Source organism: Cupriavidus oxalaticus, from assembly GCF_016894385.1.
GTDB lineage: Bacteria > Pseudomonadota > Gammaproteobacteria > Burkholderiales > Burkholderiaceae > Cupriavidus > Cupriavidus oxalaticus.
On record NZ_CP069812.1, the window covers coordinates 2,595,198 to 2,651,192 of the forward strand.

54 protein-coding genes, 1 tRNA gene and 1 pseudogene (2 of these 56 running past the window's edge) are annotated in these 55,995 nt (G+C 66.5%); 14 read left to right on the plus strand and 42 right to left on the minus strand.

The annotated features are described in order from the left end of the window. The 5 genes from JTE92_RS24435 to JTE92_RS24455 all read left to right on the plus strand — a co-directional run. Window positions 1-2,555: the 3' portion of an Rne/Rng family ribonuclease gene (locus JTE92_RS24435; RefSeq protein WP_063238305.1), read on the plus strand. The gene continues 586 nt to the left of window position 1, outside the view; only the last 2,555 of its 3,141 coding nucleotides appear in the window; the start codon falls outside the window, past its left edge; its stop codon occupies window positions 2,553-2,555. 226 nt (window positions 2,556-2,781) lie between these two features. Further along, complete coding sequence (gene moaA / locus JTE92_RS24440) at window positions 2,782-3,906, plus strand: GTP 3',8-cyclase MoaA (protein ID WP_063238306.1); 1,125 nt, start codon at window positions 2,782-2,784, stop codon at window positions 3,904-3,906. Window positions 3,907-3,924: 18 nt separating this feature from the next. Then, a complete protein-coding gene (gene mobA, locus JTE92_RS24445) occupies window positions 3,925-4,524 on the plus strand; it encodes a molybdenum cofactor guanylyltransferase MobA (protein WP_063238307.1) in 600 nt (199 codons plus the stop codon). Window positions 4,525-4,581: 57 nt separating this feature from the next. Next, complete coding sequence (moeA, locus tag JTE92_RS24450) at window positions 4,582-5,886, plus strand: molybdopterin molybdotransferase MoeA (RefSeq protein ID WP_063238308.1); 1,305 nt, start codon at window positions 4,582-4,584, stop codon at window positions 5,884-5,886. Window positions 5,887-6,068: 182 nt separating this feature from the next. Then, on the plus strand, window positions 6,069-6,350 hold the full coding sequence (locus JTE92_RS24455; protein ID WP_063238309.1) for a hypothetical protein: 282 nt from the start codon (window positions 6,069-6,071) through the stop codon (window positions 6,348-6,350). Window positions 6,351-6,405: 55 nt separating this feature from the next. On the opposite strand, the gene JTE92_RS24460 is transcribed toward JTE92_RS24455, so the two are convergent. From JTE92_RS24460 to JTE92_RS24485, 6 genes are all read right to left on the minus strand, one after another. Continuing rightward, window positions 6,406-7,884 carry a DNA recombination protein RmuC gene (locus JTE92_RS24460; RefSeq protein WP_063238310.1) on the minus strand — a complete coding sequence of 493 codons (1,479 nt, stop codon included), beginning with the start codon at window positions 7,882-7,884 and terminating at the stop codon, window positions 6,406-6,408. Between the two features lie 37 nt (window positions 7,885-7,921). Further along, window positions 7,922-8,917 (minus strand): 2-hydroxyacid dehydrogenase, encoded by a 996-nt coding sequence (locus JTE92_RS24465; RefSeq protein ID WP_063238311.1) that lies wholly within the window; start codon window positions 8,915-8,917, stop codon window positions 7,922-7,924. Window positions 8,918-8,921: 4 nt separating this feature from the next. After that, window positions 8,922-10,358 carry a sodium:proton antiporter gene (locus tag JTE92_RS24470; RefSeq protein WP_063238312.1) on the minus strand — a complete coding sequence of 479 codons (1,437 nt, stop codon included), beginning with the start codon at window positions 10,356-10,358 and terminating at the stop codon, window positions 8,922-8,924. A gap of 166 nt (window positions 10,359-10,524) precedes the next feature. Next, window positions 10,525-11,211 (minus strand): LutC/YkgG family protein, encoded by a 687-nt coding sequence (locus JTE92_RS24475; protein ID WP_063238313.1) that lies wholly within the window; start codon window positions 11,209-11,211, stop codon window positions 10,525-10,527. A 118-nt stretch (window positions 11,212-11,329) separates the two neighbouring features. Beyond that, window positions 11,330-12,505: a nicotinate phosphoribosyltransferase gene (pncB, locus tag JTE92_RS24480; RefSeq protein ID WP_063238314.1), complete on the minus strand. Its 1,176-nt coding sequence runs from the start codon at window positions 12,503-12,505 to the stop codon at window positions 11,330-11,332. Window positions 12,506-12,584: 79 nt separating this feature from the next. Further along, on the minus strand, window positions 12,585-13,088 hold the full coding sequence (locus tag JTE92_RS24485; protein WP_371136915.1) for a hypothetical protein: 504 nt from the start codon (window positions 13,086-13,088) through the stop codon (window positions 12,585-12,587). Window positions 13,089-13,431: 343 nt separating this feature from the next. Here JTE92_RS24485 and fdxA point away from each other — a divergent pair, with 343 nt between their 5' ends. The 3 genes from fdxA to JTE92_RS24500 all read left to right on the plus strand — a co-directional run bounded on the left by fdxA (window position 13,432) and on the right by JTE92_RS24500 (window position 15,250). Further along, a complete protein-coding gene (fdxA, locus tag JTE92_RS24490) occupies window positions 13,432-13,755 on the plus strand; it encodes a ferredoxin FdxA (RefSeq protein ID WP_063238316.1) in 324 nt (107 codons plus the stop codon). Between the two features lie 97 nt (window positions 13,756-13,852). After that, on the plus strand, window positions 13,853-14,962 hold the full coding sequence (locus JTE92_RS24495) for an NAD(P)/FAD-dependent oxidoreductase (protein WP_063238354.1): 1,110 nt from the start codon (window positions 13,853-13,855) through the stop codon (window positions 14,960-14,962). Between the two features lie 212 nt (window positions 14,963-15,174). Then, a tRNA-Asn gene (locus tag JTE92_RS24500) sits at window positions 15,175-15,250 on the plus strand. A 96-nt stretch (window positions 15,251-15,346) separates the two neighbouring features. On the opposite strand, the gene JTE92_RS24505 is transcribed toward JTE92_RS24500, so the two are convergent. From JTE92_RS24505 to JTE92_RS24525, 5 genes are all read right to left on the minus strand, one after another. After that, window positions 15,347-16,114, minus strand: a complete 768-nt coding sequence (locus tag JTE92_RS24505) for an IclR family transcriptional regulator (RefSeq protein WP_063238317.1) — start codon at window positions 16,112-16,114, stop codon at window positions 15,347-15,349. Window positions 16,115-16,183: 69 nt separating this feature from the next. Continuing rightward, window positions 16,184-17,338: a CaiB/BaiF CoA transferase family protein gene (locus JTE92_RS24510; RefSeq protein WP_063238318.1), complete on the minus strand. Its 1,155-nt coding sequence runs from the start codon at window positions 17,336-17,338 to the stop codon at window positions 16,184-16,186. A 15-nt stretch (window positions 17,339-17,353) separates the two neighbouring features. Then, window positions 17,354-18,520 carry an acyl-CoA dehydrogenase family protein gene (locus JTE92_RS24515; RefSeq protein WP_063238319.1) on the minus strand — a complete coding sequence of 389 codons (1,167 nt, stop codon included), beginning with the start codon at window positions 18,518-18,520 and terminating at the stop codon, window positions 17,354-17,356. 20 nt (window positions 18,521-18,540) lie between these two features. Next, window positions 18,541-19,518 (minus strand): Bug family tripartite tricarboxylate transporter substrate binding protein, encoded by a 978-nt coding sequence (locus JTE92_RS24520; RefSeq protein ID WP_063238320.1) that lies wholly within the window; start codon window positions 19,516-19,518, stop codon window positions 18,541-18,543. A 48-nt stretch (window positions 19,519-19,566) separates the two neighbouring features. Next, window positions 19,567-19,956 (minus strand): cupin domain-containing protein, encoded by a 390-nt coding sequence (locus JTE92_RS24525; protein WP_116386805.1) that lies wholly within the window; start codon window positions 19,954-19,956, stop codon window positions 19,567-19,569. 485 nt (window positions 19,957-20,441) lie between these two features. Here JTE92_RS24525 and rpsU point away from each other — a divergent pair, with 485 nt between their 5' ends. The 3 genes from rpsU to JTE92_RS24540 all read left to right on the plus strand — a co-directional run bounded on the left by rpsU (window position 20,442) and on the right by JTE92_RS24540 (window position 22,615). Then, window positions 20,442-20,654: a 30S ribosomal protein S21 gene (rpsU, locus tag JTE92_RS24530; protein ID WP_010814647.1), complete on the plus strand. Its 213-nt coding sequence runs from the start codon at window positions 20,442-20,444 to the stop codon at window positions 20,652-20,654. 181 nt (window positions 20,655-20,835) lie between these two features. Beyond that, a complete protein-coding gene (nodI, locus tag JTE92_RS24535) occupies window positions 20,836-21,747 on the plus strand; it encodes a nodulation factor ABC transporter ATP-binding protein NodI (RefSeq protein ID WP_063238322.1) in 912 nt (303 codons plus the stop codon). Window positions 21,748-21,760: 13 nt separating this feature from the next. Further along, window positions 21,761-22,615 (plus strand): ABC transporter permease, encoded by an 855-nt coding sequence (locus JTE92_RS24540; RefSeq protein ID WP_063238323.1) that lies wholly within the window; start codon window positions 21,761-21,763, stop codon window positions 22,613-22,615. A 16-nt stretch (window positions 22,616-22,631) separates the two neighbouring features. On the opposite strand, the pseudogene sugE reads toward JTE92_RS24540, so the two are convergent. Further along, window positions 22,632-22,953, minus strand: a pseudogene (gene sugE / locus JTE92_RS24545) (quaternary ammonium compound efflux SMR transporter SugE). Here sugE and JTE92_RS24550 point away from each other — a divergent pair. Further along, window positions 22,947-23,249 (plus strand): hypothetical protein, encoded by a 303-nt coding sequence (locus JTE92_RS24550; protein ID WP_232353315.1) that lies wholly within the window; start codon window positions 22,947-22,949, stop codon window positions 23,247-23,249. The pseudogene sugE and the gene JTE92_RS24550 overlap by 7 nt on opposite strands. A 20-nt stretch (window positions 23,250-23,269) precedes the next feature. Here JTE92_RS24550 and JTE92_RS24555 read toward each other — a convergent pair whose 3' ends face one another. The 29 genes from JTE92_RS24555 to sdhC form a co-directional block, all read right to left on the minus strand. After that, window positions 23,270-24,481, minus strand: coding sequence for an O-succinylhomoserine sulfhydrylase (locus tag JTE92_RS24555; protein ID WP_063238355.1), 1,212 nt, complete (start codon window positions 24,479-24,481; stop codon window positions 23,270-23,272). Window positions 24,482-24,817: 336 nt separating this feature from the next. Continuing rightward, a complete protein-coding gene (purF, locus tag JTE92_RS24560; RefSeq protein ID WP_063238325.1) occupies window positions 24,818-26,347 on the minus strand; it encodes an amidophosphoribosyltransferase in 1,530 nt (509 codons plus the stop codon). A gap of 104 nt (window positions 26,348-26,451) precedes the next feature. Further along, entirely contained in the window at window positions 26,452-26,949 is a 498-nt protein-coding gene (locus JTE92_RS24565) for a CvpA family protein (RefSeq protein ID WP_029046270.1), read from the minus strand. A gap of 42 nt (window positions 26,950-26,991) precedes the next feature. Beyond that, window positions 26,992-27,702: an SPOR domain-containing protein gene (locus JTE92_RS24570; RefSeq protein ID WP_063238326.1), complete on the minus strand. Its 711-nt coding sequence runs from the start codon at window positions 27,700-27,702 to the stop codon at window positions 26,992-26,994. A gap of 67 nt (window positions 27,703-27,769) precedes the next feature. After that, window positions 27,770-29,080, minus strand: a complete 1,311-nt coding sequence (folC, locus tag JTE92_RS24575) for a bifunctional tetrahydrofolate synthase/dihydrofolate synthase (protein WP_063238327.1) — start codon at window positions 29,078-29,080, stop codon at window positions 27,770-27,772. A 164-nt stretch (window positions 29,081-29,244) separates the two neighbouring features. After that, window positions 29,245-30,117: an acetyl-CoA carboxylase, carboxyltransferase subunit beta gene (gene accD, locus JTE92_RS24580; protein ID WP_063238328.1), complete on the minus strand. Its 873-nt coding sequence runs from the start codon at window positions 30,115-30,117 to the stop codon at window positions 29,245-29,247. Between the two features lie 175 nt (window positions 30,118-30,292). Then, the gene (gene trpA, locus JTE92_RS24585) at window positions 30,293-31,093 is read right to left on the minus strand and encodes a tryptophan synthase subunit alpha (protein WP_063238329.1); all 801 of its coding nucleotides are present in this window, start codon (window positions 31,091-31,093) and stop codon (window positions 30,293-30,295) included. Window position 31,094: 1 nt separating this feature from the next. Then, the gene (locus tag JTE92_RS24590) at window positions 31,095-32,006 is read right to left on the minus strand and encodes a DNA-methyltransferase (protein ID WP_063238330.1); all 912 of its coding nucleotides are present in this window, start codon (window positions 32,004-32,006) and stop codon (window positions 31,095-31,097) included. Then, entirely contained in the window at window positions 32,006-33,199 is a 1,194-nt protein-coding gene (gene trpB / locus JTE92_RS24595; protein WP_063238331.1) for a tryptophan synthase subunit beta, read from the minus strand. Before trpB ends, JTE92_RS24590 begins: the two co-directional genes overlap by 1 nt. A 124-nt stretch (window positions 33,200-33,323) precedes the next feature. Then, window positions 33,324-34,046: a phosphoribosylanthranilate isomerase gene (locus JTE92_RS24600; RefSeq protein ID WP_063238332.1), complete on the minus strand. Its 723-nt coding sequence runs from the start codon at window positions 34,044-34,046 to the stop codon at window positions 33,324-33,326. After that, entirely contained in the window at window positions 34,033-34,851 is an 819-nt protein-coding gene (gene truA / locus JTE92_RS24605) for a tRNA pseudouridine(38-40) synthase TruA (RefSeq protein WP_063238333.1), read from the minus strand. The genes JTE92_RS24600 and truA overlap by 14 nt, the downstream gene beginning before the upstream one ends. A 128-nt stretch (window positions 34,852-34,979) precedes the next feature. Continuing rightward, window positions 34,980-37,841 carry a FimV/HubP family polar landmark protein gene (locus JTE92_RS24610; RefSeq protein ID WP_063238334.1) on the minus strand — a complete coding sequence of 954 codons (2,862 nt, stop codon included), beginning with the start codon at window positions 37,839-37,841 and terminating at the stop codon, window positions 34,980-34,982. 286 nt (window positions 37,842-38,127) lie between these two features. Further along, window positions 38,128-39,264 carry an aspartate-semialdehyde dehydrogenase gene (gene asd, locus JTE92_RS24615; RefSeq protein WP_063238335.1) on the minus strand — a complete coding sequence of 379 codons (1,137 nt, stop codon included), beginning with the start codon at window positions 39,262-39,264 and terminating at the stop codon, window positions 38,128-38,130. A 90-nt stretch (window positions 39,265-39,354) separates the two neighbouring features. Beyond that, a complete protein-coding gene (locus JTE92_RS30675) occupies window positions 39,355-39,486 on the minus strand; it encodes a hypothetical protein (RefSeq protein ID WP_012353360.1) in 132 nt (43 codons plus the stop codon). Between the two features lie 99 nt (window positions 39,487-39,585). Continuing rightward, window positions 39,586-40,653: a 3-isopropylmalate dehydrogenase gene (gene leuB, locus JTE92_RS24620; protein WP_063238336.1), complete on the minus strand. Its 1,068-nt coding sequence runs from the start codon at window positions 40,651-40,653 to the stop codon at window positions 39,586-39,588. 22 nt (window positions 40,654-40,675) lie between these two features. Further along, on the minus strand, window positions 40,676-41,326 hold the full coding sequence (leuD, locus tag JTE92_RS24625; protein ID WP_063238337.1) for a 3-isopropylmalate dehydratase small subunit: 651 nt from the start codon (window positions 41,324-41,326) through the stop codon (window positions 40,676-40,678). Between the two features lie 10 nt (window positions 41,327-41,336). Continuing rightward, on the minus strand, window positions 41,337-41,468 hold the full coding sequence (locus JTE92_RS24630) for an entericidin A/B family lipoprotein (protein WP_063238338.1): 132 nt from the start codon (window positions 41,466-41,468) through the stop codon (window positions 41,337-41,339). Window positions 41,469-41,482: 14 nt separating this feature from the next. Next, a complete protein-coding gene (leuC, locus tag JTE92_RS24635; protein WP_063238339.1) occupies window positions 41,483-42,892 on the minus strand; it encodes a 3-isopropylmalate dehydratase large subunit in 1,410 nt (469 codons plus the stop codon). Window positions 42,893-43,431: 539 nt separating this feature from the next. Continuing rightward, window positions 43,432-44,133, minus strand: a complete 702-nt coding sequence (locus JTE92_RS24640; RefSeq protein ID WP_063238340.1) for an ABC transporter ATP-binding protein — start codon at window positions 44,131-44,133, stop codon at window positions 43,432-43,434. Next, window positions 44,133-44,912 (minus strand): high-affinity branched-chain amino acid ABC transporter ATP-binding protein LivG, encoded by a 780-nt coding sequence (gene livG / locus JTE92_RS24645; protein ID WP_116386858.1) that lies wholly within the window; start codon window positions 44,910-44,912, stop codon window positions 44,133-44,135. Before livG ends, JTE92_RS24640 begins: the two co-directional genes overlap by 1 nt. Before the next feature lie 8 nt (window positions 44,913-44,920). Continuing rightward, entirely contained in the window at window positions 44,921-46,180 is a 1,260-nt protein-coding gene (locus JTE92_RS24650) for a high-affinity branched-chain amino acid ABC transporter permease LivM (protein WP_116386859.1), read from the minus strand. A gap of 33 nt (window positions 46,181-46,213) precedes the next feature. Continuing rightward, window positions 46,214-47,140, minus strand: coding sequence for a high-affinity branched-chain amino acid ABC transporter permease LivH (gene livH, locus JTE92_RS24655; protein ID WP_063238343.1), 927 nt, complete (start codon window positions 47,138-47,140; stop codon window positions 46,214-46,216). 256 nt (window positions 47,141-47,396) lie between these two features. Next, complete coding sequence (locus JTE92_RS24660; protein WP_063238344.1) at window positions 47,397-48,524, minus strand: branched-chain amino acid ABC transporter substrate-binding protein; 1,128 nt, start codon at window positions 48,522-48,524, stop codon at window positions 47,397-47,399. A 559-nt stretch (window positions 48,525-49,083) separates the two neighbouring features. Then, entirely contained in the window at window positions 49,084-50,385 is a 1,302-nt protein-coding gene (gene gltA, locus JTE92_RS24665; protein WP_063238345.1) for a citrate synthase, read from the minus strand. 43 nt (window positions 50,386-50,428) lie between these two features. After that, the gene (locus tag JTE92_RS24670) at window positions 50,429-50,716 is read right to left on the minus strand and encodes an FAD assembly factor SdhE (protein ID WP_063238346.1); all 288 of its coding nucleotides are present in this window, start codon (window positions 50,714-50,716) and stop codon (window positions 50,429-50,431) included. Between the two features lie 78 nt (window positions 50,717-50,794). Further along, a complete protein-coding gene (locus JTE92_RS24675) occupies window positions 50,795-51,496 on the minus strand; it encodes a succinate dehydrogenase iron-sulfur subunit (RefSeq protein WP_010814619.1) in 702 nt (233 codons plus the stop codon). Window positions 51,497-51,530: 34 nt separating this feature from the next. Further along, window positions 51,531-53,309: a succinate dehydrogenase flavoprotein subunit gene (gene sdhA / locus JTE92_RS24680; RefSeq protein ID WP_063238347.1), complete on the minus strand. Its 1,779-nt coding sequence runs from the start codon at window positions 53,307-53,309 to the stop codon at window positions 51,531-51,533. Between the two features lie 3 nt (window positions 53,310-53,312). Next, complete coding sequence (gene sdhD, locus JTE92_RS24685; protein WP_029049202.1) at window positions 53,313-53,678, minus strand: succinate dehydrogenase, hydrophobic membrane anchor protein; 366 nt, start codon at window positions 53,676-53,678, stop codon at window positions 53,313-53,315. Window positions 53,679-53,689: 11 nt separating this feature from the next. Then, window positions 53,690-54,100, minus strand: a complete 411-nt coding sequence (sdhC, locus tag JTE92_RS24690; protein ID WP_012353373.1) for a succinate dehydrogenase, cytochrome b556 subunit — start codon at window positions 54,098-54,100, stop codon at window positions 53,690-53,692. Between sdhC and JTE92_RS24695 the strand changes: the two genes are divergently transcribed. Further along, window positions 54,099-54,380: a hypothetical protein gene (locus JTE92_RS24695; protein ID WP_147318574.1), complete on the plus strand. Its 282-nt coding sequence runs from the start codon at window positions 54,099-54,101 to the stop codon at window positions 54,378-54,380. The two genes, sdhC and JTE92_RS24695, sit on opposite strands and share 2 nt — an antisense overlap. 1 nt (window position 54,381) lies before the next feature. Here the strand turns inward: JTE92_RS24695 and JTE92_RS24700 are convergent, their stop codons facing one another. Continuing rightward, entirely contained in the window at window positions 54,382-55,266 is an 885-nt protein-coding gene (locus JTE92_RS24700; protein WP_063238348.1) for a GntR family transcriptional regulator, read from the minus strand. A 432-nt stretch (window positions 55,267-55,698) separates the two neighbouring features. Here JTE92_RS24700 and JTE92_RS24705 point away from each other — a divergent pair, with 432 nt between their 5' ends. Beyond that, a protein-coding gene (locus JTE92_RS24705) for a malate dehydrogenase (RefSeq protein ID WP_063238349.1) crosses the window boundary here: on the plus strand, window positions 55,699-55,995 show its beginning. Its footprint extends 687 nt past the window's final position; only the first 297 of its 984 coding nucleotides appear in the window; its start codon is at window positions 55,699-55,701; its stop codon lies beyond the right edge, outside the window.

Below are 55,995 nucleotides of genomic sequence, written 5' to 3' on the forward strand. Positions count from 1 at the left end.
CCGCCGGCGACAACAAGGCCCCGCTGCTGATCTACCTGGAATCCAGCCTGGTGATCCGCGCGATCCGCGACTACTTCCAGCCGGATATCGGCGAGATCTTGATCGATACCGACGAGATCTACGAACAGGCCCGCGCCTTCATGAGCGTGGTGATGCCTGACAACATGAACCGCGTGAAGAAGTACCGGGACGACGTGCCGCTCTTCTCGCGTTTCCAGATCGAGCACCAGATCGAATCGGCCTACTCGCGCATGGTGATGCTGCCTTCGGGCGGCGCCATCGTGATCGACCACACCGAGGCACTGGTCTCCGTGGACGTGAACTCGGCCCGCGCCACCAAGGGCGCCGACATCGAGGAAACCGCGCTGCGCACCAACCTCGAGGCCGCCGACGAGATCGCCCGCCAGCTGCGCCTGCGCGACCTGGGCGGCCTGATCGTGATCGACTTCATCGACATGGAGTCGGGCAAGGCCCAGAAGGACGTGGAAACGCGCCTGAAGGATGCGCTGCGCCACGACCGCGCGCGCGTGCAGATGGGCAAGATCAGCCGCTTCGGCCTGATGGAGCTGTCGCGCCAGCGCCTGCGCCCGTCGCTGTCGGAGGGCTCGCACATCACTTGCCCGCGCTGCAACGGCACGGGTCACATCCGCGATACCGAATCGTCCGCCCTGCAGGTGCTGCGCATCATCCAGGAAGAGGCGATGAAGGAAAACACCGCCGCCATCCACTGCCAGGTGCCGGTGGAGGTCGCCGCCTTCCTGCTGAACGAGAAGCGCCAGGAAATCAACCTGATCGAGCTGCGCTTCAAGGTCAACGTGCTGCTGATCCCGAACAAGCACCTGGAAACGCCGCACTACAAGCTGGAGCGCCTGCGCCACGACGACCCGCGCCTGGAAGACAGCACCGCCAGCTACAAGATGGCCGAGGCCGCCGCCAAGGAACTGGAAGCCGACACCAGCTACAGCAGCCGCCGCAAGGAAGAGGCCAAGCCGCGCCAGGAAGCCGCGGTCAAGGGCATCACGCCGGAGCAGCCGGCACCGGTCTCCGTGCCGCGCCCGGAGCGCGCCCCGCGTCCGGAAGCTGCCCCGGCAGCCCCGCCCGTCCCGGCCACCAAGCCGGTGGAAGCCGGCGGCTTTATCGCCTGGCTGAAGGGCCTGTTCGGCGCGCGTCCGGCGCCTGCGCCGGTGGTCGAGCCGGCCAAGCCGGCCGCGGCCGCTGAAAGCCGTGGTGGTGAAGGCCGCCGCGAGCGCGGCCAGCGCGGCGAAGGCCGTGGCCAGCGCGGCGAGCGCGCCGAACGTGGAGAGCGCGGTGAACGTACTGAGCGCGCCGAGCGTGGTGAGCGTGGCGAGCGCCAGGAACGTGGCGAGCGCCAGCCTCGCGGACAGCGCGCCGAACGTGGTGAGCGTGCCGAGCGCCAGCAAGGCGAGCGTGGCGAACAACGCGAGGGCCGTGGCGAGCGCCAGGGCCGCCAGCCGCGCCCGCAGGAAGGCCAGGCCACGCCGGCCGTCGCCCGCCAGGCTGAAGCCGCCCAGGGTGAACGTGCCCAGGGCGAGCGCGGCGAAGCCCGCCAGGAAGGCCGCCGCGAGCGCGGCCAGGAACGCCGCGAGCGCCAGCGCGACCGCCAGCGTGAGCGCAGCGACCTGCGTGAAGCCGAGGCCGGCGAAGCGCCGCAGCCGGAAGCCGTAGCCGCCGCCCAGGCGCTGGGCGTGCTGCCGCAAGCCGCCGCAGACGAGGTGCCAGCGGTGCATGCCGAACTGCCGGAAGGTGCCGAAGGATTCGCCGAAACCGCCGAGGGCGAAGAGCGCCGCCGCCGTAACCGCCGCGGCCGCAACCGCTATCGCCGCGAGCGCGACGAGGCCGGCCAGGGTACGCAAGGTGAAGGCGAAGCCGCTCTGGAAGGCGCTGCCGAAGCCGCCGAAACCACCGAAGCCGCCGAAGGCATCGCTCCGGTGACCGCCGAGGCCACCCCGCGAGCCGAACCGGCACCGCAGGCACCTGTCGCTGTTGCCGCCGCGGAAAGCGTCGAAGCGATCCGCATCGCCATGCCGGAAGGCGTGACGACGGCCCCCGCCCCCGCCCCCGCAGCCGAACCGGCACCGGTAGCCGCGCCCGTGGCCGAACCCGCCCCGGCCGCAGTAGCCGTGCAGGCGGAAGCCGCCGCAGCAGTAACCGAAGCGGTCGCCGCCGAAGCCGTGGCCGAGCCGGTCGTGACCGCGGCCGTGGAACCCGCCCCTGCCGTGGCCGCGCCCGCCGCGGAACCGGCCGGCGCGCCGATCCAGGTCGCCCAGGTGGCTCAAGCCGCACCGGTAGTGTCCGCTGCCCCGGCCGCTGCGCCGGTCGCAATGGAAAGCCTCGAGCCGATGCTCGCCGGCGCCGGCCTGCAATGGGTCCACACCGATGCCGACAAGCTGCGCTCCGCGCAGGAGGCCGCTGCCCGCATCGTGCCCGCGCCGCGCGTGCCGCGCGAGCGCAAGCCGCTGCCGCCGCTGCCCCAGGGTCCGATGATCCTGGTCGAGACCCGCGCTCGCGAGGTGGAGATGGCGTCGCAACAGTAAGCCTGCCGGGGTGCCGCCGCCGGCACCCACGCCGCTGCAGAAGGGACAGCCCGAGGGACAGCCTTGGCTGTCCCTTTTTTCATGCACGGCAAATCCCTGCGATTCGCGGGAATGCGGCTGCCCGGGCGCCCACTCGGCTAGAATGGCAGCAAATGCATCCGGGCTGCCGGAGTCTCCCGCCTGGCCTTGCCAGGCCACTCGCCGCAGCAGCGCCCACCCACAGGCCATGACTGAATCCGTCATTCCGATCTTCGACCTGCGCGACCATCGCTACCATTCGATGACGCCGCGCATTCCCGGCAAGCTGGAAGCGCCCACCGGCCTGGTGGCCGACACCCGCGGCCGGCCGCTGCATGACCTGCGCATCTCGGTGACGGACCGCTGCAACTTCCGCTGCGTCTACTGCATGCCGAAGGAAGTGTTCGACAAGGACTACACCTTCCTGCCGCACTCGGAACTGCTCAGCTTTGAAGAAATCGAGCGCACCGCGCGCCTGTTCGTCGCGCATGGCGTCGAGAAGATCCGCCTGACCGGCGGCGAGCCACTGCTGCGCAAGAACATCGAGCACCTGGTCGAGATGCTGGCAAAGATCGAGACCGTCTCCGGCAAGCCGCTCGACCTGACGCTGACCACCAATGCCTCGCTGCTGGCGCGCAAGGCGCGCTCGCTGCGCGACGCCGGCCTGACGCGCGTGAGCGTCAGCCTGGACGCGATCGACGACGCCACCTTCCGCCGCATGAACGATGTCGACTTCGCCGTCGCCGACGTGCTGCATGGCATCGAGACCGCGCAGGCTGTTGGCCTGGCGCCGATCAAGGTCAACATGGTGGTCAAGCGCGGCACCAACGACCAGGAAATCGTGCCGATGGCGCGCCATTTCCGCCACAGCGGCATCATCGTCCGCTATATCGAATTCATGGACGTCGGCGCCAGCAACCACTGGCAGATGGACGAGGTGCTGCCCTCGGCCGAGGTCGTGCGCCGCATCGATGCCGAGTTCCCGCTGGAACCCGTGCAGGCCAACTACAGCGGCGAGACCGCCGAGCGCTGGCGCTATCGCGACGGCAGCGGCGAGATCGGCGTGATCTCCAGCGTCACCCATGCCTTCTGCGGCGATTGCAGCCGCATCCGGCTGTCCACCGAAGGCCGGCTCTACCTGTGCCTGTTCGCCACCGAGGGCTATGACCTGCGCGCGCTGCTGCGCGGCGGCTACAGCGACCTGGAGATCTCGAACGCCATCGCCCAGGTGTGGCAGGGGCGCACCGATAACTACTCCGAGCAGCGCGGCGACCCGGCAGTGCGCCAGGCACGGGCCGAGCGCAAGATCGAGATGTCCTATATCGGCGGCTGAACCCGCCGCCGCACCTTCATGATTGCACGCGACGACATCACCGGCCTGATCCTCGCAGGCGGCAGGGGCAGCCGCATGGGCGGCACCGACAAGGGGCTGCAGCCGCTGCGCGGCACGCCCATGGCAATGCACACGATGATGCGCCTCGGCCCGCAGGTCGGCGGCCTGATCATCAACGCCAACCGCAACCTTGCCGCCTATGAATCGTTCGGCGTGCCGGTCTACACCGACACGGTGCCCGACTTTGCCGGGCCGCTGGCCGGCATGCTTGCCGGGCTGGAACAGTGCGGCACATCCTGGATGGTGACGGCGCCATGCGACTCGCCTTTTCTCCCGACCGACCTCGTGGCACGGCTGTCGCAGGCCATCGAGTCCGAGGGCGCGGAACTGGCGATCCCGGTCACGCTGGATGAAACCGGAAAGCGCCAGACCCAACCCGTGTTCTGCCTGATGCCGGTCAGTGCGCTCGACAGCCTGGTCGCGTATCTTTCCGGCGGCGGCCGCAAGATCGAGACCTGGGCCGCCTCGCACCGGCTGGCCGAGGTGATGTTCGACGACGCCGCGGCCTTCGCCAATATCAACACGCTGGACGAACTGCGCACGCACGAAAGCCGCTAGTCGCCCGCTAGTCGCCCGCTAGTCGCCAACAACGCAATCACCCGCCGCCGAGCCACCATGCCTTCCCTGCAATCCGTCATTTCCTGCCTGTCCGACTACGACCCCACCGCGTTGCCGGTAGACCAGGCCAATCGCATCATCGGCGAGGTGGTGGAGCCGGTGCGCGGCATCGAACAGCTGCCGATCCGCAGCGCACTCGAGCGCGTGCTGGCCGAGGACATCGTCTCGACCCTCGACGTGCCTGCCCATGACAACTCGGCCATGGACGGCTACGCCTTCCGCAGCGAAGCGCTCGCCGCGGCGCAGACCGACACCATCGAGCTGGAAGTGATCGGCAGCGCCTTCGCCGGCGGCGCCGGCGCGCTCGCACCCACGGCCGTGCAGGCGGTGCGCATCATGACCGGCGCGGTAATGCCGGCCGGCTGCGACACGGTGGTGCCGCAGGAATTCGTCGAAGCGGTGGCCGACGGTACGCACATCCGCTTTGCCGCCGATTGCGTGCGCGCCGGCGACAACCGCCGCCTGCGCGGCGAAGACCTCGCGCGCGGCCAGGCCGCGCTGCCGGCCGGCCGCATCGTCCAGCCGGCCGACCTCGGCCTGCTGGCTTCGCTGGGCATTGCCGAAGTGCGCGTGCGCCGGCGCCTGCGCGTGGCCTTCTTCTCCACCGGCGATGAACTGCGCTCGATCGGCGAGCCGCTGGACGCTGGCTGCGTCTACGACTCGAACCGCTATACGCTGCACGGCATGCTGCGCCGGATGAACGTCGAATTCCTCGACATGGGCGTGGTGCGCGACGACCCCGAGGCACTGGAAACGGCTTTCCGCACTGCCTGCGAAAGCGCCGACGCGGTCATCACCTCGGGCGGCGTCTCGGTCGGCGAGGCCGACTACACCAAGCAGATCATGGCGCGCCTGGGGGATGTCACCTTCTGGAAGATCGCCATGCGCCCGGGCCGGCCGATGGCGTTCGGGCGCATCGGCAGCGGTGAGGGCCAGGAGGGCCGCGATTCGGCGCTGCTGTTCGGCCTTCCGGGCAACCCCGTCGCGGTGATGGTCACCTTCTACCACTTCGTGCGGGCAGCGCTGCACCGGCTGATGGGTGCCAACGTGCCGCCGCTGCCGCTGCTGCAGGTGCGCAGCGCGCAGGCGATCCGCAAGAAACCCGGCCGCACCGAATACCAGCGCGGCATCCTGGGCCGGGCGGCTGACGGACATTGGGAAGTGCGCATCACCGGCCAGCAGGGTTCCGGCGTGCTGCGCTCGATGAGCGAGGCCAACTGCTTTATCGTGCTCGGCCACGAGCAGGACTCGGTCAAGGCCGGCGATCCGGTCGAGGTCATGCTGTTCGACGGGCTGGTCTGAGCGCGGCGACGGGCCGGCCGCTTCGCTGCGGCCGCAATGTGTCGTATTTGTGCTGCACATTTGCCTCCGTGACGCGTCCGGCGCACGGCTTTCGGCCGCGGCGCGGGCAGCGGACTATGCTTGGGGTCGGCCAGTCGCTACACTTGGCGCACGATTCAGCAACAATCAAGTCATCCCCCGTCATGAATCAGGAGATCGCCTACCTCCACCCCGTGAAGACCGCCCGCGCGCTGGTGCTGGTCTACCTGTGCTTCTCGCTGCCGATCGTCTCGCTGGGCCTGTTTGTCACCTTTGTCCGCTATGGCGACCTGCCGGCGATCACGGTCTTCAGCGCGATCATCCTGAATGCGCTGATCGGCTTTGGCCTGCTGTGGCTGGCGTGCAAGGCGTACAACTGGGTGGCCGCCCGCTTTGGCGGCATCGAAGTCCACGTGCGCGAACTGGCGCCCGAGGACGACCGCTGAACCCACGCTGATTTGCGGGCCGGCAGCCTGCCGGCCCTTCCCTGCTCCGGCGCGCTCAGCCGCCGTTGTCATCCGGCGTCTCCGCCGTCTCCACCCCGTTCAGTCCGAGCAACTGTTGCGCGGCATCGCCCGGCAGCGCTTCCACCGTCCGCAGCTTGCGCGCCATCTGGCGCGTGCGCACCTCGGCCTGCTCGATATTGCGCGCCGCGCGCTCGAGGGTGTCGCGGGTCTTGGCCAGCACGTCGCCAAACTTGCCGAACTCGGTCTTGACCGCACCGAGCACTTCCCACACTTCGCTTGAGCGTTTTTCCAACGCCAGCGTGCGGAAACCCATTTGCAGGCTGTTCAGCAGTGCGGTCAGCGTGGTCGGACCCGCCACGGTAACGCGATAGTCGCGCTGCAGCAGGTCGGTCAGGCCTGGTCGCCGCAACACTTCGGCATACAGCCCTTCGGTCGGCAGGAACAGGATGGCGAAATCGGTAGTCTGTGGCGGCGCCAGGTATTTTTCGGCAATGGTCTGCGCCTCTCGGCGCAAGGCAACTTCCAGTTCGCGGCCGAAGGCAATGACGCCGTCCGGGTCACCGCGCTCCTGCGCATCGACCAGCCGCTCGTACTGTTCCTTGGGAAACTTGGCATCGACCGGCAACCACACCGGCATGTTGTCGCCACCCGCGGCCTTGCCGGGCAGCCGGATGGCAAATTCCACCCGCGCGCCCGAATTGCGCACCGTCTCGACGTTCTTGCCGTACTGGTCCGGCGTCAGCATCTGCTCCAGCAGCATTTCGAGCTGGACCTCGCCCCAGGTGCCGCGCGACTTCACGTTGGTCAGCACCTTCTTCAGGTCGCCCACGCCCTGCGCCAGTGCCTGCATCTCGCCCAGCCCGCGATGCACTTGCTCGAGCCGGTCCGACACCAGCCGGAACGACTCGCCCAGGCGCTGCTCCAGCGTGGCATGCAGTTTCTCGTCGACGGTGCGGCGCATTTCTTCCAGCTTGGTCGCGTTGTTGGCCTCGATGTCGCGCAGCTTCTGCTCCAGCGTGGCCCGCACCTCGGCCAGGCGGCGCTCGTTGGCTTCGGACATCTGCGCCAGCTGCTGCTGCAAGCCGTCACCGAAGCGGCGCAGCGCCCCCGCCTGCTCGTCGCGCGCCTGCTGGCCTTGCAGCATCAGGTGCTGGCGTACGTGCTCGAGCTGCTGCGTATTGGACTCGGTCAGCTTGGCGAGCTGCTGCGCGAAGGTGTCGATCTGGTTGTTCTGCAGCGTGGCGATACCGGTCAGCTGCGACGACAGCGCCTGCTGGAAGCGCAGCATCTGCTGGGCCGACTCGTCGCGGTTGCCGCGCGCCGCCTCGGCTACGTCGGTGCGGACCGCGCGCTCCACGCGCTCCATGCCGCGCGCCCCTTCCACGCGCAACTCGGCAAGTTGCCTGGCCAGCTCGGCGCCGGGCGCGGCTGCCTGCTGGCGCAGCAGCACCACCACGAGCAAGACAACCGCGAGCAGCGCCACGGCCAGCGTCAGGTACGGAATCAGCGACATGCGGCAACAAGATAAGCGACAGACTACCGAGCGCGCCTCAGCGGCGGCGCGGCATGACTTCGGGGTTGATCACGGTGGGCGGATGGCCGGCCTGCGGGCCCTGGTCGAGCGCGGCGATCAGGTTGTCGGCGGCCAGCATCGCCATGGCGCGGCGGGTCTTTTCCGAGGCGCTGGCGATATGCGGCGTCAGCACGACATTCGGCACCGTCAGCAGGTCGGGATGGACACTGGGCTCGCCCTCGAATACATCCAGGCCGGCGCCGAAGATGCGCTTGTCGCGCAGCGCCTGCGCCAGGGCGGCGTCGTCGACGATGCCGCCGCGCGCCAGGTTGACCAGCGTCGCGGTCGGCTTCATCAGCGCCAGCTCGGCAGCGCCGATGGCATGGTGGCTCTGCGGGCCATAAGGCAGCACCAGCAGCAGGTGGTCGGACTGGCGCAGCAGGTCTTGCTTGCTGACATAGCGGGCATTGAGCGCGCGCTCGGTGTCCGCCGGCAGCTGGCTGCGGTTGTGGTACAGCACGCTCATGCCAAACCCGCCGGCACGGCGCGCCAGCGCCTGGCCGATGCGGCCCATGCCCAGGATGCCGAGCGTGCTGCCGTACAGGTCCATGCCGACCAGCATGTCGTAGCTCCAGCGCTGCCACTTGCCGGCGCGCAGGTAGTGCTCGGCCTCGGTGACACGGCGCGCCGTGGCCATCAGCAGCGCCCAGCCGAAGTCGGCGGTGGTCTCGGTCAGCACGTCGGGCGTATTGGTGGCAACGACCCCCGCGGCGGTCAGCGCCGGCACGTCGAGGTTGTTGTAGCCGACGGCCATGTTGCACACCGCGCGCAGCGAGGGCAACGCAGCGACCAGGCCTGCGTCGATGCGGTCGGCGGCGTTGGCCAGCACGCCGGCCTTGCCGGCCAGCCGCGCCTTCAGCGCGGCGGCATCGAGCACCGCGTCCTGCTGGTTGTCGTCGACATCGAAATACTGCGCCAGGCGGTCGATCACTTCGGGATAGATGGCGCGGGTGACAAGGACGGACGGCTTCATGGCATCACACGTGGAAGAAGAGGAAGGTCATGATGACGAACAGCGGCATCAGGAAGATGCCCGAGTACAGCATGTAGCCGAAGAAGCTCGGCATGCGCACGCCGCGGTTCTCGGCAATGGCCTTGACCATCAGGTTGGGCGCGTTGCCGATATAGGTGTTGGCGCCCATGAAGACCGCGCCGGTGGAAATCGCGGCCAGCGTCGAGGCATCGCGCGTCATCAGCGTGGCGGCGTCGCCGCCGGCGGTGTTGAAGAACACCAGGTAGGTTGGCGCATTGTCCAGGAACGACGACAGCAGCCCGGTCGCCCAGAAATACATGCTGTCGACCGGCTGCCCGTTGCTGTCGCTGACCGCGCGGATCACGCCGGCAAAGGCGCCGTCGGTGCCGGCCTTGAGCATGGCGATCACCGGGATGATGGTCAGGAAGATGCCGGCGAACAGCTTGCCTACCTCCAGGATCGGCTCCCAGTTGAACTCGTTGCCCGCGCGCGCGGTATGCGGCGTGACCAGCAGCGACACCACCGCCACCACGATCAGCAGCGCATCGCGCGCCACCGCCTGCAGCGGCACGTCGGTACCGAAGACGTTGAACGAGATGGCCGGCTGCCACAGCCCGCTCATCAGCACCAGGCCGATCACCGCCAGCAGCAGCACGAAGTTGATCTTGCCGTCGATCGAGATACTGTGCGAGTCCGGCGTTGGGTCGTTCTTCTGCGGCAGTTCTTCTTCCTTGTTGCGGTAGTAGTGGCGGTCGACCAGGTAGAACACCACCAGCAGCACCGCGCAGATAAACAGCGTCTCCAGGTAGATGTGGCGCATGGTCCAGAAGAAATCCACGCCCTTCAGGAAGCCCAGGAACAGCGGCGGATCGCCCAGCGGCGTCAGCGAGCCGCCGGCATTGGCCACCAGGAAGATAAAGAACACGACCACGTGCGCCACGTGGCGACGGTTGTCGTTGGCGCGCAGCAGCGGCCGGATCAGCAGCATGGCCGCGCCGGTCGTCCCCATGAAACTCGCCAGCACCGTGCCCAGCGCCAGGATGCCCGTATTGAGCCTCGGTGTCCCGTGCAGGTTGCCGCGCACGCAGATGCCGCCCGCGACGATATAGAGCGAAGCGATCAGCGAGATGAACGGGATGTACTCGGCGAGCAGCGCATGCACCACGCTGGCGGCTGCCGCATGCGTGCCGAATACCGCGGCGAACGGCAGCAGGAACAGCAGTCCCCAGCCCGCGGCGATCTTGCCATAGTGGTGGTGCCAGACCTTCGGCGCGAGCAGTGGCCACAGCGCAATCGACAGCAGGATGCCGGCAAACGGCAGCCCCCATAGCGGCGACAGTGCAGCCCCGTCGAGGTCAGCGGCATGCGCGGCCACAGGGAAGACAGCAAGGACAGCGGCCAGCATGGCCAGCATCGGCAGCTGTACGAAAGCAAGTCGCATCAGGCAGGATCTCCTCGGGAATGCAGCATTCATGGTGCATCGAGCCCCCGCCACCAACGGCGTGCGGGCTCGCACGGCAAGCCTGCAAGTGTAATCGAACCGCCGCGCGCGACCGCTGTGCGGCGCGCGTTTACAGGCGATTCTTACGTCCGTGCTGCCCCGCGGATCAAGCCTGCTCGACCAGGATCACATGCACGCGATACGGGCCATGCGCGCCCAGCACGATGGTCTGCTCGATATCCCCGGTGCGCGACGGGCCGCTGATGATATTAGTTGCGCGCGGCAGCTCGCCGCGCTCGCTGCGCACCAGCGCAAAGGCGTCTTCCAGCCCGGCGACCACGCGCGAGCGCGGCACCACCGCGATATGCGTTTCCGGCAGCAGCGCCGCGGAGGCGAATGTCGCCGGCCCCGACAGCAGCATCAGCGAGCCGGTCTCGGCGATTGCGCAGAAGCAGCCGGTGATGCCGACCAGGTCGCCATGGTCGCGGTCGGCCTCGACCTCGCGCAGCGGCGGCCGGCATTCGACCGCAATGCCGGCGTCTTGCCACGGCAGCGTGCCCAGCGCATCCCATGCCACCGCGCGCTGCACCAGGTTCAGGCTGTCGAGGAAACGCCGCGCAGCCGCCGGCACTTCGTCCATGGTGGCGACACGATCGACGGTGGACGCCATGCGCTGGGCCTGCAGCAGGAAGGCTTCGACGAGATCGGCCGCCGGCACCGGACGCGGGCCTTGCGGATGGCGCGCGAGGTAGTCGGCCACCGCGGCGCGTTCGCCCTGCGTGGGCTGGTGCGGCCGGCCCTGTGCGGCACGGATGCGGGCGAAGATGCGGTCGCGGGCGTCGTTGGTTTCCATAGGGCCTGGCAGTGCGGTTGGCAAGGATGCGGCAAGAGGTGCGGCAAGAGGTGCGGCAAATTACGCGATGCGCCGATTATAGTTGCCGCGGCACGGCATACGGCGCGCCGGCATCCCGCTATGCCGGCTGGACCGAGAACACCTGCCGCAGGTAGGACAGGTAGCCGGGATCGTCGCACATGGTCTTTTCCGGCGTGTCCGACAGCTTGGCCACGGGCTGGCCATTGCAGCGCACCATCTTGATCACGATCTGCAGCGGCGTGTAGCCGAGGTCGTTGGTCAGGTTGGTGCCGACGCCGAAGGCCAGCCGGCAGCGGCCATGGAAGCGCTGGAACAGCTCGATCACGCGCGGCACGTCCAGGCTGTCGCTGAAGATCAGCGTCTTGGTGCGCGGGTCGACGCGGCTGGCGGCGTAGTGCGCCACCATGCGCTCGCCCCACACGACCGGGTCGCCCGAGTCGTGGCGCACGCCGTCGAACAGCTTGCAGAAGTACAGGTCGAAGTCGCGCAGGAAGGCATCGAAGCCGTAGGTATCGGACAGCGCGATGCCAAGATCGCCGCGGTACTCGCGCGCCCAGCGTTCCAGCGCATACACCTGCGAATCGCGCAGCCTCGGTCCCAGCGCCTGGCAGGCCTGCAGGTATTCGTGCGCCATCGTGCCGAGCGGCACCATGTTGTGCAGGCGGGCGAAATGGACGTTGCTGGTGCCGGCCAGCTGCGCACCGAGCTCGCGCCGCATGGTCAGCAGCACCTCTTCCTGCCAGTCGCGCGAGAAGCGCCGGCGCGTGCCGTAGTCGGCGATGACGCAATCGGCGAGTTCCGGCGGCTGCAGCAGGGCCAGCTTGTCTTCCAGGCGGCGGCGGCCGCCGGCGAGGTCGGGCCGCGGCTGGGTGCGGCGGAAGTAGACCTCGTTGACGATCGCCAGCACCGGCACTTCGAACAGGATGGTATGCAGCCACGGGCCGATGATCGAGATCTCGATCTCGCCGTTGCCCTGCGGCGCCTCGCGCACCGACACGTATTTTTCGTTCAGGTGGAACAGGCCGAGGAAGTCGACGAAATCGCTCTTGATGAAGCGCAGGCCGCGCAGGTAGGCGAGTTCGTCGTCAGTGAAACGCAACTGGCACAGGTGCGCGATCTCGGCACGCACCTCATCGATATACGGCGTCAGGTCGACGCCGGCGTTGCGGCACTTGAAACGGTATTCGACCTGCGCCTGCGGAAACTGGTGCAGGACCACCTGCATCATCGTGAACTTGTACAGGTCGGTGTCGAGCAGGGACTGGATGATCATAGCTAGCCAGACGGCGATGTGCCGGGTCAGTCCGACATGCTAACCGAGACTGCGCGCGTCCGGGGCGCTCAGGGGCAGCTCAGGCGCCGTCGAGGAACGGCTGCGGCGCGCGCAGCGCCGGCTTCCCGGCCGTCCCGCCCTGCAGGCACCACAGCACCCGGCCGTCGCTCCCCCGGCAGGACACCAGCGTGGCGGCGCTGCGCGGCACGCGCTGCGGCAACGGCTCGGCAAAGGCGCCGTCCTCGGCAAGGATGCGCTCGGTGTAGACCGCCGCGCCTGCGCGCTCGAAGCGCAGCACCTGCATCCGGTCGCCCGGCTTCGGATGCAGCTCGGGTCCGCAAGGCATCAGGCCGGCGCGGCCGCAATGCGCGATGGCATCGCCCGCGGGGGAATCGGTCACGCTGAAGTGGTCCCAGTCGAAGCCGGTCAGCGCCGGCAACGCGACCGGCGCCTCGGATCGTGCGCGCCATGCCACCAGCCGGGACACCACGCTGTCCGCCATGCCGGGCTGGGCCAGGGCTTGCGCACGGGCGGACGGTGTCATCGCCGGAAATGCCGCCAGCATCACAAGCAGCGACAGCAAGGCGGCGCGGCGGCAACAACGAAGCGGGCGTGGCATACGAATCTCCCGGCGTGGAGGCATGTGGCACTCAGGCGGCCTCATCATGCCTGCGGTTGCGCAAGCACGCCAGCGGCCCGCCATGTCTTGGATCAAAAGCACATAAAGAAATAAGAAAACTATCTGATCCAGCTATATAGACCCGCTATCCTTGCCAGAAGGCTCGGCTACAATACCGGTTTCCGAAAGGCCACGGCCGGCGCTCGTCCCGCCCATCCCCGCCCGCCAGGGCAGATGGAGGCGTCCGCCGGCAAGAAGCGGCCCAACAGTTTCCCATCAAAAGCCGACCCGTTTTCCTGGAACCGAAATGACTCACGTTGTCACCGAATCCTGCATCCGTTGCCGCTACACAGACTGCGTTGACGTATGTCCGGTGGATTGTTTCCGCGAAGGCCCGAACTTCCTGGCCATCGACCCGGATGAGTGCATCGACTGCGCCGTGTGCGTGGCCGAATGCCCGGTGAACGCCATTTACGCCGAGGAAGACGTGCCGGGCGACCAGCAGCAGTTCATTGAACTGAACGCCGACCTGGCGCGCGCCTGGCCTTCGATCACCAAGACCAAGGCCCCGCTGGCCGAGGCCGAGGAGTGGAAGGACGTCACCGACAAGCTGCAATACCTGGAGCGCTGAGCGCAAGCTGAGCCCACCAGGCAGCAAAGAAAGCCGTCCCCACGCGCTTTCCGCAATGCCGGGCACCCGCGTGCCCAACCAACGTATCAGGACGAATATGGACTTGAGCATTCCAAATCCCGTTGCCGACGCGACCAGGCAGGTCGAGGGCGGCAGCCCCGCAGGCGGCCAGCCGCTGGAAATCGACGCACTGATCGTCGGTGCCGGTCCGGTGGGCCTGTTCCAGGTGTTTGAACTGGGCCTGCTCGAAATCAAGGCCCACGTGATCGATTCCCTGAAAGTCGTTGGCGGCCAGTGCGTGGAACTGTATCCGGACAAGCCCATCTACGACATCCCGGCCGTGCCCAGCTGCACCGGCCAGGAACTGACCGACAACCTGCTCAAGCAGATCGAGCCGTTCGAGCCCACCTTCCACCTGGGCCAGGAAGTCTCCGTGGTGGAGCGCCGTGAAGACGGCCGCTTCTTCGTCGAGACCTCGCTCGGGACCCGCTTTATCACCAAGACCATCTTCATCGCTGCCGGCGTGGGCTCGTTCCAGCCGCGTACGCTGAAGGTCGAGGGCCTCGACAAGTTCGACGGCAAGCAGCTGTTCTACCGCGTCAAGGATCCGAGCCGCTTCCACGGCCGCAACCTGGTGATCGTCGGCGGCGGCGACTCGGCGCTGGACTGGACGCTGGACCTGGTCGGCAAGGCCGAGTCGGTGGTGATGATCCACCGCCGCGACGGCTTCCGCGCCGCGCCGGCCTCGGTGGCCAAGATGAAGGAACTGTGCGAACAACTGGAAATGCAGTTCGTGGTCGGCCAGATCGGCGGCTATGAAGAAAAGGACGGCGTGCTCACCGAGATCAAGGTGACCGGTGCCGACGGCGTGACCCGCCGCCTGCCGCTGGACGACCTGCTGGTGTTCTTTGGCCTGTCGCCCAAGCTCGGCCCGATCGCCGAGTGGGGCCTGGACCTGGAGCGCAAGCAGATCAAGGTCGATACCGAGAAGTTCCAGACCAATATCCCGGGCATCTTCGCGGTGGGCGACATCAACACCTACCCGGGCAAGAAGAAGCTGATCCTGTCGGGCTTCCACGAGGCCGCGCTGGCCGCGTTCGGTGCTGCGCCGTATATCTTCCCCGAGAAGAAGATCCACATGCAGTACACCACGACCTCGCCGAAGCTGCACAAGGTCCTGGGCGTGGAATCGCCGGTGTTCGACTGATACGGCGCTGCACGGTGCCGCAGAAAAAAGCCGCCGCAAGGCGGTTTTTTTCTGGCACAAACGAAAAACCGTCGCTATAATGCGGCCTCGCTGCTGAACACCAACGTGGGCCGCAGCCAGCCAGCCGCTCCGAAGCCCCTGACGACAAACAAAATGTTGATAAGGTGTTGACGACAAAAAGAGAAACTGGCTATAATCTCTTTCTCAGCTGTTCCCCGATAGCTCAGTCGGTAGAGCGACGGACTGTTAATCCGCAGGTCCCTGGTTCGAGCCCAGGTCGGGGAGCCAACCGATACGGAAGCCCGGTGCAAACGCACCGGGCTTTTTCGTTTGTGGCTCGTCGAGGCTTGCCTCCGGGGCCGCCGCAGCGCCCCTGCCCTCCGCTTATCCCTGCAGCGAACCGCCTGCGGCCTTCAGCGCCACGACGATCGCCTGCGCATTGGCTTCGACCCGATGCAGCGGCCCCGCTACCGACATCCCGTAGACAACGCCGCCGAGCGATAGCGGAATCGCGATGGCCCCCAGGTCCGGGAACGACTCGCCGAAGTTCGGATACCACCCCTGCGCCTGCCATTGCTGCATCGCTGCCTCGAATACCCGCAGCGAGTCCACCGTGCGCCCGGTGCGCGAGGCAAAGGAAACGCTGGCCAGCAGTTCCGCGCGGCTCTCCGCGGTCATGGTGCCGAGGATGGCGCGGCCGATGGAATTGACATGCGCGTCGCGCAGTTCGCCCGGCGCGGCGATATAGCGCACCGGGTTGGCGGATTCGCGCACCTCCAGGTACAGCACGCGGCCGTCGTCCTGCAGCTTGCCGAAGATCACGGTTTCGCCGGTGTCATCGCGCAGCGACTCCAGCACCGGCTGCACGCGTTCGAGCAGCGGGTCGTTGCGCGCGATGCGCTGGGCGATATCGAGCAACCGCCGCGTGGGGTAGTAGCCCTGGCGGCGGCCGGTTTCGTACAGGTAGCCCAGCGACGCCAGCGTGCGGATCAGCCCCAGGCAGCTCGACATCGGCGCACCCAGCAGCTTCGCCAGTTCGGTCAGCGTCAGCGAGCGCCCTTCGCGTGCATAGATTTCCATGATCTCGATCACGCGCAGCGCCGTCTTGACGCTGCCGTAGCCGGATTTTTCCGCCGCTTCGTTTTCTGCCATCGTTGGCTTCCTCGACTTCCGTGTGCTTTGGCCGGAATTGTACGCGGCGTGTTTCCCTACGCAGCCGGATCAGGTGCCGGAGCCGTCCTGCGCCTGTGGCAGACCTTCCGGCCAGCTACGGATATTGCCCGGCGTGCGCGAGAACCGCGTGGGAATGCCGACACCACGCAGGCGCCCTTCGCTCGGATGGTCGTATTCGAACATCATGCCGGTGGCGCGAAGGTGCGGGTCATCCACCAGGCTGTCGAAATGCGGCAGCTCGCTGTGCGGGATATCGGCATCGCGCAGCAACGCCAGCCACTCCGCGGTGGTGCGCTGCGCGACGATCTCGGCGAGCGTGGCGTAGAGCGCGTCGATATTGGCGCTGCGCGCGGCGGGCGTGGCATAGCGCGGGTCGCGCGCCAGTCCGGCATGGCCCGACAGGTCGAAAAAGCGCAGCCACTGCGCGCTGGTATAGGGCAGCAGCGCAAGATGGCCGTCGCTGGTGCGGTACGGCTTGCGGTGGGCCGACATCACGCGCGGATAGCCGGCAGGGCCGAGCGGCGGCACGAAGGTCTGCCCGGCGAGCTGCTCGGTGGCGAGGAACGACACCAGCGTCTCGAACATCGGCACCTCGATGGCCTGGCCCTGGCCCGATCGCTCGCGTTCATACAGCGCCATCGGGATCGCATAGGCGACGGTCAGGCCGGCAACCTTGTCGGCCAGGATGGTGTTGACGTACTGCGGCCCCTCGTTCGAGTTGGCGCCCTGGAACTGCGCCATCCCGCTGCGTGCCTGGATGATGTCGTCGAAGGCCGGTGCGCCGGCATACGGGCCCTCTTCCGAATAGCCATAGGCGCCGCAATAGATCAGCCGCGGATGGTCCGACCTGAGTGAGGCATAGTCCAGGCCGAGCTTGCGCAACGACTGCGGCCGCACGTTGGAGACGAAGACATCGGCCGTGGCGATCAGCGCCTTCAGCTCGGCCAGGTCCTCCGGCTGCTTGACGTCGAGCACGACAAACCGCTTGTTGCGGTTCAGGTTGAGGAAACTGGCGCCCATCGCGGCGTGGCGCGCCGGCTCGGCATGGCGGAACACATCGCCGGCGGGCGGTTCGACCTTGATCACTTCGGCGCCCATGTCGCCGAGGATCTGCGTGGCGTACGGCCCCATCGCCACCGAGGTCATGTCGATCACCCGCACGCCCGCCAGGGGCCCGGTCGCGGGAGGCGCTTTGTCTTGCATCGTCACCCTCCCCGTTCAGTACGACTTGGGCAAGCCCAGCACGCGCTCGGCGATAAAGCACATGATCAGCTGCGGGCTGACCGGCGCGATGCGCGGGATATACGATTCGCGCAGCAGGCGCTCCACGCGGTATTCGCGCGAATAGCCCATGCCGCCCAGCGTCAGGATCGCGGTCTGGCAGGCGTTGTGGCCGGCCTCGGCGGCAAGATACTTGGCCGCATTGGCCTCGGCCCCGCAGGACTGGCCCGCGTCGTAGCGCGCGGCGGCCTTCAGCATCATCAGGTTGGCCGATTCGAGCTGCATCCATGCCTGCGCCAGCGGATGCTGGACGCCCTGGTTCATGCCGATCGGGCGGCCGAAGACTACGCGCTCCTTGGCATACTGCGTGGCGATCGCCAGCGCGGCGCGGCCAAGCCCGATGGCTTCGGCGGCGATCAGGATGCGCTCGGGGTTCAGGCCATGCAGGATGTATTCGAAGCCCTTGCCCTCCTCGCCGATCCGGTCTTCTTCCGGGATATACAGGTCGTCGATGAACAGCATGTTGGTATCGACGGCGGCGCGGCCCATCTTGTCGATCTCGCGGATCTCGATCCTGCTGCGGTCCACCTTCGTGTAGAACAGCGACAGCCCTTCGGTCGATTTCTTCACCTGCTCCAGCGGCGTGGTGCGCGCCAGCAGCAGCATGCGGTCGGCCACCTGCGCGGTCGAGATCCAGATCTTGCGCCCGCTCACCGAATAGCCGCCCGGCACCTTGCGCGCGAAGGTCTTGAGCTTGGTGGTGTCCAGCCCCGCATCGGGCTCGGTCACGCCGAAGCACGCCTTCTCCTTGCCGGCGATCAGCGGCGGCAGGAAGCGGCCCTTCTGCTCTTCGGTGCCGAACACCACCACCGGGTTCAGGCCGAACACGTTCATATGCACCGCCGAGGCGCCGGTCATGCCCGCGCCCGACTGCGAGATGGTCTGCATCACCAGCGCCGCTTCCAGGATGCCGAGACCGGCGCCGCCGAACGCCTCGGGCATCGCCACCCCCAGCCAGCCGCCCTCGCACAGGGTCTTGTAGAACTCGTGCGGATAGGTGCCGGACTTGTCGAGGCGGTCCCAGTATTCCATGTCGTACTGCGTGCAGACCTGCTGCACGGCTTCGACGATCGATGCCTGTTCTTCGGAGAGATCGAAATTCATGAGATTGCCTGTCAGGTTGTTTATTCCGGCTGGATGCCAGCGTCCTTCACCAGCCGCGACCACTTCTGCAGTTCGGCCACGACAAACTGGTTCAGCTCGGCGGGCGTGCTGCCAAAGGGCTCGAAGCCCAGCGCGTGGAACTGCGCGGCATGCTGCTTGCTGGTGGCGATGGCAACCAGCTCGCGGTTGAGGCGCTCCACGACGGGCGCCGGCACGCCGGCGGGTGCGAATACGCCGTTCCAGGAGGTGATGTCGAAACCCTTGAGCTCGGGCGCGCTGCCGACCGGCGGCAGGTCCGGCAGCAGCGCACTGCGTTGCGCGGTGGTCACGGCCAGCGCGCGCAGCTTGCCGGCGCGCACATTGGCGATGCCCGCGGCAAAGTCGACGAACATCGCCTGCACCTGGCCGCCCATCACGTCGGTCATCGCCGGCGGCGTGCTCTTGTACGGCACGTGCAGCATCTTCAGGCCCGCCATCTTCGACAGCGTCGCGCCGGCAACGATGCCGGTGCTGTTGCCGCTTGCGTAGCTCATGCCAGGATGCGCGCGGGCGTAGTCGATGAACTCGCGCAGCGTCTTCACCGGCAGTTGCGGATTGACCACCAGCATGAACGGCAGGTTGCCCATGCGCGAGACCGGCGTGAAGTCCTTGACCGGGTCGTAGCGCAGCTGTTTCATCAGCGACGGGTTGGCCGAATGCGTGGTGTTGGTGGTCATGAACAGCGTATAGCCGTCGGCCGGCGCCTTGGCGACGAACTCCGCGGCGATGGTGCCGTTGGCGCCCGGCTTGTTGTCGATCACCACCGGCTGCTGCAGCGACTCGCCCAGGTACTTGGCGGTCAGCCGCGCCACGGCATCGGTGCCGCTGCCGGCGGCGAACGGGACCACCAGGCGCAGCGGCTTGGACGGAAATTCATCGGCGGCCAGCGCCGGTGCTGCAAACAGCGCGGCGGTACATCCCAGCACCAGGCTGGCGAAAGCGGTCTTGAAGCACTTCACGGTCTGTCTCCTGTCGTTATATGAACCCTTGCCGTGGCCGGCCGCATCTCAGGCGGGCCGTACCACGCGCTCGGGCGATTCCTCGTACGGTGGGGAATAGATCACCAGGATCCTGGCTGGCTCTTCACTTACCACCGTGAACACATGCATCTCGTCCGGCGGGAAGAAGCAGCAATCGCCCGGTCCCAGTTCCTTGCGCTGGCCGCCGACCTCGGCGATGGCCCGGCCTTCCAGCACGTAGCACACCTGCTCGATGCCGGGGTGCGCGTGGGGCAGCGCGCCCTTGCCTTTCTCGATGGTGCCGTGGATCACTTCCAGGTGGCGCGAACCAACGGTCTCGGGGCCGATCAGCCGGCGGTTCAGCGTGCCGACGTGGTTGGCGGGATGGTAGCCCTCGACCTCTTCGGTCGAGATGAAGTAAACCGGGGGTTGCGGCACGCTGCTCTCCTGTCGAGGACTCGCCATGCTGGCGATTAATTCATATCTATGAATCTTAGTTTATACATATGAATATCATCGTCAAACAATTTCGGGCGTGTTGCGGGTTTACCGGGAGACAGCGTCCGGGTCGTCATGCGCGGATTCCCAAGACTGGGGGCGAGCGAGGCATGGCGGATAATTCGCCGCTTGCCGCCTCCTCCCTGCAGCGTCGGTCGCACGCCATTCTTGACAAATGCGTCGTATACATGCCATAGTTACGGGCGTATAGCATTCATGGAAACCGGTACTGTCAGGCCCCAGTTATTTTTGGACCTGGCGCTATCACCCCTGACACTGGTTGCACGGACTGAAACGTCCACATCTTTCAGGTTCGCGGGGGCGCACCGGGCACATGCCCAGCGTGCAATACCAGTCGCTCCGGCGACAGCAGTTTCCCCCCGTGTGAACCAGCCGCTACCGCGGCAATCCCCTAAAGGACTGAATTGACTAAGATCGTCTTGAAACCCGGTGAGCCCGTTGAAGTTGCAATGCGGCGTTTCCGTCGTGCCATTCTGCAGACTGGCCTGATCGTTGAACTCAAGAGCCGCACCGCTTACGAGAAGCCGACGACCGAGCGCAAGCGCAAGAAGAAGGCCGCCGAAGCACGTCTGCGCAAGCGCCTGCGCATGCAAATGCTGCCGAAGAAGATGTACTGATTCGCGCAAGCTTCGCAAGAAAACCGCCAGTTCGCTGGCGGTTTTTTTATGCCTGCTCGCAACGCGTCACGGGCGCCCGCAACGCTTAGGTTTTTGCTGCATTGCGCCACCTGAGCGTTGCGCCGATGCCCGGCATAATGGCGGATATTGCGCCTGCTTGAGGCGCCCACCGGACCCTGCCTTGACTGCCATCCTCGAGTTGCGCAAGGTGCGCAAGCAATACGGCGATACGGTCGTTGTCGACGACCTCGACCTCCAGGTGTTTCGCGGCCAGTGCTATGGCCTGCTCGGTCCCAACGGCGCCGGCAAGACCACCACGCTGCGCCTGCTGCTGGGCCTGACCACGCCGATGGCCGGCACACTGACGCTGTGCGGCGAACCCATCCCCGAGCGGGCACCGCAGGCGCGCATGCGCGTGGGGGTGGTGCCGCAGTTCGACAACCTCGACCCGGATTTCTCGGTGATCGAGAACCTGCGCATCTTCGGCCGCTACTTCGGCCTGTCCTCGGCCGAGATCGAGCGGCGCGTGCCGATGCTGCTGGAATTCGCCCGGCTGGAAAGCCGCGCCGACGCGCAGGTGCGCGATCTCTCCGGCGGCATGCGCCGGCGCCTGACGGTGGCGCGCGCGCTGATCAACGACCCCGACCTGCTGGTGCTGGACGAGCCCACCACCGGGCTGGATCCGCAGGCGCGCCACCTGATCTGGGAGCGCCTGAAGTCGCTGATGGCGAGCGGCAAGACCATCCTGCTGACCACGCACTTCATGGAAGAAGCCGAGCGGCTGTGCAACTACCTGTGCGTGATCGACGGCGGGCGCAAGATCGCCGAAGGCAAGCCGCACGAGTTGATCGACAGCCAGATCGGCTGCGATGTGGTCGAAGTCTATGGCGATGAACTGGACACGCTGCGCGGCACGCTGACACCGCTGGCGCAGCGCACCGAAATGAGCGGCGAGACGCTGTTCTGCTACGTGCGCGAGCCCGCCCCGCTGCTGGCGGCGCTGCACGGCAGGAGCGGCGTGCGCTACCTGCACCGCCCGGCCAACCTGGAGGACGTGTTCCTCAGGCTGACCGGCCGCGAGATGCGGGACTGAACCAGGGACTGACATGAGCGAACAGGATCCCCGCACCGATACACCCGCCATCGCCAACCGGGACGCTGCCGCGCCAACGCGCCAGGCCTATCCGCAGCCGCTGCTGCCGCGCAACATGCGCAACTGGATGATGGTCTGGTACCGCAACTACCTGGTGTGGAAGAAACTGGCCATCCCGTCGCTGATCGGCAACCTGGCCGACCCGATGATCTACCTGTTCGGCCTCGGCCTCGGGCTGGGGCTGATGGTGGGCCAGGTCAACGGCGTGTCGTACATCGCCTTCCTCGCCGCCGGCACCACCGCATCGAGCGTGATGATGTCGGCCAGCTTCGAGTCGATGTACTCGGCCTTCTCGCGCATGCACGTGCAGCGCACCTGGGAAGCGATCATGCACGCGCCGCTGACGCTGGGCGACGTGGTGCTGGGCGAGATCTTGTGGGCGGCCAGCAAGGCGGTGTTGTCGGGCCTGGCGATCATGCTGGTGGCGGCGGCGCTGGGCTATGCGCAAATGCCGGGCGCGCTGCTGGCGCTGCCGGTGATCGTGCTGGCCGGCATTGCCTTCGCCGCGCTGGCGATGATCGTCACCGCGCTGGCGCCCAGCTACGACTTCTTCATGTTCTACCAGACGCTGGTGATGACGCCGATGCTGCTGCTGTCGGGCGTGTTCTTTCCGGTGGAGCAATTGCCGGAAGGCGTGCAGGCGGCCACCAGGTTGCTGCCGCTGGCGCACGCGGTCGAGCTGATCCGGCCGCTGATGCTGGGCCGGCCGGTGGAAGGCGCCGGGCTGCATCTTGCCGTGCTCGCAGCCTATGCGGCGGGCGCGCTGGTGGTTTCGCTGGTGCTGCTGCGCCGGCGGATGCTGCGCTGACGTTGCGCGCGCGGGCTCAGGCGCTGCCCACCAGCTTGAGCCCGGCAATGCCGCACACGATCAGCGCGATGCAGCCGATGCGCGCCGCGGTCGCGGGCTCATTGAAGAGTATGATGCCGAGGATCGCGGTGCCGACCGCGCCGATCCCGGTCCACACCGCGTAGCCGGTTCCCACCGGAATGTGACGCAGCGCCAGTGCCAGCAGGGATCACACTGATGGCCATGCCGGCCAGCGTGATGACGCTCGGCACCAGGCGCGTGAACCCGTCGGTGTATTTGAGCCCGATTGCCCACACCACCTCGAACAGCCCTGCCAGGGCCAGCAGTGTCCATGCCATACCGAAATTTCCCGTTGCAGCGTACCGTGCGCAACGATAGCGGAGAACCCGCCACCTTGCAGCGCGTTGCCCTGGCGTTGGCAGCCGCGTTGGCAGCCGCGTTGGCTACCCTTCCGCTGGGCGGTTGCATGGTGATGGCCGTGGGTAGTGCCGCGGTCTCGACCGTGGCAACCGTTGGTTCCGCCGCGGTCAGCGTGGCCTCGACCGCGGTCGGCACCACCTATGACATCACCGCTGCCGGCGTAAAAGCGGTAGCCGGCAGCGACGATCCGCCGCCGGCGCAGGAAGCGCCGTAAGCGCGATCAGCCTCTCGCGGTCAGCCTTGCTCGCCCAGGCCGCGCAGCAGGTCGGCCTTCAGGTCCTCGACCGATTCCAGTCCCACCGCCAGCCGGATCAGCCCTTCGCCCACGCCCGCCGCCGCCTTGGCCTCCGGACTCACGCGCGCATGCGTGGTGGTGTACGGGTGCGTGATGGTGGTGCGGGTATCGCCCAGGTTGCCGGTGATCGAGCACAGGCGCGTGTTGTCGATCACGCGCCAGGCGTTGGCGCGCTGCTGCTCGGGCGTGGCGCCCTTCAGCTCGAACGACACGATCGCGCCGCCGCCGCTCTGCTGCCGCATGGCAATCTCGTGCTGCGGGTGCGACTTCAGCGCCGGATGGAACACGCGCGCCACGGCCGGGTGCGACTCCAGGAACTGCGCCAGCGCCAGCGCGCTGGACGAATGGCGCTCCATGCGGATCGCCAGCGTCTCCATGCCCTTGAGCAGCACCCAGGCGTTGAACGCCGACAGCGTCGGGCCGGCGGTGCGCACGAACGGGAACACCTTGCCCATGATGAAATCGTGCGAGCCCAGCACCGCGCCGCCCAGCACGCGGCCCTGGCCGTCGATATGCTTGGTGGCGGAGTGCACCACGATGTCGGCGCCGAACTTCATCGGCTGCTGCAGCGCGGGCGAGCAGAAGCAGTTGTCGACCACCAGCAGCGCATTGGCGTTATGGGCGATGTCCGCCACGGCCGCGATGTCAGCCACTTCGGTCAGCGGATTCGACGGCGTCTCCAGGAAGAACAGCTTCGTGTTCGGCCGCACTGCCGCACGCCACGCCTCGAGGTCGGTCGGATCGACAAAGGTCGTCTCCACGCCGAACTTGCCGAAGATATTGCTGAACAGCGTCATGGTCGAGCCGAAGATCGCGCGCGAGCTGACCAGGTGGTCGCCCGCCTGCATCGACGACAGCACCACCGACAGGATCGCGCTCATGCCCGACGCCGTGGCCATGCAGGCCTGCGCCCCTTCCAGCGCGGCCAGCCGCGACTGGAACATCGACACGGTCGGGTTGGTGAAGCGCGAATAGGTGAAGCCCTCTTCCGAGTTGGCGAAGCGTTCGGCGGCCTCGGCGGCGCTGTTGAAGCAGAAGCTCGAGGTCAGGTACATGGCCTCGGAATGCTCCATGAACTCGCTGCGCAGCGTGCCGGCGCGCACGCCAAGGGTATCGATGCCGAGCGATTCAGGATTGAGCGGTTCGTTCATGCTGGTGGCGCGGTCGTACCCGCGCGAATGCAATGGTTGTGGCCTGCCGCGGCAAGGCGGCGGGCCATGAAAAAAGCCCGTGCGATCGGATGGTCGGATCGACGGGCTTGCTGTGCTGCGGCGGCCTTCGGCAGGCTGTGGCGATTGGCGGGCCAGTTGCGCAGGGCTGTGCGCAGGCACTGTGCGCATCGGCGAATCTTGCTGGCCACCATCTCTTTAGCTGTTTCGGGCTGGACCCGCGTCCGCAAGCTGACTGTCAAATCGACGCCCGGCCATGTTACGGCCGGGCTTCGCATCCGTCAACGAACGGACATGCACGGGGGGACGGCGTGCGGCTTACTCGTTGTTGCCGGAACGCTGCAGGTGCAGTGCCGAGCGCTCGGTGTCGCCGGCGGTGCCGTCGCGGTCGGCCTGGCTGCGCGCGGTCTCCAGGCGGTCCAGGTAGGCCTCGTCGATATCGCCGGTGACGTAGCGGCCATCGAAGCACGAGGCATCGAAGTCCTTCAGCGCCGGGTTGATGTCGCGCACCGCCTGCTTCATCGCTTCCACGTCCTGGTACACAAGCTGGTCCGCGCCGATGATCTGGGCGATCTCTTCGTGCGTGCGGCCGTGCGCCACCAGTTCGCTGCGGGTCGGCATGTCGATGCCGTACACGTTGGGGTACTTCACCGGCGGCGCGGCCGAGGCGAAGATCACCTTGTTGGCGCCGGCGTCGCGCGCCATCTGCACGATCTCGAACGAGGTGGTGCCGCGCACGATCGAGTCATCGACGATCAGCACGTTCTTGCCCTTGAACTCCACGCCCATGGCATTGAGCTTCTGGCGCACCGACTTCTTGCGCACCGCCTGGCCCGGCATGATGAAGGTGCGGCCGACATAGCGGTTCTTGAAGAAGCCTTCGCGGTAGTGGACGCCCAGGCGGTTGGCCACCTGCATCGCGGCCGGACGGCTGGAGTCGGGAATCGGCATCACCACGTCGATGTCGCCGGCCGACACTTCCTGGCGGATCTTTTCGGCCAGGTAGTCGCCCATGCGCAGGCGCGCGTCGTAGACGGGCACGCCGTCGATGCACGAATCCGGGCGGGCCAGGTAGACGTACTCGAAGATGCACGGCGTCAGCACCGGATTGTCGGCGCATTGCTTGCTGTAGAGCTTGCCGTCCAGGTCGATGAAGATCGCTTCGCCCGCCGCCACGTCGCGCTCGAACTTGTAGCCGATGCCTTCCAGCGCCACGGACTCGGAGGCAACCATCCATTCCTTGCCCGTGGGCGTCTCGACGCTGCCCAGGCACAGCGGGCGGATGCCGAACGGATCGCGCACCGCCAGCATGCCGTAGCCGGCGATCTGCGCCGCGATGGCGTACGAGCCGCGCACGCGGCGGTGCATGCCCGCAACCGCCTTGAAGATCATTTCCGGATCGAGCGCCATGCCGTTGCTGGCGCGCTGCAGCTCGTCGGCCAGCACGTTCAGCAGCACTTCGGTATCCGAATGCGTGTTGATGTGGCGGCGGTCGCGGCGGAACATTTCCTCGCGCAGCTGCTGCCAGTTGGTCAGGTTGCCGTTATGCGCCAGGATGATGCCGTACGGGGCATTGACGTAGAACGGCTGCGCCTCTTCCTCGCTCGAGGCCGAGCCGGCGGTCGGGTAGCGCACCTGGCCGATGCCCGCGGTGCCCGGCAGGCCGCGCATGTTGCGGGTACGGAAGACGTCGCGCACCAGGCCGTTGGCCTTGTACATGTGGAAAGTACTGCCGTTGGCGGTGGCGATGCCGGCAGCATCCTGTCCGCGGTGTTGCAACAACAGCAGGCTGTCGTAAATCAGTTGGTTGACAGGCGTGGCTGAAACCACACCGACGATACCGCACATGCCAAGCTCCCAGGAAAGGCTTTGAATCAGGGGGCGCAGCCTGGTCCGGCTATCCTTCCGGACCACAAGGCCTGCGTACTACTGGCCGGGCACCATGCCCGGCTTCATGTCTTGACGTATTTCGCCAGCTCCGGCGGCAGCCATGGCTTCACCGATTCCATGGCCTGCATCACATACGGGCGGCTCACCGCATCGCGCCAGAACGGTTCTTCCGGCAATTTCGTCAGGCTGGCGAGGGTCACCATCACCATTACCAGCAGCGCGCCGCGCAGCAATCCGAACACCAGCCCGAGCCCGCGGTCCGCCGGCTTGAGGCCCGTGCTCTCCAGCAACTGCCCGACCACCATGCCGGCCAGCGACGCCCCGAGCACGGTGCCGATCAGCAGCACCACGAAACCCAGCGCGTGGCGGGCCAGCTCGCCGCCGGGCAGCGACTCGGGCATCCAGCCCGCCGCCACCGCGCCGTAGCGGAACGCAACCCAGAACGCCACCACCCAGCCGATCAGCGACAGCACCTCGCGCACCAGGCCGCGCAGCACGCCCAGCGCGCCCGAGGCCAGCAGGATGAAGACCACGGCGTAGTCGAAGAAAGTCGGCTGCATCGTTGCTCGCTGCCGCGCCCACGCGCCAGGCAGCGCTGGCCCTTACTGTTCGATCACCTTCGAGGTCAGGCCCACCGCCCGCACGCGCTTGTCGGCGGCATCGGCGGCGTCGCGGTCGCTGAAGGGACCGGCGCGCAGCAGGATACGCTCGCCGTCGGCCAGCACTTTCTTCTCCACATAGGCCGGCACCTTGCTCGCCTTGAGCTTGGCCAGCCAGGTCTTCGCCTTCTCTTCCGACGAGAACGCGCCGATCAGGATCAGGTACTTGCCGCTGCCCTGGGGCTTGGCCTCAGGCTTGGCTTCGGGCTTGGCCTCGGCGCGCTGGATGGGCTTGTCGGCAGGCTTGTCCGCCGTGCTGACGATTTCCTCGCCGGCATCGAGCGCCGCGGCGTCGTTGCGGGCCGCCGGCGCCGGCGGCAGCGGGTCGGCCTTGCGCGGCTCGACGCGGGGCTTGCTGCTGGCCTGCCCGCCGCTCACCTTGACCACGACATCGTCGGCCACCGGGCGCGGCTTGGTCTCGAACACGATCGGCAGCACGATCACCGCGGCCACCACCAGCACCACGGCGCCGATCAGGCGGCGGCGCGCGCGCTGCTTCTGCGGGAATTCAGGATCAAGCGTGTCGTCGGCATATTCGTCGGCGAGACGGCGCGACGAGGCGATGCCTGCACCCGGGTCGTTGCGCTGGCGGCGCGCACGCTCCGGTGCCGGGTCGTTGCCCTTGCGGGAAGAAAACAGCGAAAGCAGGCCCATAGATTGGTTCGGTGCGACAGCCCCCTCAGGCAGGGGCCGGTCGTTGCGTTTGCCGCTCAGTGCCAGGTCAGTTGGCTTGCGTGGCCCGGTAGGCCATCACGCCGGCGACGGTATAGAACGATCCGAAGACCAGAATTCTATCATTCTCGGTCGCTCTCTCCATGGCGTCGCGGAACGCCGCCTCCGGACTGGAAAAGCAGGCGGCGGTAGCATCGGGGCCGGCGCGGAAACCGCCCCCCTCCAGCTTCGCCAGCACGTCGGCGGCGCTGGCGGCGCGCTCGGTCGGCAGGTCGCACAGGCACCAGTGGTCGACCTTGTCGGCCACGTGCTGCAGCACGCCGGCGATATCCTTGTCCTGCATCGCGCCGAACACCGCATAGGTGTAGCGGAAGAAGCCCATGTTCTCCAGGTTCTGCCCCAGCGTGGCGGCCGCGTGCGGATTATGCGCCACGTCCAGGATCACCGCGGGCCGTCCCGGCAGCACCTGGAAGCGCCCCGGCAGCTCGACGAACGCGAGCCCGTTGCGCACCTCCTGCGCGCTCACGGGCAGTTGCGGGCGCATGGCCTGCAGCGCGGCCAGCACGGCGGCGGCGTTCAGCAGCTGGTTGGCGCCGCGCAGCGCCGGGTAGCCCAGGCCGTTGAGCTTGCGCCCGCCGCCGCTCCAGTCCCATTGCTGGCGTTCCTGGCCCTTGGCCGCGTGGAAGTGAAAATCGCGGCCCACCAGCCACAGCTCGGCGCCGATGGCCTCGGCATGCGCCACCAGCGACTTGGGCGGCATCGGGTCGCCGCAGACCGCCGGCACGCCCGGGCGGAAGATGCCGGCCTTCTCGAAGCCGATTTCCTCGCGCGTGTTGCCCAGGTACTGGGTATGGTCGATATCGATGCTGGTGACGATGGCGCAGTGGGTATCGATCACATTGGTCGCATCCAGGCGGCCGCCCAGCCCGACTTCGAGAATGATCGCGTCCAGGCCGGAAGCGGCGAAGAAATGGATGATCGCCAGCGTGGTGAACTCGAAGTACGTCAGGCTGACCGGGTCGGCAAAGCTGTTGCGCGCGCGCTCCACCGCCTCGAAGTGCGGCAGCAGCTGCGCATCGGTCGCCATCTCGCCATTGAGGCGCGCACGCTCGTTGAACGAGATCAGGTGCGGCGAGGTATGGCAGCCCACCTTGTAGCCGGCTTCGAGCAGGATGCGCTCGAGCATGGCGCAGGTCGAGCCCTTGCCGTTGGTGCCGCCCACGGTGAAGACCGTGGCGTCGATGCGCAGCCCAAGGGCTTCCTTCACGCGTGTGATACGCGTCAGGCCCATGTCGATGCCCACGGGGTGGGCGGTTTCGAGATGGGCGAGCCATTCGGGGAGCGTGTGGAAGACAGGCATTTCAGGTGTGCGAGGGAAGCGTTTGAAGCGTTTGAAGCGTTTGAAGCGTTTGCTACCAGATTCGGGCAGGCGGGCGCAAAGTCAAGGGCCGGCGCCGCGGGCGTCCAGAAAAGGCGAAAGGCGCGTCAACCACCCGCGCCTTCAGACCAGCGATATTTGCGGCGTTATGCCACCGCGTCGGCCGGCTGCTTCTGCAGCAGCGCCAGCAGCTGCGCCAGTTCGGCGCGCATCTTGCGGCGGTCGACGATCATGTCGATGGCGCCCTTCTGCAGCAGGAACTCCGAGCGCTGGAAGCCTTCCGGCAGCTTCTCGCGCACGGTCTGCTCGATCACGCGCGGGCCGGCAAAGCCGATCAGCGCCTTCGGCTCGGCGATCACCACGTCGCCCAGGAAGGCGAACGAGGCCGACACGCCGCCCATGGTCGGGTCGGTCAGCACGCTGATAAACGGCAGCTTGCTCGCGCTCAGCTGGTTCAGCATGGCCGTAGTCTTGGCCATCTGCAGCAGCGACAGCAGGCTCTCCTGCATGCGCGCGCCGCCGGTGGCGGTAAAGCAGATGAACGGCACCTTCTGCTCGAGCGCGGCCTGCGCGCCGCGCACGAAGCGCTCGCCCACCACCGAGCCCATCGAGCCGCCCATGAACTCGAACTCGAAGCAGCTCGCCACCACCGGGATGGTGTGGATGGCACCGCCCATCACCACCATGGCGTCGGTCTCGCCGGTATCGTCCATGGCCGCCTTGATGCGGTCCGGGTACTTCTTCGAATCCTTGAACTTGAGCGCGTCGACCGGCACGATCTCCTGGCCGATCTCGTAGCGGCCTTCGGCGTCCAGCAGCGCGTCCAGGCGCTCACGCGCGTTGATGCGCATGTGGTGGTCGCATTTGGGGCAGACGTGCAGGTTGGCCTCGACGTCGGTCCGGTACAGGGTGGACTCGCACGACGGGCACTTGACCCACAACCCCTCCGGGATGCCCTTGCGGGTACGGGGGTCGGTCTGTTGAATCTTGGGGGGCAGGAGTTTATCCAACCAGCTCATGAAAGCTCCTTTCGGATAGCTGCGCGCCGCCGGCAAACCCTGTGTCAGGGCGAACTTCGGCAGGAGGCAGGGAATCAACCCGCGAATTTACCACGCCGGGCCGGTTACCTCGAAGCGCGGCGCGCTGATTGAGCACGTCACATCACTTCAGGAGGACTGCCAGGCCAGGTTTAGGTCACTTGGCGTCCAGCGCCTGGCGGATCTCCGCGATAAACGACTGCAGCGCCGCCACCGCCTGCTCGCGCGGCGTGTCTTCCAGCAACTGCACCAGGCGGCTGCCGATCACCACCGCGTCGGACACGCTGCCGATCGCGCGCGCGGTCTGCGCGTCGCGGATGCCGAAGCCCACGCCCACCGGCAGGTTGGCGTGCTGCCTGATCAGCGGCAGGCGCGACGCCACGCTGTCCAGATCGATCGACGCGGAACCGGTCACGCCCTTGAGCGAGACATAGTAAAGATAGCCGCTGGCGACCTTGGCCACGGCCTCGATGCGCGCATCGGTGGAGGTCGGCGCCAGCAGGAAGATCGGGTCCATGCCGTGGTCGCGCATCAGCCCGGCGAACGACTCGCACTCCTCGGGCGGATAGTCGACCACCAGCACGCCATCCACGCCGGCCGCGCTCGCGGCCCTGGCAAAGGCCTCTTCGCCCATGCGCTCGATCGGGTTGGCGTAGCCCATCAGCACCACCGGGGTCTCGGCATTGGCCTGGCGGAACTCGCGCACCCACTGCAGCACCTGGGTCAGCGACACGCCCTGCGCCAGCGCGCGCTCTGAGGCGCGCTGGATCACCGGGCCGTCGGCCATCGGGTCGGAGAACGGCACGCCCAGCTCGATCACGTCGGCGCCGCCCGCCACCAGCGCGTGCATCAGCGCCACGGTCAGGCCGGGCTCGGGATCGCCGGCGGTGATAAACGGAATCAGGCCCTTCTTCTGCTGCGCGGCCAGCGCCGCGAACGTCTTCTGGATACGGGACATATCAGGGAATCAGGTGAGGCCGCGGCGCCGGCGAGGCGTCGTCGTTGGCGGCGGCCGGGGTTGGGGTGACGTCAGGCTCGATCGCGGGCATGGCTTGCGCGGCCGCGGCCACGCGCCCGCACGCCACCTGCACGTACTCCGGGTTGATCTCGTAGCCAACAAAGCGGCGGCCGTGGCGCAGGCACGCCACCGCGGTGGTGCCGCTGCCCGCGAACGGGTCCAGCACCAGGCCGCCCGGCGGGCAACTCGACAGCACCATGCGCTCGACGATCTCCAGCGGCTTCTGCGTCGGGTGGTTGGCGCGCTCGGGATCCTGCCGGTGGATGCGCGAGATGCTCCACAGGTCCTTGGGGTTGTAGCCCACCTCCAGCCACTTCTTGCCCTCGAAGCGCGGGCGGCTGCGCGCCTTCTTGGTCTCGGGGTCGTACGGGATGCGGACCGGGTCGAGATCGAAGTAGTAGTCGCGCGCCCTGGCAAAGAAGCCGATGTTGTCGTGCACCGAAGAGAACTTGCGCGTGGTGCCGCCCATGCTGGGCACGCGGCGGTCCCAGATGATCTCGTTGATCATCGTCAGGCGCCGCTTGAGCATCACGAACAGCTCCGGCGAATACTGCCAGGTGCAGAACAGGTAGAGCGTGCCCTTGGGCGCAAGCTTGGGCACGACCGCGTCCATCCAGCGCTCGGACCAGTCCAGGTAGGCCTGGCCCGACAGCAGGTCGGAATCGTTGCCGTAGTCCTTGCCCAGGCCGTACGGCGGATCGGCCACGATCAGGTCGACCGAGCCGTCCGGCAGGCGGGCAATGCCCTCGAACATGTCTTCCTGGAACAATTGCAGCGGGGGGGCGCCGGACGCGCCAGGCAAGACGTCGGCCCCGCCAACGGCGAGGCCCTGGGGGTGAGGCAGCGCGCGCATCAGAGCTTGAGCCCCGCGCGCTCGGCCACGGTATGCATGTCCTTGTCGCCGCGTCCGGACAGGTTCACCAGCAGCAGCTTGTCCTTGGGCAGCGTCGGCGCCAGCTTGCAGGCGTAGGCGATCGCGTGGCTCGACTCCAGCGCCGGGATGATGCCCTCGATGCGGCAGCAGTCGTGGAAGGCCTTGAGCGCTTCCTCGTCGGTGATCGGCACGTACTGCGCGCGGCCGCTGTCCTTGAGCCAGGCATGCTCGGGGCCGACGCCGGGGTAGTCCAGGCCGGCCGACACCGAATGGGTCTCGATGATCTGGCCGTTGTCGTCCTGCAGCAGGTAGGTGCGGTTGCCGTGCAGCACGCCGGGCGTGCCGCCGGTCAGCGATGCGGCATGGCGGCCGGTGTCCAGCCCGTCGCCGGCGGCTTCGACGCCGATCAGCTGCACGTCCTGGTGCTCGATATACGGATAGAAGATGCCCATGGCATTGGAGCCGCCGCCCACGCAGGCGATCACGGCATCCGGCTGGCGGCCCGCCAGCTCCGGCATCTGCACCTTGGCTTCCTCGCCGATCACGCACTGGAAGTCGCGCACCATCATCGGGTACGGGTGCGGGCCGGCCACCGTGCCGATGATGTAGAAGGTGTTCTCGACGTTGGTGACCCAGTCGCGCATGGCTTCATTGAGCGCGTCCTTGAGCGTGCGCGAGCCGCTTTCCACCGGCACCACGGTGGCGCCCAGCAGCTTCATGCGGTAGACGTTGGCGGCCTGGCGCCTGACGTCCTCGGCGCCCATGTAGACCACGCACTCCATGCCGAAGCGGGCGGCGATGGTGGCCGTGGCCACGCCGTGCTGCCCCGCCCCGGTCTCGGCGATCACACGCGGCTTGCCCATGCGCTTGGCCAGCAGCGCCTGGCCGATGACGTTGTTGATCTTGTGCGCGCCGGTGTGGTTCAGGTCTTCGCGCTTGAAGTAGATCTGCGCGCCGCCGAGCGTCTCGCTCCAGCGCTGCGCGTGGTAGATCGGCGACGGGCGGCCGACGAAGTGCTTCAGCTCACGGCGGAATTCGGCATCGAACTCGGGATCCTTCTGGTAGTGCGCATAGGCTTCGCGCAGCTCGTCCAGCGCGTGGACCAGCGTCTCGGAAACGAAGGTGCCGCCATAGGGGCCGAAATGGCCACGGGAATCGGGCAGGTCGTACATGTCTAGGCTCTTCGGAACAGCGTCCTTGCCTCAGCCGGCAAGGGCGCGTAGTTGACTGGGGTGCGCGATGGCCGCCTTGAAGCGGCGGACACGGGGTGGGCAAGGGACCGGGCTTCGATCCGGCTCATCCGGCCTCGGCGCTGCGGACAGCGCGCACGAATTCGGCAATGCGGGCGTGGTCCTTCACGCCCTTGGCGGCCTCTACCCCGCTGCTGACGTCCACAGCGTAGGGCCGCACGCGTTCAATCGCGCCAGCGACGTTTTGCGCGTTCAACCCACCACTCAAAACGATGCGAGGAGCGCCGCTTGCGTTCGGGTTGCCGGTTGCCGGAACCGGAGGATTGGGCGGAAGCCATGCCGGAGGAATCAGGGTCCAGTCGAAGACGTGGCCGCCACCGCCGTAGCCTTCGACGAAGGCATCGAGCAGCAAGGCAGCGGCATCACGGTATTGGTCGGCAAATTCTACCAAATCAAGCCCCGCACGGACACGGGCGGCGCGCAGGAACGGCAGGCGGCAGCGCTGGGCGGCCTGGGTACAGAACTGCGGGGTTTCGTCGCCGTGCAGCTGCAGCAGCGTCAACGGCACACGCTCGGCCACGTGGGCGATGTCCTCCAGCTCGGCGTTGACGAACAGGCCCGTCACCGCGACGAAGGGCCCGGCGGCCTCGGCCAGTGCCGCGGCGCGCGCCACGTCGACATAGCGCGGGCTCTTCGGGTAGAACACCAGCCCGATCGCGTCGGCGCCGGCATCGACGGCAGCGCGCACGTCGTCCTCGCGGGTCAGGCCGCAGATCTTGATGCGGGTGCGCCGCGGCAGGTGCACCGCACTGCCCTCAGGCTGCGTCATCGAACACTCCATGGAACAGGCTCGCGGACGGGTCGGCCGCGGGGATCGGGTAAGCATCAGGATACTTGACCCCGACCAGGTAGAGGCCATCCGGCATGAATGTGGGCGCTGCCAGCTTGCGGTCGCGCCCGGCCAGCACCTGCGCCAGCCACTGCGGCGGATAGCGGCGCCGGCCCACCGCCACCAGGCAGCCCATCAGGTTGCGCACCATATGGTGCAGGAAGGCGCTGGCGCGGAAGCGCAGGAACACCCAGTTGCCGTCGTCGCGGATCGTGACGTCGTACAGGGTCTTGACCGGCGACTTGGCCTGGCATTCGGCGGCGCGGAAAGCGGAAAAGTCGTGCTCGCCGACCAGATACGCCGCGGCTTCGCGCATGGTGTCCACGTCGAGCCGTTGTCCGGGCGGCAGCATCTGGTAGCCGGCGCGGCCATGCACCATTGGCACCCGGTGCGGACCGGTGTAGAGCGCGTAGTAATACATGCGCTCGTACGCCAGGAAGCGGGCATGGAAGCCTTCGTCGACCGGCAGCGCCCACTGCAGCGCGATCGACGGCGGCAGGAAGGCATTGACGCCGCGCACCCAGGAGAAGGGCTCGCGTTCCAGCCCGGTATCCAGGTGGATGACCTGCCCCAGCGCATGCACGCCGGTATCGGTGCGCCCCGCCACGGTGGTCAGCAGGCGCACGCCGGCGAAGCGCTCGATGGCGTCTTCCAGGTGATCCTGCACGGTATTGCGGTGTGGCTGCGACTGCCAGCCGGAAAAGGCGGCGCCGTCGTAGTGCAGGCCAAGTGCGATGCGGTTCATGTCAGGGGAAAAAGCATGGCGGCGAGCAGGCAATGCGCGCCGGAAAAGCAAATGCGCCGGAAGGGACGCTTCCGGCGCATCGCTTCATGCCGCGGCAACGCGTGCCGCGGCGGAGCGTCAATGATAGCTCAGGCCACTTCCAGCAGCAGCGAGCGGGCCTCGGCCTGCAGCGGGTCCTGCGACTGCTCGACCACTTCCTGCAGCAGCTCGCGCGCCCCTTCCTTGTCGCCGATCTCGATATAGGCGCGTGCCAGGTCGAGCTTGATCTGCATGTCGCGCCCCCCGTCGACGCCATCGACCGACAGCGTGCTGGGCGAAACGCCGCGGGCCGTATCGGGATTGGTTTCGTCCGCTACTCGCGACAGGTCGATCGGCTCGGCCAGCTTGCCGTCGCGCAGCAGGGTCGTCGCAGGCAGCGGCGCGAAAGCTTCGTCCGCCGCGGCCGGCGAGCCACCGGTGGCCGACGCAGCACTGCCCAGGTCCAGCGACAGGCCCGACATGTCGAACTCCAGCGGACGCGAGCGGGTCGGCGTATCCAGGCGCGGCACGTCGTGCGCTTGCCCATCCCCATCATCGGCCAGCGGGTCGGCCAGCGGATCGCCGGCGCGGCCCGGGAAATCCAGGTGCAGTCCGCCGTCCAGGCGCACAGCCGGCTCGGTCGGGTCCGAATCCGCACCGAACACCATGGCCGCCGACGCCGGCGCCACGATCGGGTCGCCCGCCGCGGGCGCCGGGAACGCGTCCAGCGGCAACGCCAGGTCGCCCAGCGAGGGCTCCAGGCGCGGGATCGAAGCCGGATCCTGCGACGGGTCCTGCGTGCGCCACTGGTCCGTCGCGGGCGAGGCCGTGTCCGGACCCGCCGCCTCCGGCGTCACCACCAGGTACATCGCGTTGCCCGGCTCGAGCGCACGCCCCATTTCTGCTGCCTTCAGCCATTCCGCACTGTGTCCGCCGGTCTGGGCGAACATTTCTTCTGCTATCACGCGGAAACCTTCCACATCCTGTCTGTTGCTGTAAATCTCCAGGAGCTTGAGCCGCACCGGCTGCTGCTCCGGGTTTTTCTCCAGGGCTTCGCGCAGGATTTCCTCCGCCTGCACATCGCGCCCGTAGGCGATATAGACCTCGGCCTCGGCAATCGGGTCGACCTCGTTGGCTTCCGGCGTGTTGTTGCCGATGCGGAAGTCGGCGCCGAACACGCTGTGCTGCGAGGTGTCGACACTCTGGCCGCCGGCGGCGCCGAACAGCGAATTGGCGCCGGCCATCACCGTGCTTTCCTGCGACAGGATGCTGTCGCCGAAGCCGGTCGCCTCGCCCTGCTTCTGCTGCTGGCGGCGGCGATAGATCGCGTAGACACCGAGCAGCGCCACCACCAGGCCGCCGCCGGGTAGCAGCATCGGGTTGGCCAGCAGGCCGTCAAGGAACGACGGCTCCTGCACCGGTGCAGGCGCTGCCACCGCAGGCGGCGCCGGCTTGGCTGCCGGGGCCGATGCCGGCGCGGCAACCGCTGCAGCAGCCTGCGGTGCCGAAGCCGCGGCGGCTGCCAGCGCCGGCGCCGCTGTAGCGGGTGCAACGGCGGCACTGGCGGCATCGGGCACTGCGGTGGCGGCACCCGCAACTGCTGCCGCTGCTGCCGGTTCCGCGGCACCCGCCTTCGGGGCCTCGGCAGTCACCACGTTCGGTGCGGCGGCTTCAGGCCTGGCCACCGCGGCCGCCTTTTCCTTTTCCTTGTCGGCCAGCGCAGCCTGGCTGGACTGGCTCAGCTTGGCGATCTCGGCGTTCTTCAGCTCGAGCAGCTTCTGCATGTCGCCGATATTCTTTTCCAGCTGCGCCAGGCGCGCCTCGGCTTCCTTGACCTGGCGCTCGCGCGCGACGTTGGCTTCGGCCTTGGCGGCAGCATCGGCCTGCGCACCCCGCTCGGCCTTGCTCAGCTTCAGTTCGTCGCGCGGGCCATCGGTCGGGGCCGCCTGTTCCTGCACGCGCGCCGTCACGTTGCCGGACTGCTGCCGGCCGCTGTCGGGCTCGACCGACCTGGCCGCGGCGGCACTCGCCAGGCGGCTGCGATAGGCGTCGAAGCCCTGCGTGCGCGCGACCACCTCGCGGCGCGCGGCCTTGGGCGTGACGGACTGCGCCTGTTGCTGGGTCGGCACCTGCAGCACCGCGCCGCTGCGCAGCCGGTTCATGTTGCCGCCGATAAAGGCGTTGGGATTGTTGCGGTAGAGCGCGACCAGCATCTGGTCCAGCGACACCGATTCGGCGCTCTGCACGGCTTCGCCGGCGATCCCGTACAGCGTATCGCCGCGCTTGACGGTATAGCCACCGCCGGGCGCCACGTCGGCGCTGGCTGCGGGCGCCGCTGGCGGCGCCCGCCTGGCCTGCCGAGCGGGGCGCACGGGCGCTGCCGGACGGGCGGACTCGGCGGCGGGCGCAGCTTCCTGTGCGGCCGCTTGCGGCGCCGCGGCAGCCGCGGCCTGTGGCACGGCGGCGGGCGAGGCGTCGGGCGTTGCCGCCTGCACCACCGTCGACGGCGAGTAGGTCTCGTTGGAAGGCTTGGCCCCGGCGGGGTCAAGCAGGAAGGTGTAGGCGCGCGAAACCTTGCCGCTGGCCCAGCTCATGTCGACCAGGATGTCGACGAACGGCTCGCTGATCGGCTGCGTCGAACGGACCTTGGCGACATAGCTGCCGTTGGGACGGCGCTCGATCTCCAGGCGCAGCGAGCTGACCGCAGGCTGGTAGGTCAGCCCCGCCGCGGCATACGCCCCCGGCGACGCCAGCCTGACGTTCAGCCCGGAGGCCTCTTCGGGCGTGACCCCGCTGATGTCGATCTCAGCCTGCAGCGGCTGCCCCAGATTCGACTGAACCCGCAATTGCCCGAACCCCGCGGCATATGCGGCCGGCTGCGCAAGCAGCAGGCCCAGTGCCGTGACGGCCAGCGTTGACCAGCGCTGACGGGCAGTAGGCGCATCTTTCCGGCGATGTTGGCTCACACTCACCTTATGCTCCGTTATGTTTTAGTAGCGACATACATCGACAAACCGACCCCATAGACAGGTCCGGCAGGCTGGCGGGGCATTCTGGCTGCACCCCTTGACCAGCCGGCGCGCAGGCGCCGATCCCTGCGGACCGGGGCGCATGCCGGCGTATTGTGACGCATCGCCCGGAAAAATAGGCGCCCGGATACAACAACGCCGCGCGTGGGCGCGGCGTTGTCGGCAAAGCGGTCGTTTCTGTTGCCTGGCTGCAACGGACGCAACCAGGCACCCCGCTATCAGCCACCCATCAGGATTCGATCAGGATACGCAGCATGCGGCGCAGCGGCTCGGCCGCGCCCCACAGCAGCTGGTCGCCGACCGTGAAGGCCGACAGGTACTCGCCGCCCATCTGCATCTTGCGCAGGCGGCCGACCGGGATCGTCAGCGTGCCGGTCACGGCCGCCGGGGTCAGGCCGGTCATGCTGGCTTCACGCGTATTCGGCACCACCTTGGCCCACGGGTTGTGGGCGGCCAGCATGCCTTCGATCTCGTCCAGCGGCACATCCTTGCGCAGCTTGATGGTCAGCGCCTGCGAATGGCAGCGCATCGCGCCGATGCGAACGCACAGGCCGTCGACGGCGATCGGCGTGGCGCCGGTCGCACCCAGGAAGCCCTCGCCTCGGCCCAGGATCTTGTTGGTCTCGGCGCCGCCCTTCCACTCTTCCTTGGACTGGCCGTTGCCCAGGTCCTTGTCAATCCAGGGGATCAGGTTGCCGGCCAGCGGCACGCCGAACTGCTTGGTTTCCTCGGCGGACAGGCCGTGCTGGGTCGCCAGGATCTGACGGTCGATTTCCAGGATGGCCGACGCCGGGTCATCCAGCAGCGGCTTGACCGAGGCGTTCAGCGTGCCGAACTGCGTCAGCAACTCGCGCATGTGCTGGGCGCCGCCGCCCGAAGCGGCCTGGTAGGTCATCGAGGTCATCCATTCGACCATGTCGGCCTGGAACAGGCCACCCAGGCCGATCAGCATACAGCTGACCGTGCAGTTGCCGCCGATGAAATTCTTGACGCCCTTGGACAGCGCGTCCTTGATCACACCCTGGTTGACCGGATCCAGCACGATGATGGCATCGTCCTTCATCCGCAGCGACGAGGCCGCGTCGATCCAGTAGCCCTTCCAGCCCGCCTCGCGCAGCTTGGGGAAGACCTCGTTGGTGTAGTCGCCGCCCTGGGCGGTCAGCACCACGTCGCACTTCTTCAGTGCCTCGATGTCGTTGGCATCCTTGAGCGTGGTTTCGTTCTTGGCCATGGCGGGCGCCTTGCCGCCGGCGTTGGACGTGCTGAAGAAGACGGGCTCGATGTGGTCGAAATCACGCTCTTCCTGCATGCGTTGCATCAGGACGCTGCCGACCATTCCCCGCCAACCGACGAGACCTACAATCATGATTTACCTCGGATGTGATTTTTACTTCCCCGCCATTTTCCTCGCCCGGCGTGGCTGCGCGGGGAAGACGGGCAGGCACGACGAACGGATCTAGGCGATCGCGGTTTTAATAATGGTTTTAATCGTCGTTGCGGTCTGGCCGAGCGAAATCGTGCCGACCGGGCCGCGGGTGGCGGTCAGGGCGACAACAGCAGTCAGGGTGGACTGGGAAAATCGGGCCATTCGCAGAGTCTACACGATTTTGCGGCGCTGCCGCAGCGTGCAAATTGGGGACAAATAAAACGAGGGCACCGCGCTGGCCGGTGCCCTTTTGCGTGTGACTTACAGTGCCGCCAGCACGGCTTCACCCATCTCGCGGGTGCCAACCTGCTTGCAGCCCGGCGTCAGGATGTCGCCGGTGCGGTAGCCCTGGGCCAGCACCTTTTTGACGGCGTTCTCGATGCGGTCGGCCTGCTCGGCGCGGTTCAGCGAGTAGCGCAGCATCATCGCCGCCGACAGGATGGTGGCCAGCGGATTGGCCACGCCCTTGCCGGCGATATCCGGCGCCGAGCCGTGCGAAGGCTCGTACAGGCCCTTGTTGTTCGCATCCAGCGACGCCGACGGCAGCATGCCGATCGAGCCGGTCAGCATGGCGGCCTCGTCCGACAGGATGTCGCCGAACATATTGCCGGTGACGATCACGTCGAAGCTCTTGGGCGCCTTGACCAGCTGCATGGCGGCGTTGTCGACGTACATGTGCGACAGCTCGACTTCCGGGTATTCCTTGCTGACATCGATCACGATGTCCTTCCAGAACTGGAAGGTCTCGAGCACGTTGGCTTTGTCGACGCTGCACAGCTTCTTGCCGCGCTTGGCCGCGGCCTGGAACGCCACGTGCGCGATGCGGCGGATTTCCGGTTCGCTGTAGCGCATGGTGTCAAAGGCTTCGCGCGCACCCTTGAACAGGCCGTCCGGCGCTTCGCGCAGGCCGCGCGGCTGGCCGAAGTAGATGTCGCCGTTCAGTTCGCGCACGATCAGGATGTCGAGGCCGGCCACCAGCTCGGGCTTCAGGCTCGAGGCGCCGGTCAGCTCCGGGTAGCAGATCGCCGGACGGAAGTTGGCGAACAGCTGCAGGTGCTTGCGCAGGCCCAGGATGGCCTGTTCCGGGCGCAGCGCGCGCTCCAGGCTGTCGTACTTCCAGTCGCCCACGGCGCCGAACAGGATGGCGTCGGCCTCCTTGGCCAGCTTCAGCGTGTTCTCCGGCAGCGGATGGCCTTCGGCCTCGTAGCCGGCGCCGCCCACCGGGGCGGTTTCCAGTTCGAACTTCTCGTCGAGCGCGTTCAGGACCTTGACGGCCTCTGCAACGATTTCGGGACCGATGCCGTCACCCGGCAGGACTGCGATCTTCATTGTTGTCTTCCCTCGTAGAGTCTTATCCGACCAGGCGGTTGTTCAGCCACGGCATCTTCGCCACGCGCTCGGCCTCGTAGGCCTTGATCTTGTCGGCATGGCGCAGGGTCAGGCCGATATCGTCGAAGCCGTTCAGCATGCAGTACTTGCGGAACGGGGCGATGTCGAACTCGTAGCCCTGGCCCGACGGCGTGAGCACCACCTGCTTGTCGAGGTCGATGGTCAGCTGGTAGCCGTTGAACGCGTTGGTCTCGTTAAACAGGTGGTCAACCTGCTGCTCGCTCAGCACCACCGGCAGCAAGCCGTTCTTGTAGCAGTTGTTGAAGAAGATATCGGCAAAGCTGGGCGCGATCACAGCGCGGAAGCCGTACTGCGTCAGCGCCCACGGCGCATGCTCGCGCGAGCTGCCGCAGCCGAAGTTGCGGCGCGCCAGCAGGATCGACGCGCCCTGGTAGCGCGGCTGGTTCAGCACGAAGTCCGGATTCAGCGGACGCTTGCTGTTGTCCATGCCGGGCTCGCCAACGTCCTTGTAGCGCCACTCGTCGAACAGGTTGGGGCCGAAGCCGGTGCGCTGGATCGACTTCAGGAACTGCTTCGGGATGATGGCGTCGGTGTCGACGTTTTCGCGGTCGAGGGGAGCCACGAGGCCGCTGTGTACGGTGAACTTGTCCATGTGTCTTTCCTTACTTCTTGGCCGCGCGCTCGAGCGAGCTGCCGGCGGCCTGCGTGTCCTTGCCCAGGCCGGCCATGGCGTTGCAGCCAGCCAGCTGCAGCATGCCCAGGCATGCCAGCCATGCGATCAGGGTCCTTTTCATCTGCCGCGCTCCGCTCAGCCCAGCTTGCGGATGTCGACGAAATGGCCTTCGATGGCGGCAGCCGCTGCCATCGCCGGGCTCACCAGGTGGGTACGGCCACCGGCGCCCTGGCGGCCTTCGAAGTTGCGGTTCGAGGTCGACGCGCAGCGCTCGCCCGGATCGAGGCGGTCGGCATTCATGGCCAGGCACATCGAGCAGCCCGGCTCGCGCCATTCAAAGCCGGCGGCCTTGAAGATCTTGTCCAGCCCTTCGCGCTCGGCCTGCTCCTTGACCAGCCCCGAACCCGGCACCACCATCGCCAGCTTCACGTTCGAGGCGACCTTGCGGCCCAGCTTCTGCACCACCCAGGCGGCGGCGCGCATGTCCTCGATGCGGCTGTTGGTGCACGAGCCGATGAAGACCTTGTCGATATTGATGCTCTCGACCGGCACGTTGGGCTGCAGGCCCATGTATTCCAGCGCGCGCTCCATGGCGTTGCGCTTGGTCTGGTCCTTTTCCTTCTCGGGATCCGGCACGCGGTCTTCGATGCTGATGACCATTTCCGGCGAGGTGCCCCAGGTCACCTGCGGGCGAATCTCTTCGGCACGCAGCTCGACCACCTGGTCGAACTTGGCGCCGGCATCCGAATGCAGCGTGCGCCAGTAGGCCACGGCCTGCTCCCACTCCACGCCCTGCGGCGCGTACGGGCGGCCCTTGACGTATTCCAGCGTGACATCGTCCACCGCCACCAGGCCGGCGCGCGCGCCCGCCTCGATGGCCATGTTGCAGACGGTCATGCGGCCTTCCATGGTCAGGTCGCGGATGGCCGAGCCGGCGAACTCGATGGTGTAGCCAGTGCCGCCGGCGGTGCCGATCTCGCCGATGATGGCCAGCACGATGTCCTTGGCGGTGCAGCCGCGCGGCAGCTTGCCTTCCACCTTGACCAGCATGTTCTTTGCCTTCTTGCCCAGCAGCGTCTGCGTGGCCAGCACGTGCTCGACTTCCGAGGTGCCGATGCCATGCGCCAGCGCGCCGAAGGCGCCGTGCGTGCTGGTATGCGAGTCGCCGCACACCACCGTCATGCCCGGCAGCGTTGCGCCCTGCTCCGGCCCGATCACGTGCACGATGCCCTGGCGGTGGTCGGTCATCTTGAACTGGGTGATGCCGAAGCTGTCGCAGTTGGCGTCCAGCGTATCGACCTGCAGCTTCGACACCGGGTCGGCAATGCCCTGGCTGCGGTCGGTGGTCGGCACGTTGTGGTCCGACACGGCCAGGTTGGCGCTGATGCGCCATACCGGACGCTGCGCCATCTTCAGGCCCTCGAACGCCTGCGGGCTGGTCACTTCATGCAGCAGGTGGCGGTCGATGTAGAGCAGCGTGGTGCCGTCTTCCTCGACGTGGACGGTGTGGTCATCCCAGAGTTTGTCGTAGAGCGTCTTGGCCATGATGCGATGGCGGGCCGAATGACCGATCCTTGGCAGGAGAAGTCCGCGGTGACCGCGCAGTAGTTTGCAGGGGTTTTTGTTCGCTTCGGTCGCGGCGGCGAACACCGGCGTCGATAGCGACCAATCGCGATGATCGCGCCGGAAGCCGCCTGAAGCGAGCGTTATTTCAAGCGTTGCTGCAATGCTTGACTTGGCAATCGATTATGCCACAGGGGGTATGGGGATCAGCGGCCTGGGCGGCCCGGATGGCGGTGTGATTGGCGAAAGGGGGCTTTCGCGGATGGCGAAAAGGCTCGCCTGCTTGCTTCGATGCCGGCAGCAAGCTCCCCTCTCCCGCTTGCTGTATGGACCGGGGGTGAGGGCAGGCGCTTGCCGAAGCCGCCGCGCTGTATAAAACCGTTGGCCTCGCTTTTTGTGGTTCCTTGCTAGCCCAACCCTCTCCCCATGAGGAGAGGGAGAACACCTTGCTTAGGCTAGCTCGGGCGCCCGGGCGCACCCAAAACCACCCTCTTCTTCCCTGGGTTTTGGGGGCGCGTTCGTCAGCCACCGAGGTATGCAGCCTTGATCCGGTCGTTGGCCAGCAGGTTTGCGCCGGTATCGGCCAGCACCACCTTGCCGGTCTCCAGCACATAGCCCCGATCCGCGACCTGCAGCGCCTTGTTGGCGTTCTGCTCGACCAGGAACACGGTGACGCCCTCGTCACGAATGGTCCGGATGATGTCGAAGATCTGCGCGATGATCAGCGGCGCGAGGCCGAGCGTGGGTTCATCCAGCAGCAGCAAGCGCGGCCGGCTCATCAGCGCGCGGCCGATCGCCAGCATCTGCTGCTCGCCGCCCGACATGGTGCCGGCACGCTGGCCGGCGCGCTGGTTCAGGCGCGGGAACAGCTTGAAGACGTGCTCGATGCCTGCCTCGATCTCGTCGCGCTTGGCAAAGAAGCCGCCCATCTTCAGGTTTTCCAGCACCGTCAGGCTCGGGAACACGCGCCGGCCCTCGGGCGAGATCGCGAGCCCCAACCGCATGATCTCGTGCGTCGAGCGATTGGTGATGTCCTTTCCCTCGAACAGCACGCGCCCGCTCGAGGCGCGCGGCGTGCCGCACACGGTCATCATCAGCGTCGTCTTGCCGGCGCCATTGCTGCCGATCAGGGTGACGATCTCCCCCTTGTTGACTTCGATCGATACGCCCGACAGCGCCTCGACGGCGCCGTAGTGGGTATGGACCTGTTCCAGCTTCAGCATCAGTCCTCTCCCAGGTAGGCCTTGATCACGCGCGGGTCGTTGCGCACTTCCTCAGGCTTGCCGATCACGATCGGCTTGCCGTGCTCCATCACCAGGATGCGGTCCGACACGCCCATCACCAGGCTCATGTCGTGCTCGATCAGCAGCACGGCAATGCCGAACTCGCGCCGCAGCTGGTCGATCAGCTGCTGCAGTTCTACCTTCTCCTGCGGGTTCAGGCCGGCGGCGGGCTCGTCCAGCATCAGCAGGCGCGGCCTGGTGATCATGCAGCGCGCGATCTCCAGCCGGCGCTGGTGGCCGTACGACAGCGTACCGGCCTCGCGGTTGGCAACCTTGGTCAGGCCCATCCGCTCCAGCCAGAGCGCGGCGCGCTCCAGCGCCTCGCGCTCGGCACGGCGATAGGCCGGGGTGGCAAACAAGCCGCGCAGGATGCCGGACTGCACCTGCAGGTGTTGTGCTACCAGCAGGTTCTCCACCACCGTCAGCGACTTGAACAGGCGGATGTTCTGGAAGGTCCGCACCAGGCCCTGCCGCGCCACCTTGTGGCTGGGCAGGCCGGCGATGGCGTGGCCGTCCAGCGTGACCTCGCCCGCGGTCGGCTTGTAGAAGCCGCCGACGCAGTTGAACACCGTGGTCTTGCCGGCGCCGTTGGGGCCGATGATGGCGAAGACCTCGTCCCTGCGGACATCGAAATCGATGCCGTCCACGGCCAGCAGGCCGCCGAAGCGCATCTGCAGGCCGGATACCTTCAGCAACTCGGCTTGTTGCAAATCAGTCATCGGCGCATTCATCGGGGAAGCTCCACGTGGGGACGGCTCGCGGGCAGCAGGCCCTGCGGACGCCACATCATCATCAGCACCATCACCAGGCCGAAGATCAGCATGCGATATTCGGCAAAGTCGCGCGCCACCTCGGGCAGCACCGTCAGCAGGATCGCCGCCAGGATCACGCCCAGCTGCGAGCCCATGCCGCCCAGCACCACCACGGCCAGCACCAGCGCCGATTCGATGAAGGTGAACGATTCCGGATTGACCAGGCCCTGGCGCGCGGCGAAGAACGCGCCGCCAAGACCGGCGAACGAGGCGCCCAGCGTGAACGCCGACAGCTTGATGCGGGTCGGGTTGAGCCCGAGAGAACGGCAGGCGATCTCGTCCTCGCGCAGTGCCTCCCATGCGCGGCCCATCGGCATGCGGATCAGGCGGCTGGTCACGAACAGCGTGAAGCCGACCAGCAGCAGCGCGATCAGGTAGAGGAAGATCACCATGTGCTGGCTGGCATAATCCAGGCCGATCAGTTCGTGGAACGTGCGCGCCCCCTCGACGCTGGCGCTGCGCGCCATCTCGAAGCCGAATACGCTGGGCTTGGGGATGCCCGAGACGCCGTCGGGGCCGCCAGTCAGGCTGGTCAGGTTGTTCAGCAGCAGGCGGATGATCTCGCCGAAGCCGAGCGTGACGATCGCCAGGTAGTCGCCACGCAGGCGCAGCACCGGAAAGCCGAGCAGGAAACCAAAGCCCGCTGACAGCGCCGCCGCGATCGGCAGGCACTCCCAGAACGACAGGCCGAAGTACTGGTTCAGCAGCGCGTAGGTATAGCCGCCCACGGCATAGAAGCCGACATAGCCCAGGTCGAGCAGGCCGGCATAGCCCACCACGATATTCAGCCCGAGGCCCAGGATCACGTAGATCAGCGCCAGCGTGGCCACGTCGACGGCGCCGCGCGAGCCGAAGAACGGCCACACCAGCCCCACCGCCAGCAGCACCCACACCGCCACGCGCTGCTGCTGCGCGCCCAGCTCCGGCAGCGCCGGCAGGCGCACCGCGCTGCCCGCGCGCGACAGCATCGGCTTGAACAACTGGAACAGGAATACCGCCGCCACGGCAATCCATACCGGACGCCAGTGCGGCTCGAGCACGACCTTGTAGCCTTCCAGCCTGAGCTGCAGGCCAAGGATGGGAATGGTCAGGATCGCCGTCATCACGGCCGCCGTGATCGCGTTCTTCAGTGACTGGCCCGGCGTGGCGCCGCGCACTATCTGCCCGGCGGGCATCGCAGAAACTTGGTTGGTCATGGTCTCGCCCCCTTACACCTTTTCGACATCGGGCTTGCCCAGCAGCCCGGTCGGACGGAACAGCAGCACCAGCACCAGCAGGCTGAATGCGACCACGTCCTTGTATTCGGCCGGCATGTAGCCCGAGGCGAAGGTTTCCGCCAGGCCCAGCAGCACGCCGCCGAGCATCGCGCCCGGAATGCTGCCGATGCCGCCCAGCACCGCCGCGGTAAAGGCCTTGATGCCGGCGATAAAGCCGATAAAGGGATTGAGCTTGCCAATGCTCAGCCCGATCAGCACGCCGCCGACGGCGGCCAGCATCGCGCCCAGCACGAAGGTGAACGAGATCACCTTGTTGGTGTCGATGCCGAGCAGGTTGGCCATGCGCATGTCTTCAGCGCAAGCGCGGCAGGCGCGGCCCATGCGCGAACGGCCGATGAACAGCGTCAGCGCGATCATCATCACCAGCGTCACGCCCACGATCAGCAGGCGCGAATACGGCATGGTCACGGTGAAGTCGCCGCCCATCTGGAACTCGATGGCGCCGGAGAGCAGCACCGGCACGGACACGTCGCGCGCGCCCTGCCCGATCTGGACATAGTTCTGCAGGAAGATCGACATGCCGATGGCGGAGATCAGCGGCACCAGCCGCGGACCGCCGCGCAAGGGACGGTATGCCACCCGCTCGACCGCAAAGCCGTAGACGCCGGTGACCAGCACCGAGACCAGCAAGGCGGCGCCCAGCACCAGCGGCAGGGGGTAGCCTGCCTGGGCACCGATCGCGGTGAGCGTGACCAGGCCGACATAGGCACCGATCATGTAAATCTCGCCGTGCGCGAAATTGATCATGCCGATGATGCCGTAGACCATTGTGTAGCCGATGGCGATCAGCGCATAGATCGCACCCAGCGTCAGGCCGTTGACCAGCTGCTGGGTGAACTGTGGAAGGAATTCATTCATTGGGGGAAGCCTCGTAGGCGCCGGAACTGGCCTCGGCGGGGATGCGCCAAAACCATTCGAACTTGCCAAAGCAAGGTGTTCTCCCTCTCCCCTCATGGGGAGAGGGCCGGGGTGAGGGGTGGACTAGCAAGGAACCACGTCAAGCAAGGCCAATGGTGTTAACCCACCGGCCCCAGCCCTTGACCCGCCCGCCCTCACCCCCTGCCCCTCTCCCGCAAGCGGGAGAGGGGAGCACCCCGTCGGGCATGGAAATGCCTTAGTTGGCGGCGGTCTTGCTGGCGTCCTTGTGCCAGGTGTAGACCACGAACTTGAAGGACTTCAGGTCGCCCTTGTCGTCGTACTCGACCTTGCCGATCGGGGTGGTGAAGGCGCTCTTGTGCATGTACGCCGCAACCTTGGCCGGGTCGGTGCTCTTGGCGCCGGCGATGGCGTCGCCGATGATCTTGACGGCGGCATAGGACGGCATCTGGAACGGACCGTTGGCGTCACGCTTCTTGTCGGCAAACGCCTTGACCAGGCCCGCGTTGGCCGGGTCGGCCGAGAAGTCGGCCGGCAGCGTCACCAGCATGCCCTCCGACGACGGGCCGGCGATCGCGGTCACGTCCTTGTTGCCCACGCCCTCGGGGCCCATGAAGGTCGCCTTCACGCCCTGCTCGCGCGCCTGGCGCAGCAGCAGGCCCATTTCCGGGTGGTAGCCGCCGAAGTAGACGAAATCCACGCCCTGCGACTTCAGCTTGGTGATGACGGCGGAGTAGTCCGAATCGCCGGCGTTGATGCCTTCGAACACGGCCACCGGGATCTTGGCCGCTTCCAGGTCCTTCTTCACCGAGCTGGCGATGCCCTGGCCGTACGACTGCTTGTCATGCAGCACGGCGACCTTCTTCGGCTTGACCTTGCCGACGATGTACTGGGCGGCAGCCGGGCCCTGCTGGTCGTCACGGCCGATGGTGCGGAAGATGAACTTGCGCTTTTTGGTCTCGGTCAGCTGCGGCGCCGTGGCCGACGGCGTGACCATCACGATGCCTTCGTTCTCGTAGATGTCCGAGGCGGGAATGGTCGAGCCCGAGCACACATGGCCGATCACGTACTTGATGTTCTGGCTGACGATCTTGTTGGCCACCGCGACGGCCTGCTTCGGTTCGCAGGCGTCGTCCATCATCACCACTTCGAACTTGTTGCCGCCGGCGCCGCCGGCCGCGTTGATCTGTTCGATGGCGGTCAGCGCACCGGCCTTGACCATGTCGCCGTACTGCGCCACCGAGCCGCTCATCGGGCCGGCAATGGCGATCTTCACGGTTTCGGCGTTGGCGGCGGCGCCAAAGGTGGCCAGCATGGCGGCCAGCGAAATGGTCGTGATACGGGACGTAAGACGGGACAGCGTCATCAGGAGCTCCTCGATTTATGTTTGGGTCAACCGGGCAGAAACGGTATGACCTGCGCAATCGAACAACACCCGCGGACTACAGAGATCGGAGCGACAGAAAAGCGGCCCGAAATGCGGAAGACGGGCCTGCGGAAAAGCTCAAGGGATGCGGGGCCCGGCATGTGTCAGTCCCGCTGTGGTATGGGGACCAAGGTTCGGAAAGACAACGTTTGATGCGTTCTCTATTGCGCAAGCGATTCGCCTGCCCCGCTTGCCGCACCGCATGCCGGAGGGATGGCCCGGCTGCCGTCGGCAAAGCAGCCCGCATTATAGGGTCAAAACTCCTGCGGTACGCGACAATCGCACAATAAATGCGGAATCCCATGGGGAAAACGCGACACAATTTTCCACAAATTGCGCCCCGGACCATTCAAGGTGCAATTTCCTGCCCTTGCCGGCGTTGCATCGCACAACGCACGCCCGGCACCAAGACAAACGCCCCGGCGGGCCGGGGCGTTTGCAATTGCTGCACTGCGCAGCGGATCGGATGCGCTTGCGCTTAGCGCTTAGCGTTTAGCGTTTAGCGCTTGGCCACGTCCGGCACGTCGCGGGTGGCGGCGCCGACGAACAGCTGGCGCGGACGGCCGATCTTGTATTCCGGATCGGTGATCATCTCTTCCCACTGCGAGATCCAGCCCGGGGTGCGGGCCAGCGCGAAGATGCAGGTGAACAGCGACGTCGGGATGCCCAGCGCGCGCTGGACGATGCCCGAGTAGAAGTCGACGTTCGGGTACAGCTTGCGGCTGACGAAGTACTCGTCTTCCAGCGCGATCTTTTCCAGTTCCATGGCCAGCTTGAACAGCGGGTCGTTGTGCAGGCCCAGCTCGTTCAGCACTTCATGGCAGGTTTCGCGCATCAGCTTGGCGCGCGGATCGTAGTTCTTGTACACGCGGTGGCCGAAGCCCATCAGGCGCACGCCCGAGTTCTTGTCCTTGACCTGCTTGATGAACTCGTTGATGTTGTCGACGCTGCCGATCTCTTCCAGCATCTTCAGCGCGGCTTCGTTGGCGCCGCCGTGGGCCGGGCCCCACAGGCAGGCCACGCCTGCGGCGATCGCTGCGAACGGGTTGGTGCCCGACGAACCGGCCAGGCGCACGGTCGACGTCGAGGCGTTCTGCTCGTGGTCGGCGTGCAGGATGAAGATGCGGTCCAGCGCACGCTCGAGCACCGGGTTCACGGTGTACGGGGCGCACGGCGTAGCGAACATCATGCGCATGAAGTTGCCCGAGTAGGACAGGTCGTTCTGCGGGTAGATGTACGGCTGGCCGATGTTGTACTTGTACGCCATGGCGACCAGGGTCGGCATCTTGGCGATCAGGCGGATGGCCGAGATCTCGCGCTGGTGCGGATCGTCGATGTCCATCGCGTCGTGGTAGAACGCGCTCATGGCGCCGACCATGCCGGTCAGGACAGCCATCGGGTGCGCGTCACGGCGGAAACCGCGCATGAAGAACTGCATCTGCTCGTGGACCATCGTGTGGTTCATCACGTGGCCGACGAATTCTTCCTTCTGCTTGGCGTTGGGCAGTTCGCCCTTGAGCAGCAGGTAGCAGGTCTCGAGGTGGTCGCACTTCTGCGCCAGCTGCTCGATCGGGTAGCCGCGATACAGCAGCTCGCCCTTGTCGCCGTCGATATAGGTGATCTTGGAATTGCACGAAGCCGTCGACATGAAACCGGGGTCGTACGTGAACTTACCGGTTTGTCCGTACAGCTTGCGAATGTCGATCACGTCCGGGCCAACGGTGCCCGTATAAATCGGCAGCTCAACGCTGGGGGAACCATCGGAGAACGATAGCGTGGCTTTCACATCGGACGGCGTCATGTCGGATCCTTCAAATGCTGTGAATAATAATGTTGACCAAAACTCAGACCGTACGCAGCAGGTTCACTACGCGCTGCATCGGGGGCGTGTCGAGCTCACCGTCCAGTTCCTTGCGGGCAAGGAGCAGGTCCATCAACTCGTTGTCGCTGAGCTCGAACAGCTGGCTCAGCGAAGCCACATCCTCGTCGGACAGGCTCTCCTCGTAACGGTTGAAAAAACGTTCGACGATGATGTCGTTCTCCAGGAGGCCGCGGCGGGCACGCCAGCGCAACCTTGCGCGCTTGTGCGGATCGGCCTGGTGGGAGAAGGTATTGGCAGGACTCTCAGTCATGGCTTCCTACTTTCGGCGCGCCCGCCAGATATAGCCGCTCTGGCTGACGCGCCGCTTACTGCTTAGACAGCCGCAGGATCACACCGCGCGGCGGACCATCAGCTCCTTGATCTTGCCGATGGCCTTGGTCGGGTTCAGACCCTTCGGGCACACGTCGACGCAGTTCATGATGCTGTGGCAGCGGAACAGGCGGTACGGGTCGTTCAGGTTGTCCAGGCGCTCATTGGTGGCCTGGTCGCGGCTGTCCGCGATGAAGCGGTAAGCCTGCAGCAGCCCGGCCGGGCCGACGAATTTGTCCGGGTTCCACCAGAACGACGGGCACGACGTCGAGCAGCTGGCGCAGAGAATGCACTCGTACAGGCCATCCAGCTCGTCGCGCTCTTCCGGCGACTGCAGGCGCTCTTTCTCGGGCGGCGGCTCGTCGTTGATCAGGAACGGCTTGATCGAGTTGTACTGCTTGAAGAAGTTCGTCATGTCGACGATCAGGTCGCGCACCACCGGCAGGCCGGGCAGCGGACGCAGCACGATGCGGTCCGGCAGCTCGCGCATGTTGGTCAGGCAGGCCAGGCCGTTCTTGCCGTTGATGTTCATCGCGTCCGAGCCGCACACGCCTTCACGGCACGAACGGCGGAACGAGATGGTCTCGTCCAGCTTCTTCAGCTTGACCAGCGCGTCCAGCAGCATGCGCTCGTGACCATCAAGCTCGACCTCGTAGGTCTGCATGCGCGGCGCCGCGTCCTTGTCCGGATCGTAGCGGTAGACTTCGAAAATACGCTTCATTTCTGTGGGTCCTGTTTTCTCTACGATGCGGTGCTCAGAAGGTACGTGCCTTCGGCGGCACGCTTTCAGCCGTCAGCGGCTGCATCTTCACCGGCTTGTAGTCGAGGCGGTTGCCTTCGCTGTAGAACAGCGTGTGCTTCAGCCAGTTCTCGTCGTCTCGGTTGGGGAAATCGCTGTGTGCGTGGGCACCGCGCGATTCCTTGCGGGCGGCCGCCGAGATCATGGTGGCCTTGGCCACTTCCACCAGGTTGGCCACTTCCAGGGCTTCCACCAGCGCGGTGTTGAAGACCTTGGACTTGTCCTTCAGGTGGATGTTGCTGGCGCGCTCGGACACTTCCAGGATGCGCTCGACGCCTTCGTCCATCAGCTTCTGCGTGCGGAACACGCCGGCATGCGACTGCATGTTGCGGCGGATGTCGTTGGCGACGTCCTGGGTGTACTCGCCCGACGACGAGTTCTGCAGCTTGGCCAGGCGCGACAGCGCGCGGTCGGCGGCATCGGCCGGCAGCGGCTTGTGTTCCTTCTCTTTCAGGTTCTGCGCGACGATGTGGTTGCCGGCGGCACGGCCGAACACCACCAGGTCCAGCAGCGAGTTGGTGCCCAGGCGGTTGGCGCCGTGCACCGACACGCACGAGCACTCGCCGATCGCGTAGAAACCGTTGACGACTTCGTTCGGGTTGCCGTTCTTCGGCACCACGACCTGGCCGTGATAGTTCGTCGGGATGCCGCCCATCTGGTAGTGGATGGTCGGGACCACGGGGATCGGTTCCTTGATCGCGTCGACGTTGGCGAACTTCATGCCGATTTCGCGGATCGACGGCAGGCGCTTCATGATGGTCTCGGCGCCGACGTGGGTCAGGTCGAGCAGCACGTAGTCGCCGTTCGGGCCACAGCCGCGGCCTTCCTTGATTTCCTGGTCCATCGAGCGCGAGACGAAATCGCGCGGCGCCAGGTCCTTCAGCGTCGGGGCATAGCGCTCCATGAAGCGCTCGCCGTCCTTGTTGCGCAGGATACCGCCCTCGCCGCGCACGCCTTCGGTGATCAGCACGCCCGCGCCGGCCACGCCGGTCGGGTGGAACTGCCAGAACTCCATGTCTTCCAGCGGCACGCCTGCGCGTGCGGCCATGCCCAGGCCGTCACCGGTGTTGATGAAGGCGTTGGTGGAAGCGGCATAGATACGGCCGGCGCCGCCGGTCGCGAACAGCGTGGTCTTGGCCTCGAGGATGTAGACCTCGCCGGTTTCCATTTCCAGCGCGGTCACGCCCAGCACGTCGCCGTCCTGGTCGCGGATCAGGTCCAGCGCCATCCATTCGACGAAGAAGTGGGTCTTGGCGCGCACGTTGCGCTGGTACAGCGTGTGCAGCAGCGCGTGGCCGGTACGGTCGGCCGCGGCGCAGGCGCGCTGCACGGGCTTCTCGCCGTAGTTGGCGGTGTGGCCGCCGAACGGACGCTGGTAGATGGTGCCGTCGGGGTTGCGGTCGAACGGCATGCCGAAGTGTTCGAGCTCGTACACGACCTTCGGGGCTTCACGGCACATGAACTCGATGGCGTCCTGGTCACCCAGCCAGTCCGAGCCCTTGATGGTGTCGTAGAAGTGATAGTGCCAGTTGTCCTCGCTCATGTTGCCCAGCGAAGCACCGATGCCGCCCTGCGCCGCCACGGTGTGCGAGCGGGTCGGGAACACCTTGGACAGCACGGCCACGTTCAGGCCGGCTTCCGCGAGCTGGAGGGATGCGCGCATCCCGGCGCCGCCAGCACCGACGATGACCACGTCAAAGCGGCGACGCGGCAATCCAGTCTTGACTGCGACCATTTATTACACCCTCCAGAGAATCTGAGCAGCGTAGCCCGCGCAACCGACGAGCCACAGAATCGTAAGAACTTGCAGCACGAGGCGCACCGCCATCGGCTTCACATAGTCCATCCAGATGTCGCGCACGCCGATCCAGGCGTGATACAGCAGCGACAGGATGGTCAGGAACGTGATGATCTTCATCCACTGGTTGGCGAAGAGCCCTGCCCACGCTTCGTACGAAGCGCCGTTCGACAGCAGGAAGGCAATGGCCAGGATCACGGTGAAGACCACCATGATCACGGCCGTGACGCGTTGCGCGAGCCAGTCTTTCAGGCCGTAGTGGGCACCGACGACAAGACGCTTGGGACCGATATTGTTATTTGCCACCTTGATTCTCCTCAGAACAGGCCGAACAGCTTCAGGCCGAAAATCAGGGTAAGCAGCAGGCTGACAACCAGCACGCTGATGGCAGACTTAGCCGAAGCGGGCTTGGAGACACCGACGTGCACATCCAGCAGCAGGAAGCGGATACCAGCGCAGAAGTGATGCAGATAACCCCAGATCAGGGCCAGCACAACCAGCTTGACAAAGCCACCGGACAGAAGGGCCGAGAACTTTGCGAAGCTCAGTTCGGAGGTGATGCTCTGCTCAAACAGATACAGGACGAAGGGAAGGAGGAGGAACATCAACGCACCGCTCACGCGATGCAGGATGGATACCTTGCCGGCCCAGGGCAACCGGTATTTCGCGATCTGCGAGATACCGATATTCCGGAACTCCGGCCTGGCTTGTTTGACGGCTTCAGCCATGCGAGACCCCATTAGCGGTAAACAAAGAAACGAAACTGCCATTGCCTGCATGCAGCGGGATGCACTGAGGCAAATCCACAAGATTTTAGCGCCTTTGTTGCGCGCTGCACCAATAATTTTCAGCTATCGCGCAACAACATGCGCCGCCCGACAATCGCACACCATGCACATGACATGGCAATTGCCACGCAACATTCACTTGCGCTGCGCAACAGCCCGCATCACCCTCACAAAAGCCGCAATAATCGCCGCCGGCGTGGGGATCATGCCGGCGCCATGACTCAGCTCAGGTCGTTCTGGTAGTAGTGCTTCGTCGTCACATACAGCCCGCGGCGCACCTCGACAGGACGATCGCCGTAGGTATAGGACACGCGCTCGACCGACAGCAGCGGCGCACCCACCGGCACGGACAGCAGCTCGGCCGCTGTCTCGTCGGCGGCCACGGCGCGGATCTTTTCCGAGGCGCGGATCATGCGCGTACCGAACTCCGCCTCGAACAATGCATACATGGGCCCCTTCCACTCGGTCAGCTTTTCCGCGGTGAGGCCCTTGAAGTTGACGCCCAGCAGCCAGATCTCGTCGAGCACGGTCGACTCGCCGGAGAAATTCAGCACGCGGCGGATCTGCACCACGCTGTCGCCGGTGCGGATATCGAGCAGCCGCGCGATCTCGGCGGGCGCGCGCAGGCGCTTGCACTCCAGCACGTGGCTGGCGCCGTAATGGGGCTCGCCTTCGTCGGGGACGAGGCGCAGGAAACGGAACTTGACCACGTCCTCATGATGCGTGGTCACGAAGGTGCCCTTGCCCTGCCGGCGCGCCACCAGGTTCTCTGCGGCGAGTTCGTCGATGGCCTTGCGCACCGTGCCCTGGCTCACCTTGTAGCGCGCCGCCAGTTCCATTTCGCTGGGGATCATCTCGCCCGGCTTCCATTCGCCGGACTGCAGGCTGCGCATGATGAGCGCCTTGATCTGCTGGTACAGCGGACTGAAGGTAGGCGACGGGGCGGCCTGCGGGCCCGGCTGGGCGGCGGCCTGGGGCGCAGCGGATGCCGGCGGGGTGGCCGAAGTCGACGAAGGCGGCTGCGTCCCGGCGCCAGCGGTGGCCGCGCCAGAATCCTGCGCACCGGGAACGGCAGCGCCGGAGAGGGACGTAGACAGGGAGGACATAGCCGGGATTTCACCACAAAAGGGCGGCGGGCGCCAGCCTGACGTTAATTGTCTTATGTCTTATATAAGACATATGAATTGACAGCCAGTAAGGCCGGGCCTACACTCGCGCTGGTCCACGCCCGCGAATGCCGTGAAAGCCGTGCTCGTGCCGCCGGCGGATGCCTGACCCGGCACCCTCCCCCCGCGGCCCGGACCGGAAATCGGTCTGGAAATGGCGGCTCGCTTCGCAGTAGACTTACGCTTCGTTGCATCACCATGACCCGTTGTGGCTCTCCCTCACCGGTTCCGCCCCGTGGCCCCGCCACCTGGTTCCGGCGGACGGCCGCTCCCCGCTGTGGCGACAACCAGCAACCGGCGTGCACGCCGCCTTGAGTTGGCGACGGCGTGCCGCCGACCGGTTACCCCCTTCTATCGTTTGGAGATTTACTCATGGCTAAAGCCCCAATGCGCGTCGCAGTGACCGGCGCCGCTGGCCAGATCGGCTATTCCCTGCTGTTCCGCATCGCCAACGGCGACATGCTGGGCAAAGACCAGCCGGTCATCCTCCAACTGCTCGACCTCCCGCAAGCCCAGGCCGCCGTCAAGGGCGTGGTGATGGAACTGGAAGACTGCGCGTTCCCGCTGCTGGCCGGTGTGGTCATCACCGATGACCCCAAGGTTGCCTTCAAGGATGCCGACGTGGCCCTGCTGGTTGGCGCCCGTCCGCGCAGCAAGGGCATGGAGCGC

What these genes read in the sequence shown, in the direction of transcription:
- moaA (WP_063238306.1), top strand. Translation starts at nt 2,782, where the DNA reads ATGACTGAATCCGTCATTCCGATCTTCGACCTGCGCGACCATCGCTAC.
- mobA (WP_063238307.1), top strand. Translation starts at nt 3,925, where the DNA reads ATGATTGCACGCGACGACATCACCGGCCTGATCCTCGCAGGCGGCAGG.
- moeA (WP_063238308.1), top strand. Translation starts at nt 4,582, where the DNA reads ATGCCTTCCCTGCAATCCGTCATTTCCTGCCTGTCCGACTACGACCCC.
- JTE92_RS24455 (WP_063238309.1), top strand. Translation starts at nt 6,069, where the DNA reads ATGAATCAGGAGATCGCCTACCTCCACCCCGTGAAGACCGCCCGCGCG.
- JTE92_RS24460 (WP_063238310.1), bottom strand. Translation starts at nt 7,884, where the DNA reads ATGTCGCTGATTCCGTACCTGACGCTGGCCGTGGCGCTGCTCGCGGTT.
- JTE92_RS24465 (WP_063238311.1), bottom strand. Translation starts at nt 8,917, where the DNA reads ATGAAGCCGTCCGTCCTTGTCACCCGCGCCATCTATCCCGAAGTGATC.
- JTE92_RS24470 (WP_063238312.1), bottom strand. Translation starts at nt 10,358, where the DNA reads ATGCGACTTGCTTTCGTACAGCTGCCGATGCTGGCCATGCTGGCCGCT.
- JTE92_RS24475 (WP_063238313.1), bottom strand. Translation starts at nt 11,211, where the DNA reads ATGGAAACCAACGACGCCCGCGACCGCATCTTCGCCCGCATCCGTGCC.
- pncB (WP_063238314.1), bottom strand. Translation starts at nt 12,505, where the DNA reads ATGATCATCCAGTCCCTGCTCGACACCGACCTGTACAAGTTCACGATG.
- fdxA (WP_063238316.1), top strand. Translation starts at nt 13,432, where the DNA reads ATGACTCACGTTGTCACCGAATCCTGCATCCGTTGCCGCTACACAGAC.
- JTE92_RS24495 (WP_063238354.1), top strand. Translation starts at nt 13,853, where the DNA reads ATGGACTTGAGCATTCCAAATCCCGTTGCCGACGCGACCAGGCAGGTC.
- JTE92_RS24505 (WP_063238317.1), bottom strand. Translation starts at nt 16,114, where the DNA reads ATGGCAGAAAACGAAGCGGCGGAAAAATCCGGCTACGGCAGCGTCAAG.
- JTE92_RS24510 (WP_063238318.1), bottom strand. Translation starts at nt 17,338, where the DNA reads ATGCAAGACAAAGCGCCTCCCGCGACCGGGCCCCTGGCGGGCGTGCGG.
- JTE92_RS24515 (WP_063238319.1), bottom strand. Translation starts at nt 18,520, where the DNA reads ATGAATTTCGATCTCTCCGAAGAACAGGCATCGATCGTCGAAGCCGTG.
- JTE92_RS24540 (WP_063238323.1), top strand. Translation starts at nt 21,761, where the DNA reads ATGAGCGAACAGGATCCCCGCACCGATACACCCGCCATCGCCAACCGG.
- JTE92_RS24550 (WP_232353315.1), top strand. Translation starts at nt 22,947, where the DNA reads ATGCCATACCGAAATTTCCCGTTGCAGCGTACCGTGCGCAACGATAGC.
- JTE92_RS24555 (WP_063238355.1), bottom strand. Translation starts at nt 24,481, where the DNA reads ATGAACGAACCGCTCAATCCTGAATCGCTCGGCATCGATACCCTTGGC.
- purF (WP_063238325.1), bottom strand. Translation starts at nt 26,347, where the DNA reads ATGTGCGGTATCGTCGGTGTGGTTTCAGCCACGCCTGTCAACCAACTG.
- JTE92_RS24565 (WP_029046270.1), bottom strand. Translation starts at nt 26,949, where the DNA reads ATGCAGCCGACTTTCTTCGACTACGCCGTGGTCTTCATCCTGCTGGCC.
- JTE92_RS24570 (WP_063238326.1), bottom strand. Translation starts at nt 27,702, where the DNA reads ATGGGCCTGCTTTCGCTGTTTTCTTCCCGCAAGGGCAACGACCCGGCA.
- folC (WP_063238327.1), bottom strand. Translation starts at nt 29,080, where the DNA reads ATGCCTGTCTTCCACACGCTCCCCGAATGGCTCGCCCATCTCGAAACC.
- accD (WP_063238328.1), bottom strand. Translation starts at nt 30,117, where the DNA reads ATGAGCTGGTTGGATAAACTCCTGCCCCCCAAGATTCAACAGACCGAC.
- trpA (WP_063238329.1), bottom strand. Translation starts at nt 31,093, where the DNA reads ATGTCCCGTATCCAGAAGACGTTCGCGGCGCTGGCCGCGCAGCAGAAG.
- JTE92_RS24590 (WP_063238330.1), bottom strand. Translation starts at nt 32,006, where the DNA reads ATGCGCGCGCTGCCTCACCCCCAGGGCCTCGCCGTTGGCGGGGCCGAC.
- trpB (WP_063238331.1), bottom strand. Translation starts at nt 33,199, where the DNA reads ATGTACGACCTGCCCGATTCCCGTGGCCATTTCGGCCCCTATGGCGGC.
- JTE92_RS24600 (WP_063238332.1), bottom strand. Translation starts at nt 34,046, where the DNA reads ATGACGCAGCCTGAGGGCAGTGCGGTGCACCTGCCGCGGCGCACCCGC.
- truA (WP_063238333.1), bottom strand. Translation starts at nt 34,851, where the DNA reads ATGAACCGCATCGCACTTGGCCTGCACTACGACGGCGCCGCCTTTTCC.
- asd (WP_063238335.1), bottom strand. Translation starts at nt 39,264, where the DNA reads ATGATTGTAGGTCTCGTCGGTTGGCGGGGAATGGTCGGCAGCGTCCTG.
- JTE92_RS30675 (WP_012353360.1), bottom strand. Translation starts at nt 39,486, where the DNA reads ATGGCCCGATTTTCCCAGTCCACCCTGACTGCTGTTGTCGCCCTGACC.
- leuB (WP_063238336.1), bottom strand. Translation starts at nt 40,653, where the DNA reads ATGAAGATCGCAGTCCTGCCGGGTGACGGCATCGGTCCCGAAATCGTT.
- leuD (WP_063238337.1), bottom strand. Translation starts at nt 41,326, where the DNA reads ATGGACAAGTTCACCGTACACAGCGGCCTCGTGGCTCCCCTCGACCGC.
- JTE92_RS24630 (WP_063238338.1), bottom strand. Translation starts at nt 41,468, where the DNA reads ATGAAAAGGACCCTGATCGCATGGCTGGCATGCCTGGGCATGCTGCAG.
- leuC (WP_063238339.1), bottom strand. Translation starts at nt 42,892, where the DNA reads ATGGCCAAGACGCTCTACGACAAACTCTGGGATGACCACACCGTCCAC.
- JTE92_RS24640 (WP_063238340.1), bottom strand. Translation starts at nt 44,133, where the DNA reads ATGCTGAAGCTGGAACAGGTCCATACCCACTACGGCGCCGTCGAGGCG.
- livG (WP_116386858.1), bottom strand. Translation starts at nt 44,912, where the DNA reads ATGACTGATTTGCAACAAGCCGAGTTGCTGAAGGTATCCGGCCTGCAG.
- JTE92_RS24650 (WP_116386859.1), bottom strand. Translation starts at nt 46,180, where the DNA reads ATGCCCGCCGGGCAGATAGTGCGCGGCGCCACGCCGGGCCAGTCACTG.
- livH (WP_063238343.1), bottom strand. Translation starts at nt 47,140, where the DNA reads ATGAATGAATTCCTTCCACAGTTCACCCAGCAGCTGGTCAACGGCCTG.
- JTE92_RS24660 (WP_063238344.1), bottom strand. Translation starts at nt 48,524, where the DNA reads ATGACGCTGTCCCGTCTTACGTCCCGTATCACGACCATTTCGCTGGCC.
- gltA (WP_063238345.1), bottom strand. Translation starts at nt 50,385, where the DNA reads ATGACGCCGTCCGATGTGAAAGCCACGCTATCGTTCTCCGATGGTTCC.
- JTE92_RS24670 (WP_063238346.1), bottom strand. Translation starts at nt 50,716, where the DNA reads ATGACTGAGAGTCCTGCCAATACCTTCTCCCACCAGGCCGATCCGCAC.
- JTE92_RS24675 (WP_010814619.1), bottom strand. Translation starts at nt 51,496, where the DNA reads ATGAAGCGTATTTTCGAAGTCTACCGCTACGATCCGGACAAGGACGCG.
- sdhA (WP_063238347.1), bottom strand. Translation starts at nt 53,309, where the DNA reads ATGGTCGCAGTCAAGACTGGATTGCCGCGTCGCCGCTTTGACGTGGTC.
- JTE92_RS24695 (WP_147318574.1), top strand. Translation starts at nt 54,099, where the DNA reads ATGCGAGACCCCATTAGCGGTAAACAAAGAAACGAAACTGCCATTGCC.
- sdhC (WP_012353373.1), bottom strand. Translation starts at nt 54,100, where the DNA reads ATGGCTGAAGCCGTCAAACAAGCCAGGCCGGAGTTCCGGAATATCGGT.
- JTE92_RS24700 (WP_063238348.1), bottom strand. Translation starts at nt 55,266, where the DNA reads ATGTCCTCCCTGTCTACGTCCCTCTCCGGCGCTGCCGTTCCCGGTGCG.